The following is a 53,936-nucleotide window of genomic DNA, read 5'->3' as shown; positions in this document are numbered from 1 at the left end:
AAGCGGATATTCCATCCGCTTTGTTTGCTGTACGCTTTTTTCTTGCTTGCGCATAAAAACAAACGGCACAGGGCTTTTTCCCATGCCGTTTCAGATTCCATTTTTAATCCCAGTCTTGTCTTCAAGCGTAACTTAATGACATTGGGCCATACGGCTCTCTTTTTCTTTAGCTTCAGGACAGCACGGATTATATAACAAAAAGAGTCGGAATCTTGAATGTTCACCTAAGGCCATCATCCGCTATCCTGAATAAGATCGGGATGAAGATGGAGGTGTTTCAGCTTGGAACCGAAGGAACAACCGGATTGGCAAAATATGAACATCTTAACGCGGCATACCGAGGAGCCTCGCGCGAGCTTGATTCCTTATGCCGATGCCCAGACCGCTCTGGCGGGCGAACGGGCGAACTCTCCGTTCTATCAGTCGTTGAACGGCAGCTGGCCGTTTTATTATGCGGAGTCTCCGCTGGCAGCGCCGGCAAACTTTTATGAAGATCATTTCGATGCGAGCGGCTGGGATATCCTCCCTGTGCCTTCGAACTGGCAGTTGCACGGCTATGGCCGCCCGCAGTACAGTTCCTGCCCGTATCCGTTTCCGATAGATCCTCCCTATGTACCTCTGGAAAATCCGACCGGCTGCTACCGGACCGGCTTCGAGCTGCGGAAAGGATGGGAAGCGCGCAGGGTGCATCTTGTTTTCGAAGGGGTAGACCATGCATTTCACCTGTGGGTGAACGGGAAGCTTGTCGGCTACAGTCAAGGGAGCCATTTTACGTCGGAGTTTTATGTAAGCCCTTACTTGCGTGAGGGACACAATACGATAGCCGTGCAAGTGTACCAATGGTCGGACGGCAGTTATTTGGAGAGTCAGGATAAGTGGCGGCTGAGCGGCATTTTTCGGGATGTGTACTTGACCGCACATGCGCCGCTCTCGCTCCGGGATGTGAGGGTGCGGACGCGGTTTCCGAATGGCTACGCGACTGCGGTGCTGGAGTTCGCAACGGACCTTGCTTTCCCCGATTCGGAAGCCTGCAAGCGCGGCATCCTCCGAACGACATTGCTGGATGCCGAAGGACGCAACGTTTTCAACCGTGAGCATGACATCGCAGCAAACCAAAGCGTGCTGGAGCTCGCCGAAGCAATCAATGCTCCTCAGCTGTGGACGGCGGAAACGCCGCATCTCTACACGCTGCTGCTCACGCTTTGCGACGAACAGGCACAGGTCCTCGAAGTCAAAAAAATCGACGTCGGCTTTCGCGACATTGCCGTGTCGGAAGGCCAACTGCTGATCAACGGCAGTCCGATCATTATCAAGGGCGTCAACCGCAACGAGTTCGATCCTGAGCTCGGCTATGTGACCACGATGGCTTCAATGGTGCGGGACATCACCCTGATGAAGCAGCACAATATTAATACGGTGCGCCTGTCGCACTATCCGAACGACACGCGGTGGCTGGAGCTGTGCGACCGGTATGGACTGTACGTCATCGACGAGACGGATCTGGAGACGCATGGGTTTCATTTTTACGGAAATGAAAGCTATCTGGCGCAGCATCCGGAGTGGCGCGAAGCGTTCGTGCAGCGGGCCAGAAGAATGGTCGAGCGGGATAAGAATCACCCGTCCGTTATCCTCTGGTCTCTTGGCAACGAATCGGGCTACGGGGAGAATCATGATGCGATGGCGAAGTGGATTCTGGAGACGGATCCGACGCGTCCGATCCATTATGAACGCGCTTACGATGCACCGATTGTCGATATCGTCAGCTCGATGTATCCCGCTGTCGAAACGGTGATCGAAGAGGGAGAGAAGGATGATCCGCGCCCTTACCTTATGGTCGAATTTGCCCACGCCATGGGCAATTCCACAGGAAATCTGCAGGAGTACTGGGACGCGGTGTATACGTATCGGAGGCTGCTCGGCGGCTTGATTTGGGAATGGTCAGATCTGGGCATCCGTCAGCACGATGAAAAGGGCGAAGCCTGGTACGCCTATGGCGGCGATTTCGGCGAAGAGCCGCATAGCGGGCATTTTTGCCTGGATGGACTGCTGTTTCCGGATCGTACGCCGAAAGCGTCGCTGCTGGAATACAAGAAGGCGATTGAGCCGGTCAAAATCGAAGCCGACACGGAGCGTGCCGGGAAGCTGTACGTGTGGAACCGATATGATTTTCTGACGCTGAGTCATCTCAAGGGGACGTGGAGCCTGCTTAGGGATGGGGCTGTGATCGAGGCAGGGGAGCTGCCCCGTCTGCACATGCTCCCAGGCGGTCTGGATACGATCGAGCTCCCTCTGCGGCTGGAGAAACTGCGCCAACCCGGGGAGTATTGGCTGCGCGTGCAATTCACGCTGCGGGAAGCGGCGCCGTGGGCGGAGCCCGGGCATGAAATCGCTTGGGCGGATGTTCCGCTGAAGGCAGTGGCGGATTCTGAGCAGGTTCAGCAGGCTGTACCTGCACAGCCCCCGCTGGAATTGAAAGAAACGGCCGGTGAGTTCATTCTCACCGGCGCCGAAAGCGAGCTCCGCTTCAGCAAAGCAAGCGGCGTGCTCACGTCCTGGATGCATCAGGGGACCCGGCTGCTGGAGCAAGGGCCGAAGGTCAACCTGTGGCGGGCGCCCGTTGACAATGATGTGCACCTCGCCAAGGCGTGGGTAACAGCAGGGTACAACCGGCTGGTACTCCACGCACGCTCGGTCGCCGCCGAGCAGACGGTGGACGGTGGCTGCCGCGTCGTGACCCGCGCGGTGCTCGGCGCCCGGGGCGCCAGGCCGCTCTTCGACGTGAGCGTCAGCGTCCTCGTCGCGCCAAGCGGCGAGCTCGAGCTGACGCAGGAGCTCGTCCCTCGCGATCTCGGCAACGGAGAGGCGCTGCCGCCGCTGCCGAGATTCGGGGTCGAGCTGGCGATGCCGCACGGCTTCGACCGGCTCGCCTGGTTCGGCCGGGGGCCGCACGAGTGCTATGCGGACCGCAAGGAAAGCGGGAAGCTGGGTGTATACAGCGGCTCCGTGCAGGAGCAGTTCGTGCCGTACATCAAGCCGCAGGAGAACGGCAACAAGACCGACGTGCGGTGGGCGGAGCTCACGAACGTACAGGGCGTCGGGCTGAGGTTTCAAGGCAGCCCGGCGGCGCAGCCGCATTTTGAATGCAGCGTGCATCAGTACACGACGGAAGACCTCGCAACCGCCAAGCATGTGCATGAATTGACGCGGGTCGACCGTTCGCTCGTCAAGCTCGACGCCCGACAGAGCGGGCTGGGCAACCACAGCTGCGGCTACGCGCCTACGCTGGAGAAGTACTTGATACCGGCACAGAGACAGACCTTCACGGTATGCATGCAGCCGATATCACCGAACGAATCCAGACAATCTTGGAGGGATCCCCTATGACTATGCTTATTACAGCTTGTAAAACCGAATACATGACGAATCCGCTCGGCCTGGACTGCCTTCAGCCGCGGCTATTTTGGCAGCTGGAGTCGGACACCCCGGGCGCAAGCCAAAGTGCCTATCACATTCAAGTGGCGACAAGCCCGGAGGGGCTGGCGCAGGGCGAAGCCGATATGTGGGATAGCGGTGAAGTGCGCTCCGACGCATCCACACACATTCCGTACGATGGAGCGCCGCTGCAAGCCGAAACCGCCTACTTCTGGCGCATTCGAGCCTGGGACGCAAGCGGCGAGCCGTCGGCCTGGAGCGATACCGCGTTCTGGTCGATGGGCCTCCTCTCTCGCGGGGAATGGAAAGCGAAATGGATCGGTCGCAAGTCCGAGCCGGAGCTTGCGATGCAGCCGTCGCCGTATTTCCGGAAGGCGTTCGTTCTGAACAAAGCCGTTCGCCGCGCTGTCGCTTATGTGACTGCGCTTGGCGTTTACGAGCTGCATCTCAACGGGGAGCGGATCGGCGACTGGTTCGCCCCGGGCTGGACGGATTACAATATCCGCGTGCAGGTGCAAGCCGTAGAGCTTACGGATAAACTAAGGGCGGGAGAGAACGCACTCGGCGCCATCGTAGGTGACGGCTGGTATGCCGGCACCGTCGGCTTTCTCGGAGACAAGGTGTACGGGGAGCGCCCTTTTTTCCTGCTGCAAATGACCGTTGAGTACGAAGACGGTACGAAGGAGCGCCTCCTTACCGATGCTTCCTGGAAAACAAGCCGGGGCCCGATCCTTTACTCCGATATGATTAAAGGGGAAGCCTACGACGCCCGCGAGGAGCTCACCGGCTGGGATTTGCCGGGCTATAACGACGAGGCTTGGGAAGTGCCAGACGTGCGCACAGGCTATAACGGCCATCTGGTTGCGGCGGTGGAGCCGCCGATCCGCATCACGAAGACGATGCGTCCGGTTAGCGTCGAGCGAACCGAAGCGGGCACCTACGTTTACGATATGGGGCAAAATATGGTCGGCTGGACAGAGCTCAAGGTACAGGGCGAGCGGGGCACGCAGGTGACGATTAGCCACGCGGAGATGCTGAATACGGACGGGACGTTGTATCTGGACAATTTGCGCCTTGCTGTCCAGCAGGAGCATTATACGTTGAAAGGAGGAGGCGTAGAGCGTTTTGAGCCGCATTTTACGTTCCACGGCTTCCGTTACGTCGAGCTGATCGGTTATCCGGGCGAACCGGATTTGGAGACGATCACGGGCAAAGTGGTGCATTCGGACACGCGGGTCTCAGGGCAGCTCGAGACGTCCGATCCGATGGTGAACCGGCTGTATGCGAATATTACATGGGGGCAGCGCGGAAACTTCCTATCGGTGCCGACCGATTGTCCGCAGCGGGATGAGCGGCTCGGCTGGACGGGGGATGCGCAGATTTTTGCCCGGACGGCGGCGTACAACATGGACGTGTCGCGTTTCTTTACCAAATATGTGCAGGACATGGTCGATTGTCAGCAGCCTTCGGGCGCCTTCACAGATGTCGCGCCGGATGCGGGCTGGATTCGCCACAAGAATTGGAACACGCGCCTCAACTGGTTCGCCCCGGATAACTCCGGCTGGGGGGACGCCGGCGTCATTATCCCGTGGACGCTTTACCTTATGTACGGTGATGTGGGGGTTCTCGCCGCCAACTACGACGCCATGGTGAAATGGGTCGAGTATTTGAAGCATACAACGGACGATCTCGTCCGGCCGGGCTATGCGAACTATGCCGATTGGCTGTCTATCGGCGCGGATACACCGAACGAGGTGCTCGCGACGGCGTACTTCGCTTACAGCACGAAGCTGCTGGCGCAGATCGCCGGCGTGCTCGGCAAGACAGAAGATGCACGGGCTTACCAAGAGCTGTTCGAGGGCATTGCCGCAGCATTCCGACGGGCATTTGTAGATACCGAAGGCCTCATCTACGGCGATACCCAGACCGTGTACGTGCTCGCACTGCAATTCGGGCTGCTGACGGAATCGCAGCGCGAGCAAGCTGTGAAGCGTCTGGTGGCAGACATTCGCGGCCGCGGCGACCGGCTGTCGACGGGGTTCCTTGGCGTCGGCTATCTGTTGCCGGCTTTGACAGACAATGGCTGCCTTGATGTCGCGTACAGTCTGCTGACGCAGGAAGCTTTCCCTTCATGGATGTACTCGATCAAGCACGGGGCGACGACGATCTGGGAGCGCTGGGACGGCTGGACGGAGGAGAATGGCTTCCAGACACCGTCGATGAACTCCTTTAACCATTATTCGCTGGGCTCTGTCGGCGAGTGGATGTTCCGCTACATGGCCGGCATCGAGGCTGATCCCGCAGCGCCGGGTTTCAAGCACGCGTTCATTAAGCCGAAGCCGGGCGGCCGTCTGACGTCCGTAAAGGCGAGCTACGCTTCGCTCTACGGCATTCTGCAAGTCGCTTGGCAGCTCACCGGCGAAGGTGATTTCCGGCTGGAAGTCGAGGTGCCGCCTAACACGACGGCAACCATTCACATGCCGGGTGCGGAAGGCGCGGTTCATACGGTAAGTTCAGGAAGCTATGTGTTTGAAAGCGCTTCTATGCTACACTAAATGAAACTTCCTTGAAGCAGTCCGAATTCGGGTTCGAAGGGTGAGCGATTTCAGCCGCCCCTCTTCCGGGTTCGGCTGTTTGCGCATAGAAAGAGAGGCGGGACACCCGATGCGATGGCTGCAAAGTCTACCCAACATTTTCATGGCCTTGTTTCCCAGAATCCGAACGACACTGCTGCTGAGTTATTTCGTTATTATTTTGATCTGTATTGCCTTAATCTCCACCGCTTCCTTCTATATTTCCTACAATTCTATGGCAGAACGCGTGGAAACGGCCAGCGCACAGATGGTGCGGCAGATCGAATTCAATATGGATAACGATTTTCACAATAAACGCAATCTGCTGCTCGCTCCTTATTATAACCAGGAATATATCGATAATATCAACGCTTATCCGGGGATGGACAGTCAAAATAAATTTCTGTTCCGGCAAAAGCTTGGCGATTTGTTCCTCAAGGGCTTTAACATTACGCCGATTCCGGACTTTATTCGGTTTCAGATTTACTACAGCAACGGTGAGCTGCTAAATTCCTCCGACAATACGTCCTTCGGCAGCGAAAGCGAGGTGCTGAACTCCGAATGGTTTCGGCAGGCGGTGGCTAAGGACGGGCTGGTTACTTTTTTCAACTCGTCGGGCATGTACTCCACGGCGATGCTGATTCGCGATTTCTCAAATCCGATCGGTTTCATCGTGGTGCGGGCGGACTACACTTTCGGGCTGTTTGACGGCATTCGCCAGCGCGCGGACTTGACCGCGAATTCCCGGTTTCTCATTCTGAACGAGAGCAATGCACCGATCTATGATTCGACCGAAGGACGGCAGCAGGCGATTGATTCGGGTACGCTTGCCCAAATTGGCGGCGACAGCGGCAAGTTCTGGACAGGCAGCGGCGACGCCAAGATGCTCGTCTCTTATACACGTTCACAGTACTCCAATTGGAAGACGGTTCTGATTATGCCGAAAACCGAAATTTTCTCACCCCTCGATAAAATCAAAACAACCGCAATCTGGACAGCCCTCGCGGCGCTCGTCGTGTCGACGATTTTGTCGCTGCTGTTCGGCCGAAGCATCACTAAGCCGATTTTGCATCTTTACAAAACCGTGAACCATATCAAACGCGGGGATTTCTCCGTGCGGGTGGATATTAAGCGTAAGGACGAAATCGGTCGTATCGCGATGAACTTTAACGCCATGCAGGATGAACTGCAGAAACAAATCGAAACGAAGTACGTGTATCAAATCAAGCTGCAGCAAATGGAGCTTGCGCTGCTCTACTCGCAGATCAATCCGCATTTTCTCTACAACACGTTAGACAGCATTAAAGCGATGGCGGATTACTATAAGGTGGAAGAAATCGGGCAGATGTCGCAATCGCTGGCGGATATGTTCCGTTACAATACGAGAAATTCGAACGAAGTTGTCACCTTACAGGAAGAGCTCGTACAGATTGAAGCTTATATGAACATTCAGAGCATTCGTTTCGAAGGTAAAATTGATTACCAGTTGGACATTGAAGAGACATTGTTTGATTTTCCGATGCTCAAAATGACGCTGCAGCCTCTTGTGGAGAATGCCGTGTTCCACGGCATAGAGCGCAAGCGGGGCAAGGGGTGCATTCGTCTGAAGGCATGGCGCGAGGAGGACGGCGTCTACATTCAGGTAAGTGACGACGGCGTCGGCATTTCGGAAGTAAGGCTCGAGGAGATCAGGGACTCCCTGCGCCAGCCGCTCTATCAAGAGGAGTTCAAGCTGCCGGCGGCAGCCAACATGGGCATCGGTGTCCAGAACGTCTATGCCCGGTACACCATTCGGTACGGCGAGGGGTTCCAATTTCGCATCGACAGCCGCAAAGGCAAGGGGACTCAGGTGACGCTGCATCTCACGGCGTAAGCGCGGAACGGAATGTAGGATTTTTCAACATGAGAAGTCGTTATCGTGAATGGGGATCAGGTAAGCGCTTGCAATATAATGAGGGTGTAAGGTCAATTAAAGGAGGGGCAACAGAAATGAGGAAAATGAAAACGGTAACAATGTCAGCTTCCATCGCCGCTGTGATGGCTTTGACCGCGTGCGGAAGCGGAGGAACGAATACGACCGGCAGCTCGCCGGCAGCGGGGACGCCTACGGCTTCTACAGCAACGGCTACACCGGCACCAGCGAAGAAAGATCCGGTCACACTGACTTTTGCCATTGCGAATACCGTTGACGTGGCGCCATTTAATAAGATTTTCAAGGAGTACGAAGCCAAGACGGGCAACAAAGTGGAAGTACAGGCACTCCCCGGCGGCGACTTTGACAACATGATGAAAACGCGCTTCTCCACCGGCGATTTCCCGGATCTGTTCCTCATGCAGCCGGGACCGAAGCAGTACGTGAAATTGAGAGCCTCCGAGACGCTGAAGGAATGGTCGAACGATACGGCGGTATGGGATCGCATCATTCCGACGATGAAAGATTTCCAAATGGATACAAGCAAAAAAATATACGGCGTTCCTTTCGGCGCTACGGGCATGATGGGGATTTACTATAATAAGGACGTCTTCACGAAAGCAGGCATTCAGCCGCCGAAAAACTACGCGGACATGATCGAAGGCGCCAAAAAAATCAAAGCCGCCGGTATTACCCCGTTCTATGAAGGTGTGAAGGATGGTTGGCCGCCGCAGGTATTCTATTTTACAGGCTGGGTATCTAACGTTGATCCGGCGATTGGCGACGAGGGCGTGCAGAAGCTGGAGAAGAACGAGCTGAAGCTCGCCGACATCCTGGCGCTCAAGGACTTGTTCGCGAAGCAAAAAGAGCTGAAAGACCTCGGCTTGATTCAATCCAATCCGCTCGCGGGCACGTTCGATGAACTGCAAAATCAGATGGGCGAAGGCAAAGTCGGCATGGCGTTCATGCTGGACGGCATTATCCCGCAGCTGGAGAAAAAGTTCGGAAAAGACTTCGTGACGAACAAAATGGGCTTCTTCCCATTCCCTTCGGCGACGGATGCAGGCACAGCAATGATTACGCCGCCGAATCAGCTCATGATTCCGACGAAAGCCAAGCATGCCGACGTTGCTGCGGATCTGGTCAAATTCATGATTTCGCCGGAAATGGTCGACCTTTACTACCAAGCAGCGCCGGGAATTCCGATTTTCCAAGGCGCGAAGAGCAGCCTGTATCCGGTGCAGCAAACTGTAAAAGATCTCATTGATGCGAATAAAGCAAAAATCAACGTACAGAACCGCTTGACACCGACCTTCGCAGATTTCCAAAAAACGCTGCAAACATTCTTTATTGACGGGGATGTCGATAAAGCGTTGAAGGAATTCTCGGCGAACTATGAGAAAGACGGCAAGGCCAAGCTGCTCGACGGCTTCAAGTAAGCGGCGCTAACACCATGTCCGGTCGGAGGTCCGCTTCCGGCCGGAGCATTTTCGAATGAAGGAGGGGAGCAGAGTGGGAAGGCTGAAATATCCGTTATACTTTTCGTTCCCGGCGCTCGCCGTGTTCCTGTTGTTTTTTATTACCCCAACGCTGATCGGGTTTTATTACAGCTTCACGGATTGGAATATTAACGCAGACCGGATTCAATTTACAGGTCTCGCGAATTATATCGAGCTATTTAAGGAGCCAAGGCTTAAAACCGCTTTTATCAATACGCTGATCTTTGCCGGTGCCGTGACGCTTTTGCAAAATTTTCTGGGATTGGGCCTGGCCCTCATACTAAATGAAGCATTAAAGCTGCGAAACCTGCTGCGCATGATTTTTTTTATGCCGTATGTGATTGCGCCGATTGTCATCGGCTACATCTTCCGTGCGATCTATCATCCCGAGCATGGGATTGTGAATACGCTGCTTTCGAACGTCGGCCTGGGTTTCCTCGCACATGATTGGCTGAACGATCCGAAGTATGCGCTGTTTTCCATTATTGTAACGGATCTTTGGCGGGTAGCTGGCTTCTCGATGGTGGTGTATCTGGCCGGCCTGCAATTCATTCCGAAGGATCTGATCGAGTGCTCATCTATTGACGGCGCGAAGTATTGGCAGCGATTCCGTTCCGTGGTGTTCCCGCTTCTCGCTCCGGCGCTAACGGTGAACGTGCTGCTGTCTATGATCGGCTCAATGAAAGTGTTCGAGATGGTGATGGTGCTGACCGAAGGCGGTCCCGGCTATACGACGGAAGTATTCTATACGTACATTCGCGGCATGTTCAGCACGGGCTTGTTCGGCTATGCGACAGCGGTGAATGTGGTGCTTTTCGTACTTGTAACACTGGTTGGCGTGCCTGTTCTGATGGCAATGAAGAAAAGGGAGGTCGAGATGTGATGCGGAACCGAACGCGGCTTGTGCTTCTGGAGCTCTTGGCCATCTTACTCGCCTGCTGCATTCTGATTCCCTTCATTATGATTCTGGTTAACTCGTTTAAAGGCATTCGGGAATCGGCGCTCTTCGGACTGTCGCTGCCTGCCAAATGGGAGTTTACGAATTACAAGGAAGTGTTTCAGCAAGCAAATATTTTGCGCGGGTTCAAAAACAGCATTCTCATCTCGGCATTGGTCGTCCTCTGTGTGAATGTGTTTGCGTCGATGGCCGCTTTTATTATTCAGCGGAGGGACAGCCGCTTTCTGCAAGGCGCTTACTACTTGTTCATCATGGGCCTGATCGTCCCGGTGTCGATCGTGCCGACGATTAAGCTGATGGGCGACTTGCACATCAAAGGCACCTATTTCAGCCTTATCATGTATTATACGGCGGTACTGCTGCCGTTTGCGGTGTTCCTACTCGTCGGATTCATGAAATCGATTCCCCGTGAGCTGGACGAAGCGGCGCTCCTCGAAGGCTGCAGTTTTTTTCGGTTGTACTGGCAAATCGTGCTGCCGCTGCTGATGACCGTTCTCGTTACGGTGTCCATCGTCGTGATGGTGTCCGTGTGGAACGATTTCTTCGGACCGTTCTATCTCATGACCGACAGTACGAAATGGACGATTGTCTTGCAAATCTTTAACTTTGTGACGATGTACAGCACGAACTGGGGCGTTGTGTTCGCTTTTATGGTACTCGTGGTATCCCCGGTACTGATTGTTTATCTCATTCTGCAGCGTTATATTATCGACGGTTTGACAGCAGGTTCGCTCAAAGGATAGTAAGGATCTCGATCGCCAAAAGGAGGAGCAGGAAATGCGGAGAGTCATCATTGTGGACGATGAAAAGTGGATACGCAGAGGATTGATTCAGTCCATTTCCTGGGACGAATGGGGCTTGTCGCTCGCCGGCGAAGCGGCGGACGGGGGAGAGGGCTACGATATGGCGCTGACGCTTCAGCCGGACATTCTCTTCCTCGACATGCGCATGCCAGGGCTGGACGGCAAGCAGCTGATCGGCATGCTGAACCAAGAGCTGCCGGATTTGCTGACGATTGTAGTCAGCGGGTACTCGGATTTTGAATATACGAAAGAAGCGATTCGTCATAAAGCGTTCGACTACTTGCTCAAGCCGGTGAAAAAAGAAGAGCTGGCGGCCGTCGTGCAGAAGGCTTGTCAGGAGCTGGACCGGCGCGAGGCGGAGCGGCGCAAAGCTTCGCGCGAGCAAGGCGAGGACTGGCTGCGCCAGCTGCTGCACGCGGAAGAAAGCCTGGCCGAGAAGCTCGTGCCTGCGAGCTGGCGTGGGGGCGAAGCGGCCCTGTTCCTTGCCCACACGGATCGCTACCGCGATCAAGTGGAGCCAGAGCGGCTGCTGCCTGCGATGCAGGAGACGCTCTCGCGGATGAAGCCCTTCCTCTTCGGAGGGCGTTGGCAGTACGAGCTGATCTCTTTGCAGGATAACGGCAAAGAGTGGGCTCTTGCGGTCTCCGCGCCGAAGCTGGAGCCGAACGAGATAAGCCGGCTGCACACCAGCTTGAGCCATGCCATGGCGCAAACGAGCGGTGGCGCGAGCTTCTCCTTCGGCGTCAGCCGCGTGAAGCGGCAGGCCGCCAAGCTGGGCGAGGCGTGCCACGAAGCGCGGAAGGCGCTGCTGCGCAAGCCGCTCGCAGCGACGGGTGTCCTGCAGGATGCGGAGCACATGCAGCCGCAGGCGAGCCGCCAGTACCCGCAGGATCAGGAGAATGCGTTCCTGTGGGTGCTGCAATCGGGCAACCGGCAGGCGGCGGAGCTCGAACTCGAGCGATTGTTCGCAGCGTTCGCCGAGGGGCCTGCGACCGTAGCGCATTTGCAGTGGAGCGCGGACCTGCTCTTACATGCGATGGAGAAGCAGCTGCAGGCGAAGGAGGCGCGGGTCGAGGACATTTGCGGCGACAATACGCTCGCCTACGCAGAGAAGATTCATCTGCGCAACGACAGGGATTCGATGAAACAGCTGTTCCAGGAGGAACTGCTGCCGCCGCTCGTGAGCTACTACAGCCAATCCGGCGAGAAGCTGGGCGAGAAAGCCGTGCTGGAGCTCAAAACGTGGATGGAGAGCAACTACAGCCAATCCCTGTCCCTGCCACAGATCGCGAGCAGCTATTATTTGAACGCGGACTATTTAAGCCGGATTTTTAAACGAATGACAGGTCAGAATTTCATTGATTACTTAACGGATATTCGGATGCGCAAAGCGAAAGAGCTGATGAATAAATCGAAATACAAAAACTATGAAGTCGCCCAGAAGGTCGGGTATGAGGATTACCGCTATTTCAGTCAAATTTTTAAAAAGAAAGTCGGCATGACCATCGGTGAGTACCGCAAATCGATCGGTCAGGCGGACCACGAAGGAGAGAAACAGATATGTCCAAGTCTCTGATTCCCGATACGCTGATGCTGGAAGAACGCGCGAAGCACGCGATCAATGCCATGATCGGCATGGCGGATCACGATCACAATTATATTCCGTTTTTTGCCGCGAATTTGAATCATAAGCCGGCTTACGTGACCCATGGGGATTGGGATTACGGTTCCTCCCACGGGCGGATGATCGATGGCTTGATTCTGGCCCGCCATATGTCCGGCGAGACGTTCGGCAAGGAGATCGAGGAAAGGTATCGGGCGAACCTGCTGTCTTTTTTCAAAGAAGACGGGATGAGCTACCGGCAGATCAATCCAACGCGCGACTGGGAGCCGAATGCGAATTTAATTGACCAGCGGGCGGTCATTCTATCGCTCACAACCTGGTATATGGAAACCGGCGATCCAACGGTGAAAGAGGCGGCGGACCGCCACGTGGCGGCGCTGCGGCGCATTGCGGTGAAAGAACGGGATGTGTGGTACTACCCGGCTTCGGAATACAAGGAAACCGGCTGGCCGTCGGCGAATGCGATCCAGCTTCGTCTGGCGCCGGACCCTGCGGCATTCTGCGGCCGCCTGGTGATGCCACTGCTCAAATATCACGAGCTGACGGGCAACGCCGACGCGTTTGAGCTGTGTCAGTTTTTCACGGCGCTGATCATCGAGCGCAGCGGTGTCTTCAACGCCGATGGCAGTTTCAACGACTCGCTTGCGTATCGCAGCGGACATTTCCATACGCGGATCGGGACGCTGGATGCGATCGCGAGATTCGGCGCTTTTACCGGCGACGCGGCCATCATTGCCTGGGTGAAGAAATGCTACGACTGGGCCTTGACCAAATGTACGGCATTTGGCTGGACGCCGGGGGACCTTCATGAGCAGGCGTACGAGCATGAGACGTGCTCGCTGGTAGATCTGATTGCCACGGGCATCACGCTTGCGCGCAGCGGCTATGTCGAATACTGGGGCACGGTGGAGCGCTTTCTGCGCAACCATCTGGCGGAATCGCAGCTGCTGGACCTCAGCTGGGTCGAGGAACTTCAAGATAAATCGCAGGATATTCCGGCGAACACAAGCTTTTATAAAGTGGCGGAGCGCACTAGAGGCTCGTTCGCAGGCTACTCGGCGCCGAACGACTTTGTCTGTGACGTTAACGAAGGACGCGGTCATACGAGCGATTTGCAGTTATGCTGCCTCGGCTCGGGCACGCGGGGTCTTTTCATGGGCTGGAGCAACACCATAACGGAAAAAAGTGGCGCAATCAGCGTAAATTTCCTGCTGAACCGCGGCTCCAAATGGCTGGATGTTTCTTCGTATTTGCCGCATGAAGGCAAGGTGGTGCTGCACATTCATACGGATCTCCCGCGCCTGCAAATCCGGATTCCGGAGTGGGCCGGTTTTACGAAAATCCGATACGTACGCGAGCTTGACGGCGAAGTGACCGAGGGCAAGGGCAGCGAGGCCAGCTCCTGGGTCAATAAGCATTTCCTGCTGCTCGGACCAGCGAAAGCCGGGGAAACGATTACGGTCACCTTCCCGCTCAGCTTCCGCAAGACGCTGGAAAATGCCGTCGGCCAAACATTTGAGACCGAATGGCGCGGAGACGATGTCGTGAACATTACGCCGAAAGGGAAGAAAAAGCCGCTCTACAGCGATCGCCGCGTTTTCGATGAAGCGCCGATGCGCGAAGGGGTGTACCGCCGTCTCGACAAGGAGTTCGTATGGTAGGCGTGTGAGTAGAAACCTTAAAGGAGGCATTGCGATGCAAACGGTCGTTGCGATTTATACCGGACAGGGACTGGCCGATCCGCTCAAAAAGGTATTTCAAGAGCTGCTCCCGGACGTTCGGCTTGTGAACATTATCGATGACAGCCTGATCGGGGACGTTGTACGTGCCGGGCATGTTCCGGAGCTTGTACAGCGACATTTGAACCAATATTATCGCCATGCGCAGGAGCTTGGCGCAGACGTAATTCTGAACACCTGCTCCTCCGTAGGGGATGTGGCGGACGAGGCGTCGGCCGGCGGAACGATCGGCGTGCCGATCGTACGGATCGACGAATGGATGGCGGCGCGGGCGGTGGACGGCTATGCGCGCATTGCCGTGTTGGCCACGCTGCCGTCGACGCTGGAGCCGACGCTGCGGCTCCTCCGCCGGAAAGCGGAGGAAGCGGGCAAGACTGTTACGCTCGTGAGCGGGCTGGCCGAAGGCGCGTTCGATGTGCTGGTTGGCGGGAAGCCGGAGGAGCATGACCGGCTGCTGTTGGAAACGGCGAAGCGGGCTGCCGGCGAGGCGGACGTTCTTGTCCTGGCGCAGGGATCAATGGCACGTATGGAGCAGGCGTTGGCGGAGGCGACCGGCAAGCCGGTGTTGTCCTCGCCGAAGTCTGGCGTGGAACAGGTGAAAGCCGTTCTCGCTGCGATGGAGCAGGCAGAAGCATTGCGCGAGGAGGGATGACAGCATGAATCAAGAGCGAGTAACAGCCGTTTATTTGGTGGAGACGCCCTATTCGCTGGAGAAGGCAGCCGCTTCGATCGCGGGCGAGCAATCGACCGGCACGTTCACGGCGGTGCCCGGCGAGACGGATGCGCTAAAAGCGCTGCACGGCGCGGTGGTAGAAAGCATCGAACCGCTGGAGGAAGCGGATGCGCCTTCACTGCCTGGCGCCAAAACGCCGACGAACCACGACGGCAAGTATCGCCGCGGGATCGTGAAGGTGTCTTTTCCGCTGCACAATTTCGGTCCTTCCATCCCGAACCTGATGTCGGCGGTGGCCGGCAACCTGTATGAGCTGCAGGAGCTGTCGGGGCTGCGACTGCTGGATCTGGAGCTGCCGGACGCTTTCGCGGCACGGTATCCCGGCCCGAAGTTTGGCATTGAAGGGACAAGAAAGCTGACGGGCGTCTACAACCGGCCAATCCTCGGTACGATCGTGAAGCCCAGCGTCGGCTTATCCATGGAGGAGCTGTCGGCGCTGGTGGAACGGCTTGCGCTGGCGGGCATGGATTTTATCAAGGATGACGAGCTCAACGCCAATCCGCCTTACGCTCCGCTGGAGCACAAAGTGAAGGCTGTCATGACGGCTGTCGAACGGGCGGCGGATCGTACGGGCAAAAAGCTCATGTACGCATTCAACATCACCGGCGATTACGACGAGCTCAAGAGGGGGCATGATCTCGTGGTTGCGGCCGGCGGGAACTGCGTCATGGTGAGCATCCTCAGCGTCGGCCTGTCGGGCCTGACGGCGCTCAATCGGTACAGCGAAGTGCCGATTCACGGGCACCGCAACCAGTGGGGGATGCTGACGCGTTCGCCGCTGCTCGGCATTGAATTCACCGCTTACCAGAAGCTGTGCCGTCTGGCTGGGGCGGATCATCTGCATGTGAACGGCTTGCAGAGCAAGTTTTACGAAAGCGACGCTTCCGTCGTGCGTTCGATTGAAGCCTGCACGGCGCCGCTGTTCGGCGGGTATGCAACACTGCCGGTCGTCTCCTCCGCCCAATGGGCGGGAACGGCGCCAGCGACGTATGCGGCCACGCGCACCGTGGATGTCATGCATCTCGCCGGCGGCGGCATGCTTGCGCATCCTGACGGCCCTGCGGCCGGCTTCGAGAGCATGAAGCTCGGCTGGGAAGCGGCGGTGCAGGGCATCCCGCTGGAGCGGTATGCGGCGCAGCATCCGGCCCTGCAGCGGGCGATCGAGAAGTACGGGAAGGGATGAGGCCAATGGGAACCGAACGACAGGAGGCTCTTGGGCAAGCGAGGAGCCGCCGTCCGCTCTGCTACTACGGCGATGATTTTACGGGCTCCACGGATGTGCTGGAGTCGCTGTTCTCTGCAGGACTCAAGACGGTCCTGTTTCTTGAGCCGCCGACTTCGGAACTGCTCGAGACGCGCTTTGGCGACGTCGACTGCTTCGGTGTTGCCGGCGTCGGGCGTTCCATGACGCCAGAGGAAATGGATCGGGAGCTGCGCCCGATCTTCCGGATGCTGAAGGCGTCCGGCGCAGCCGTCGTCCACTACAAAATCTGCTCGACGTTCGACTCCTCGCCGGGCATAGGCTCGATCGGCAAGGCCGCGGAAATCGGCCGTGAAGTGTTCGGCGGCCGGTACATTCCGCTCCTGGCCGGTGTCCCTTACTTGGGCCGATACACGGTATTCGGCCAGCATTTTGCCGCCGGCGGCGGCGTCGGGGGCGGGCCCGGTGCGGTGCACCGGCTGGATCGCCACCCGACGATGAGCCGGCACCCGATCACGCCGATGGCGGAGGCGGATCTGCTCCGGCATTTGCGGCAGCAGACCGCGCTGCCGTCGGATTTGCTTGATATCCGTGCGCTGGACGGCACGGAGGCAGAGGCGCAGGAGCGGCTCGAGGCGCTCCTTGCCAGCGGGGAACAGCCGGCGGAGCTCGTGCTGTTCGACGTCCTGGACGAGCGCCGGCTGGAGACGGCCGGGCGCTTGATCTGGCATGAGGCCGAGAGAGGGGACGGCCTGTTCGTCATTGGCTCCTCCGGCGTGGAGTACGCGCTGGGGGCCGTGTGGCGGCGGGACCGGGAGCTGGGGGGCGTTGCCAGCCCAGCGGCGGGCGCCATAGAGGGCGCATCCGACGCTGCTGTCGCGGGCGCTGCCTTACCGTCCGCCGAACCGTGCGCCGCCGGCGCACCTATCGCACCCGCGGCTGCCTCAGCGCAGCGCTCGCCCGCTGCGCCGTCCCCGCTGCTGGTCGTCTCCGGCAGCTGCTCACCGGTCACCGAAAGGCAGATTGACCGCGCGCTGGAGACCGGCTTCCACGGCATTCGCGTGCCTGTGGAGAAGCTGATCCGCGCTGAGACGAGGGCGGCGACCGTCGGCGAGCTGCTGTCCGAGGCGCGTGGCGCGCTCGAATGCGGACGGAGCGTGATCGTCTATTCCGCGGCGGGACCGAAGGATGCGAGTATCGATCTGCTTCGTGACCTGCTGGCTGTGCAGGGCCTACGGCCCGAGGACAGCAGCCGCCTGTTGGGCAGCGCATTGGGGTTACTCACCAAAGCGCTTGTTCAGATGCTTAGGCTTCCTCGTGTGCTCATCGCCGGCGGCGACACCTCCGGGTACGTCACTCGGGAGCTCGGCATCTATGCGTTGGCGTGCAAGGCGGTGCTTGATCCTGGCGGACCGCTGTGCCGGGCCTATGCGGCCGAAGCGCCATTTGACGGCCTGGAGCTTGTCCTCAAAGGCGGGCAAGTTGGCAGCCCCGACTTTTTCGCCAAGGTGGCGGCGTGGCACTGTGAATAACACGTACGAGAAATTGGTTCATAACAAAGAGCAGTTCGCCATGCGGCGTCTGCTCTTTTTTGAAATTATGAGGCGATCTCAACGCCAACCGATCTACTTTCGCAGACTCAGAACGCGATGACCTGCAGAAAGTACATCCATTTTTCCGAAAATCATCAAAAATCTATGTAATCATGTAAAACTTACATCTAATTTTTGGAAAATGAGGGGGGTTACCCTTTTTTTCATTCGAATCGGGTAATTTACATGTACATTATGCAGGTCAATGACTTATTTTCCCATTCGAGCAGTGATTTAAATGTACAAAATGCAGGTTCTCTTCATTCTGGGGGCATCAGCCACTACGTTTGCTCGTAGCCCTTCATTTTCTTTTCTTCCTCATTCGATTGAGCTTTTTTTGTCGAGTTCCGCTCGATAAATCGGGTGTCGACCCGAATTTTGGTATGGGTTTCTTCGCCGAGCTCTATGGATTCGATGACAAGATCGACGGCCAATTGAGCAATTCGCTTTTTCTCGACGTGAATCGTTGTCAATTCGGGCGAGACAATTTGAGACTCTGTAATATTGTCAAAACCGACGACTGATACTTGCTCGGGCACCTGAACACCCAGTTCAGTCAGTGTTTTTAAGGTTCGAATCGCGATATAATCGCACTCGCAGAACAAGGCAGTAGGCAGGCGGCGCCCTGGCTCCAGGTAAAGTTTCAAATGCGCTTTCAGATCTTCCTGCGAGGAGATCATCGTAGGCGCGACCGCGAACGTATGTTCAGGCAAAATGGTAAGATCATTGTCGCGCAGGGCTTGCTCAAAACCCTCTCTACGTTCATCGAAATTATGGATGCGCACATTGGAAGCGATATAGCCAATCTCGCGATGACCCGATCGACATAAATGTTCCCCTGCTTGATAAGCACCCATAAAGTTATTAATAGCAACGAAATGGAGTGGCAGATTATCAAAGCAATTATCCAAAACAACAAGTTGAGGGCCAAGCCGTTCTGCTATCTCGGTTATTTCATGCGTATGCAGATTGGTGCCTAGCAGAATAATTCCGTCGCTTTGCTGAATCTCGGCGATCGAGCGGATGTCGCGATCAAAGTGATTCATATTCACAGTGGAAAATAGCAATGAATACCCCTTGGAGCGGCATCTGTCCTCAATATAATGAATCAGCTCCCGAAAGAAGGGCTGTTGGTAATATTCCTCAAGCACAATGCCAGCGTTCGTAAAAACCAAAAAGGACAGCGATCTCGACGTCAATTCAGAGGACGCTGCACGGGGCTTAGGTGCATAGCCGCTTTCCCTCGCAATTTCAAGTACGCGTTCGCGCGTTTCGGCGCTGATGCCCGGCTTTCCACTGAGCGCAAGTGATACGGCAGATTTAGATACACCTGCAAGCCTCGCGATATCATCCATCTTCATCTTCTATAATCCCCATTTTCTAAATTAGTTGAGTAAGTTTAGTTTAAGTGTTGATCGATGAAAATGCAAGTTATCGAGTTATATTCACTAAATAATTTATATAAACAAATATAAAAATTCACTAAAATCATATTGACTCGCTGATAAATTCGATATAACATGAAATTATACCTGAAAAACAACTAAACAACAGAAGTTAGTTTAGTTGTTTTGGAGCAATGAATTATATCTGTTTTTTAATTTGTTTATCTAAACAACTGAGGGGGAGCTCTTTTGAAAAAATTAAAGTTAGGCTACGCGCCAACACGTCGATTTGTCTTCAGCGCAGAGGATGCTTTTAAGTACAAAGTCATGATTAAGGAAAAGATCGAAAGCTTTGGTATGGGAATCGATATCGTGGATCTGGAGGGTATTAATTCAGAGGGACTTTTATATGACGATAACATAAATGCGGATCTCATCATTGATCGGTTTAAACAGGAGCAGGTGGACGCGGTTTTCTTCCCGCACTGTAACTTCGGGACGGAAGATACGGTTGCACGCGTTGGCAAAGCACTTGGAAAGCCTGTGCTCTTATGGGGGCCGCGAGACGAAGCTCCACTCGAGGATGGCATGCGATTGCGTGATACACAGTGCGGCTTATTCGCAACGGGCAAAGTGCTGCGCCGGTTTAATGTTCCTTTTACCTATGTCACGAACAGTCGGGTGAATGACCCGGTTTTTGAACGAGGTTTCACGAATTTTATCGCAGCGTCCAATGTCGTTCGTCAGTTTCGCTCGCTGCGCATCTTGCAGATTGGCCCTAGACCGCCCTCGTTCTGGACGATGATGTGCAACGAAGGAGAGCTGCTGGAGCGCTTTGGCATTGAGCTGCATCCGATCACACTCGTCGACATTCAAAGGGCGTCCAAACGCATCGAGAATGGCCACTCTTCCGAGCTGACGGAAGCTGTTGATTACATCAAAGCCAAGCTGGATTGGACGGAAGTGACGGAAGCGGATGTGAAGCGAATCGCCTCGCTGAAAGTGGCGATGAAGCAGTATGCACAGCAAACGGGCAGCACGGCGATCGCCATCCAATGCTGGTCGTCCTTGCAGGAGGCCATGGGGATTATGCCATGTCTCGCCAATGCGATTTTAACAGATGAACAAATTCCAGTGACGTGTGAAACGGATATTCATGGGGCCATCACTTCCGTTATGGTTCAAGCGGCATCGATGAATCAGGCACCTACCTTTTTTGCAGACCTAACGGTACGGCATCCCGAGAATGCGAACGGTGAACTGTTGTTCCATTGCGGTAATTTCCCCGTGTCTTTGTCGGTGGAAGATAAGCCTAAGCTGCGGAAGCATTTCTTGTTTGATGATCACGCTCCGGGAACCCACGAAGGAGAAATCAAGGGTGGATCTATGACGCTGGCAAGATTTGACGGAGATCATGGTGAGTACCAATTGTTCCTAGGACGGGCGAAAGGCATTGCAGGGCCTTACACGCGCGGTTCTTATGTTTGGGTGGAAGTGAACGACTGGCCGCTATGGGAAGAAAAGTTGGTAAAGGGCCCTTATGTCCATCATTCCGTAGGTATTCATGCAAACGTGATTCCTTCTCTCTACGAAGCATGCAACTATATTCCGGGTCTAACCCCAGATCCTGTTGATCCGACAGAAAGCGAAATTCAGGCTTGGCTCAGAGGCAAGGGCCTGTAACCCTAGGAGGAATTATGGAAATCAGAGATCTGCAAGCGAAAGCTGCACAAATTCGGATGGATGTACTCGAAATGATTTTTCGGGCAAAAACAGGTCATACGGGTGGTTCTCTCAGCAATGCGGATATCGTGACGGCGCTATACTACCGGATCATGAAGATTGATCCTGCCAACCCTAAGGCCAAGGATCGGGATCGTTTCATCCTCAGTAAAGGGCATTCGGTAGAATCACTTTGGTCCGTCCTTGCCGATAGGGGCTTTTTTCCTAAGGAGGAACTAGCAACCTTCAGTCAATTCGGCACGAAACTTATCGGACATCCGAACAATAAAGTCCCTGGCATCGAAATGAATACTGGTGCGCTCGGTCACGGACTTGCGGTTGCCGTTGGCATGGCGCTTGCTGCGAAACGGGATGGCGCTGGATTTCGCGCATTCTGTCTCATGGGCGACGGTGAGCAGGCGGAGGGATCGGTCTGGGAGGCTGCGATGGCAGGGGCTCATTACAAGCTGGATAACTTGGTCGGCATTATCGATCGCAATCGCCTGCAAATCAGTGGATCCACCGAAGAAGTGATGGGACTCGAGCCGCTCGAGTCCAAATGGGAAGCATTTGGCTGGAACGTTGTCTCAATCGACGGTAACGATATGGGGGCATTAGTCGACACGCTTGAAGCCATTCCGTCTATAACAGGTAAGCCCACGCTGGTTATGGCGAACACGATAAAGGGGAAAGGCGTTTCCTTTGCCGAAAATGTCCCTCATTGGCACCATCATGTACCGAATGATCACGAACTTTCGCTAGCCCTGGGCGAGCTCGCAGCGACTTTAGAATCGTACCGAAGGGAAGGGATATGAAGATGAACACCATTCCGAATCGCCAAGTGATTTGTGAAACGCTGCTGGAGATGGCACAGCATGACAAGGATATTATGGTGCTGGCCAGCGATTCACGGGGATCGGCCGCAATGATGCCATTTGCCAAGGCTTACCCGGAGCAATTTGTTGAAGTCGGCATCGCGGAGCAGAATATCGTCGGCATCTCTGCAGGCTTGGCTCATAGCGGGAAGAAGCCATTCGTCACTTCACCCGCCTGCTTTCTAAGTATGCGCAGTATTGAGCAGATCAAGGTGGATGTCGCTTACTCCGGAACGAATGTGAAGCTGGTGGGCATCAGCGGGGGGGTCAGCTACGGAGCGCTGGGCATGTCCCATCACTCGGTGCAAGATTTGGCGGTAGCCCGGGCGATCCCCGGACTCGCCGTCATGATGCCAGCCGATCGCCATGAAACGAAGAAGATGACAGAAGCGCTCGTGGCGTATGAAGGCGGCGTATATGTTCGGATTGGACGTAATCCCGTTGAGGATTCCTACGAGTCGGATGATTACGACTTCAAGATCGGTAAAGCAGTGACCATGCGTGAAGGAACAGATATCACGATCATTGCTGCTGGGGAGACGGTGCGCGTTGCACTTGATGCGCATGAAGCTCTTCAAGAAGCAGGCGTATCTTGCAGAATCCTGAATATGCATACGATCAAGCCCCTTGACGAAGAAGCGATTGTAAAGGCGGCGAGGGAAACAGGCTATCTCATTACAGTTGAAGAACATAGCGTGCTCGGTGGGCTCGGCGCAGCCGTAGCCGAAGTCGTCGTACAGCACACCCCGGTTCCGATGCGCATTATCGGCATTGCGGATGAACCGGCGATCGCCGGAAAGACGGCAGAAGTATTCCGTCACTACGGCATCAGCAGCGAGAATCTTAAGCGTGTCGCGTTAGAGATGCTGGGCAAACAGGAGCAGAAGTGATGGATAAAGCGTACATGCTGGTCGTCGATCAAAGCACATCCGGCACGAAAGTGCTCATTATCGACAGGACTGGGACGATCGTGGCGAAATGTTCGAAGGAGCATACACAGCTGTACCCGCGTCCTGGATGGGTGGAGCATGATCCGATTGAGATTTACAACAACGTCAAAGAGACTGCCCTTCAAGCCATGAAGTCGATCGATATCGGGCCGGAATCGCTTGCTGCGTTAACGATAACGAATCAGCGGGAGACCGCGGTTCTGTGGGATCGGACGACCGGTCTCCCTGTATATCCCGCTATTGTCTGGCAGTGTCAGCGAACTGCTGACAAGGTTGCTGACCTCAAAGCATCCGGCTATGAAGAGGTCGTTCTTCGCAAAACGGGTTTAATGCTTGATCCTTATTTCTCCGCAGCCAAGTGGACCTGGATGATCGAGCATGCAGCGGGGGTATCGGAAAAGCTGGCGCGTGGTGAGCTGCTGGCCGGAACAATGGATAGCTGGCTCATATGGAACTTGACAGGCGGCAGCGTGCATGCAACTGATTATACCAATGCAAGTCGAACATCGTTATTTGATATCCATCAACTGAAGTGGGATGAGCAGCTTTGCAGTCTGTTTGGGGTTCCGGCAGAGCTTTTGCCGGAAGTCCGTTCCTCCGACGAGCTGTTCGGCTATACGGCAGATCCTGAGCTGTTTGGCGCGATCCGTGTGCCTATTACCGGTGTGATCGGGGATTCGCAAGCTGCCTTGTACGGCAATCAATGCTTCCGGATTGGCATGGGCAAGGCAACTTATGGCACAGGAACATCTTTGCTGATGAATGTTGGTCCGAATCCTGTGCCGTCCAGGAACGGCTTAGTCAGCGCCATCGCATGGGGGAAGGGCGGCAAGATTACTTATGCCGTCGAAGCGGTGATTCGTACATCGGGAGACAGTTTGAAATGGCTGCGGGATAACCTCGGGCTCTTCCGTACATTTGCGGAGATGGAGGAGCTCCTGGCTGGTATTACTGACAACGAAGGTGTCTACCTCGTTCCAGCTTTCGTCGGTCTTGGAGCTCCTTACTGGAATCCTTATGCCAGAGCTTCTATTACGGGAATGAATCGCAGCACGAACAAAGCGCATATTATTCGCGCTGCGCTGGAAAGCATTGCTTACCAAGTGCGCGACGCGGTAACGCTCATGGAGCAAAGCACGGGTATTCGGCTGGATCAGCTTAGGGCAGACGGGGGAGCTTCCGACAATGCAACTTTGATGCAGTTTCAGGCAGATATGCTCGACACGACCGTGATTAAATCTGAAATTGCGGAGCTTTCAGCCTTGGGATCCGTCTATATGGGGGGAATTGGCATCGGTTTTTGGCAGTCGCTAGCGGAAATCGCCGAGACGCATCGAGCCGGTATCAACTATGTTCCCAAGATGCAGAAGCAGGTGCGAGAGGTGTACTGTGCAGGTTGGGAAAGTGCGGTGGCTTCTATTGTAAATCGGTAACCTCTGGTTCTTGCGAACAACAGGTAAAATGGTCGTTGATTTGGAACAATAGCTGCATCGGTGCCGATTTGTGCTACAATAGGCGGTAAGAACCGATGTAGGAGTGAATGAAATGCCGGCCTCCCTTAACGAGCAGGAGCTATTGCAGTTTATTATCAACCAGACGAAGCTGGACCCGAAGCAAATTCAATTGGTGCTGAAACATGAGAAAACGTTTATGGACAAAGCGGAGCAAAAAGGAAGCCGGGAAATCGACATCGACGATGTGATCGATTATATCGTGGGTCGTCCCGATGTGAAATTGAGCGAGCTTGCCGTCGATACGATTCTGGAGACGGAAATGTCATATCTCATGAAGAACGGCCTGGCCGGTTATATGGATTAAAGCTTGGAGTGGCGCAAACGAGCCGCTGTGCCTTGGCAGATGCCGGGGTATGGCGGCTTTCGTTTTTCTTTATGGTTAATTAAAAAGTTAATTGATTAGGGTGTATTGACACCTGGAGCCCTTGGATGCATAATAAAAACATCATCTTGATCATTATTTAATTAATTTTACGATTAACTAATTGGGGGTACATGGGAGCAATGACAACGACAACTGCACTACCGAGAGCCGAACATCCAAGACCGCAATTTGTACGCGACAGCTGGGTGAATTTGAATGGCGAATGGCAATTCGATTTTGACGATGCGAACGTGGGGAGCAAATCTGGCTGGCATACGGGGGAGACGGATTTTACGCAAAAAATTCAAGTCCCGTTCGCTTTCCAAAGCAAGCTCAGCGGCATCGGAACCAATGAATTTCACGATATTGTATGGTATCGGCGCGATTTTACGCTGCCGCAAGGATTCGAGGGGAAGCGCATTCTTCTTCACTTCGGAGCGGTTGATTATGAGGCTTCCGTGTGGGTGAACGGCACGCTCGTTGCGACACACGTAGGCGGACACACGCCGTTTCATGCGGATATTACGGAAGCGCTTCAAGCGGGCGCGAACCGCCTGGTCGTCAAGGCTGTGGACTACAGCCGCGATGTGACGCTGCCGAGAGGGAAGCAGTATTGGCTCGAGGATTCGGCGTCGATTTTCTACACGCGGACGACGGGAATTTGGCAAACCGTATGGTTGGAAGCCGTGTCGCCGGAAGCACACCTCGCCAAGGTGAAAATGACGCCGGATATCGATGCGAAGCAGATTGAGATGGTTTTCTATGTCGATGGTGCCCAGAGCGGAGCGAAGCTGCAATTAAAAGTGGAGGTTTCGTTTAAAGGAAAACCTGTTACCGAAGATACGTACAGCATTAAGGGCTCCTCGGAGACACGCAAAATCCGTATCGACGATTTTAACGATCACGGACTTGGCGGCTGGTGGACGCCGAACAAACCGAATCTGTATGACGTGACGTTCACGCTGCTTGTCAACGGACAAGAGGCGGATCGTGCGACGAGCTATTTCGGCATGCGCAAAGTGTCAATCGAGAAAGGCCAATTGTGCCTGAATAACCGTCCATATTTCTTGAAGCTTGTCTTGGATCAAGGCTATTTCCCAGACGGCAACTTGACGCCGCCGAGCGATGAGGCGCTGAAACAGGACATCGAGCTGACAAAAGCGATGGGCTTCAACGGCGTGCGGAAGCATCAGAAACTGGAAGATCCAAGATTCCTGTACTGGTGTGACCGGATGGGGCTCGTTGTCTGGAGTGAAGCGGCGAATGCGTATGAGTATTCGGATCAATATGTGAAACGCTTTACGCAGGAATGGATCGCTTCCATGGAACGGGATTACAACCATCCATCGATTATCGCATGGGTACCGCTGAATGAAAGCTGGGGTGTGCCGAACATTCAAATCGACCGTTTGCAGCAGCAGCATGCGCTCACGATGTATCATTTGACCAAATCACTGGACCCGATGCGGCCTGTTGTCTCCAATGACGGTTGGGAAATGGTGAGTACGGACCTTTTCTCCATCCATGACTATGAGTGGCGCGAAGACGTGCTGAAGGAGCGGTACAGCTCAACGGAGAAAGCAGTATCGGCGAAGCCGTCCAGACGCGTGCTGGCGGTAGAGGGCTTCCCGTACGCTGGACAGCCAATCTTGGTTACGGAGTTCGGCGGCATCGCCTACAAGAAGAGTGAGTGGGAAGGCTGGGGCTACTCCGGCGCCGACAACGATGAAGATTACGAGCGCAGACTGCGCGCCGTCATTCAGCCGCTGCTTCGCTCCGGCGTTGTGCAGGGTTACTGCTATACGCAGCTCACAGACGTAGAGCAGGAGATCAATGGGCTGCTGACGTACGACCGCAAGCCGAAAATTCCGGTCGAGATCATCAAAGCCATTAACGAAGGAAAATAATGAAAAGCCAGGGCGCCGCAATCGTTCAGATCGCGGCGCCCTGGCTTTGTGCTATTCATCCGCATGCTCAATCCGGACGCTGATTGGATTCGACAGCACGCTGCCGGCATGCACGGGCTCATTGACTTGATACGAATACTGCGCTTCCGCTTGCGTTGCAATGCGCGGAGCGTGCAGATGGGGGGAAATTTCTGCCTCGTACGTGATCTCGACGCTCGTTTCCGGATCGAGATCGCCGATGACAAGCGGCTGCTCAGGAACGATATTCCTCCTATCGGCTGCGTGAATGCTCAGCTTCTCAGGGAGGGTGTGGTGCCGGATGTGCAGCGAGCCCGGTACAAGCGTGTTCATGGTGGACATCCAGTTCCACATCTGCAGAGCACCTGCTGTCAAGCTGCCGGTGTTCGTCACGGCGATCACGTACTCCAGAACAGCGCCTGGCTCCGCTGCAAGCGGATGCACGTACATTTGTACGTCGACAATCGGCTGCAGCAGCGCGACGTGCACTTCATTGGAGATGAGACGGTTGGCTATGCCGCGCCCATCCGGAAGCCGGTAGCTAAAGAGTGCGACGGCGTGGCTAACGAGCTCTTTATGTGAGGCGGAAATGGCGATCGTGTTCACTGAAACCTGAAACGTGACGACGATGGATGTCCTCGGCGTCAGAGCGCCAAGCGGCAGCGGATTCGGCAGCTGCGGCTGACGGTATGGTTGCCCATTGACTGTCAGGCTGCTCGCGACATATGAGGTGCCTTCTGGGAGAAACTCGGTCAACGACACTTCAGTGGCGATATTCCCAGTATTCGTTAACGTAACGGTATACGTCAATGCATCGCCGAGCGTAGCTGCAGCTTCCCGGACGGATTCAACGACACGAAGATTCGGGTCAAAAACTCGGAGCTCGACAGTGTTAGACGTTGTCTGGTTTCGATAATCCCCTTCTTCATACGAGAGAACCCCTTCATTTTCGAGGAAACCGCTGGGCGGAAAGAGAGAGACCGCCGCTTGAAATTGTAAGTTGAACGAAGCGTGATCGGGCAGCGTCCCCAGCCAGATACCTTCCATGGGATTGGCCGACGGATAACGGATGTCATCCAGAATGACGCTGCCTGGTATGAAGGTCATGCCAGGCGCAAGTGCATCCTGAAAAAGGAGACGCGGGATTGCGGTGTCCTCTTCATTAGCAATGGTGAAGCGGAACGTCGCTGAATCGCCAACATACGTATCCAGAGGGTCGGCTAGCTTGCTGAACTTGATTTTCATTTTCTTAAATGGAATCGACACCGTATTTGACCGTGATTGGCCGGAGACTTCGCGTCCGCTTGGCGTACGGAACGTATACGGGGCAACGGCCTGGTTTCTAATCATATTAGCGTGCGGAGGCTTCAGTACGACAATCTGAAAAATGACGGTAATTGTCTGGCCTATATGGACAGTACCGAGTGGAATGCCTTGCGCCGGATTCGCGAGCGGCAGCGGGACGCCTGCGACAATGACGCTGTTCGGTACGAAGGACGTCCCTTCCGGCATGTTGTCGAGCAGGGTCACCCGAGCATCAAGGTTCCCCGTATTCGCTACAATTAAGCGATAAGTAATCACTTGCCCGAGGCTGGCCTCGGGCATATCAGCTTTTTTGAGAATCGTGATGACCGGGCCGACGACCGGTGTATCGACCGTATTGGAATAGGCATGGCCGGTCAAGCTGCCTGAGCTGAAACGAACGACGGATTGGTTAATCAGATGATTCGGCGGTTGTGATTCGGTCGTCATACGACCGTCACCTCGAAGGTTACGGTGACGGAACCGCCGGCCGGGATAGCGTCCAGCGGAATGCCTGTGCCAGGATTAAGCCCAGGCTGGGAGGCTCCGTTGACGGTGACGCTGCCGCCGATAAAGACGGTGCCAGTCGGAATCGGGTCGGTCATCACAACATTGTTGACCGCTTCGATACCGTTGTTCGTGACCACGACTGTATACGTGATCGTATCTCCGGTTACGGCGTCGATGACGTCGGTACTTTTTACAACGGTAACGTTCGGTGCGGAGACTGGAATGACCAGAATATTGGACATTACGGAGCCAGAGAGCTGGCGGCCGTCCGGCGGCGAATAGGTGTAGTTTGCCGTTGCCTGGTTAACCAGCTGCTGAGGTGAGGGCAACGACTCGACCGTGACTTGCAAGGTGACTTGAACATCGACCGAACTGTTAGGCGGAATGGTGCCGGCTGAAATCCCAGTGGCCGGATCTGCGCCTGGCTGCGGCACACCGTCGACAAACACGCTATTCGGCACAAAAACAGCACCGGTGGGAATGGGATCGTACAGAGTAGCATCAGCAGGCAAATTTCCTGTATTGAACAACGTCAGCATATACACAATCGTGTCACCGATGGTTGCGTTAGTCGTGTTGGCCGATTTCAGCAAGGAAATAATCGGCTGATAGACCGGAATTGTAACCGTGTTGGAGAACGCGGACGCCGCCAGTGCGCCGGATGTAAAGTTGACGGACGATTGGTTTACAAGCTGCTGGGAAGCCGGCAGCGCAGTCACGGTAACGCTGAAGGCGACAGTGACGGAAGCACCTGGGGCGATGGGGCCCAAGGAGATGCCAGTTGTCGGGTTTGCGCCTGGCGAAGGATTCCCATCGATGGTAACGCTGCCTATCACAAAACTTGTAGAAGCCGGGAGCGGGTCGAAGAACTGTACCTGATTGATGCTGGTTATACCGTTGTTCGTAACGACGGCTGAGTAAGTGACGGTGTCCCCGACTACCGCATCTGTGGCGAGCGTTGATTTCACAATCGAGACATTCGGCGCGGAGACCGGAATGGTAATGGTGTTCGAATTCACCGAGCCGGTAATCGTGCGGCCGTCTGGCGGCGTGAACGTGAAATTCGCGGTCGCCGAATTGCTGAGTAACTGCGGACTTGGCAGTGAGGTGACAACGACGCCAAACGTAATTGTATCCGTGGCCCCCGGCTGGGAAGTGTACGGAATGCCTGCGGCAGGGTCAGCGCCGGGTTGAGTAACGCCGTTGACTACAACGCTGTTTGGCTGGAACGTAGTGCCGTTCGGAATTTGATCCACCAAGGAAACATTTGCCGCATAATTTCCGGTATTGCTCACCTGAATTTGGAAAATAATCAGGTCGCCAACCGTGGCGTTTGTCGTATTAGCGCTCTTGGTGGCAGCCAGGATCGGCTGGTAAACAGGCGTAGTGACGATATTGGAGAACGTCACAGCCGAGAAGCTGCCTGATGTGAAGCTGACAGAGCCTTGATTGTTGAGTTGAGCTGGAACCGGCAGCGAAACGACACGCACGTTGAAGGTGACCGTTACGGTTGCCCCTGCCGCAATGGAGCCGAGCGGGATGCCCGACACGGGGTTCGGCGGTACTGGAGGCGTCGGTGCGCCGGTAATAACCACACTGCCTGGGATGAAGACTTCGCCGGAAGGCAGTGGATCGGAAAAGACGACATTGCTGACGGCCTCGATACCGTTGTTCGTGATCGTGATCGTGTACGGAATAATATCATTCAACACCGCGTCGGTGACCGTTGTGCTCTTGACGACGCTGATGTTCGGAGCAGAAACGGAAATCGTAACGGTATTGGATGTTGCTGAGCGGTTGAAGGTTCGGTTGTCCGGCAACGTAAACGAATAGGCGGCAGATCCTGTATTCGCCAGCACCTGCGGGTTCGGCAGTGAGTCGATGACGACAGAGAACGTGACGGGAATGGTTACGCCGGGATCGACAGTGCCGATGGAGAAACCGATTGATGGATCAGCGCCCGGAATCGGCATTCCGCCAACAAACACACTGTTGGCAAGGAAGGTTGTGCCCGCCGGAATCGTGTCCGTGACGGTAGCGGATGTGGGATAATTGCCGGAATTCGTGACATTCAGCGTGTAGACGACGGTGTCCCCGACGGTTGCGGTAGAGGTGCTGCCGCTCTTGACGATGGAAATATCCGGCTGATAGATCGGCGTAGAGATCGCGTTCGAAAAAGCCGTGCTCGCGAATGCGCCAGATGTGTAATTGACCAACGATTGGTTTACCAGATTGGCCGGAGTCGGTACGGATGTCACTTGTACGTTGAATTGAACCGTGACGGTTGCGCCAACACCAATCGTGCCGAGAGTGATACCGGTCGCCGGATCAGGTGGTGTTGACGGCGTTGGCGCGCCTGTAATGACGACGCTGCCGGGCACAAACGTACCGCCGGCCGGAATCTGGTCAGAGAAGAGAGCGCTATTGATTGCTTCAATGCCGTTATTCGTAATTTGCGACGTATATGTGATGATATCGCCAACGGTTAGGGCGGTAGTCGAAGTGCTTTTCACCACGGAAACGTTCGGGGAGGAAACCGGGAACGAGACGGTATTCGACTGCACGGATCGTGTAATGACTCGACCGTCCGGAGGAATGAACGAATAGGTTGCAGTTGCGGTATTTCTGATCGTCTGCGGGTTCGGTAACGTCTCAATGAGCACGGAGAAAGCGACAGTGGCAGATGCGCCAGTTGCAATTGTGCCTGCGTTAATACCTGTGACCGGATCCGCTCCCGGCTGCGGGACACCGTTCACGAGCGCGCTGTTGATCACGAAGGAGGTCCCGGCGGGGATCGTATCGGTGACGATGGCGTCTCCCTGAATGGTTCCGGTATTGGAGACCACGACCGTGTAGACAACGGTATCGCCTACTGTCGCACTCGTCGTATTCGCGGATTTGACGGCTGTCATGACCGCTTGGGTTACCGGCGTCACAATATTGTTGGAGTTCGATGAACCTGAGAAGCTTCCGGACGTAAAGCTGACGGCTGACTGGTTGACGATTTGTGGCGTTGGCATTGTGATGATCACCTCAAAAGTCACGGTCACTGGCGTACCAGGCGCCAGTGTACCGAGTGGAATACCGGTGGACGGATTGGTGCTCGGCTGTGAAACGCCGTTCACGGTCACGCTTCCGGGGATGAATGAAGTGCTGGGATCGGTCATGCTGGTGAGCACAACATGGTTCACGCTTGCGACACCTTGATTCGTAACGACGACGGTATATGTGATGGTATCGCCTTGAACGGCTGTACTGACATCACTGCTTTCGACAACGCTGACGCTTGGTGCGGAGACGGGAATGACGACGGTATTGGAGGTTGCCGACCCAGATAACGATCGTCCGTCTGTTGTCGCAAACGTATACTTAGCTGTGGCTGTGTCCGCGATTTGCTGCGGCGTCGGCAATGATTCCATAGATACTTCAAATAAAACGGTTCGACTGCTTCCAGCCGGAATGGAGCTCAGCGGAATGCCGCTGACGGGGTCTACGCCTGGCACCGGCACGTCGTCGATAATGACGCTATTCACAACAAAGGAAGTGCCGGCCGGAATATTATCGAACAGCATGGCGTTTGCGGCCACACTGCCGGTATTGCTTGCCGTCACTGTGTAGACGATAAGATCGCCCAGCACTGCCAGCGTGTCATTTGCAGTTTTGACTAGAGTCAGTATCGGCTGCTCGACAGCTGTGACGACAGAATTAGAGCTCGCTGAGCCTGAGAACGCACCGGCAGCGAAACTTACCACAGCTTGGTTGCCTAGCTGCGGAGGCGTTGGCACACTGGTGACTGTCGCCTTGAAAGTGACGTGCATTGCCGTGCCTGCCCCAATGGAGCCAAGGGTAAAGCCGACATTCGGATCGGCAGAAGGTCTCGGTGAGCCGTTGACGGTCACACTGCCCCCTTGAAACTCGGCTCCTGGCGGAACGGCATCCAGAAGCACGACATTCGTCAGTGGAACAAGGCTCGTGTTGGTCAGATCGATCGTGTAGGTCAACACATCGCCAATGGCGGCGTAAGGGAGTGACACCGCCTTGGCAACCGTAAGATTCGGTGCCGAAGCCGGAATATCGGTTGCATTGGAAAGCGCGCTGCCCGACAAGGTGCGGCCATCCGGCGGCTGGTACGTATAGTTGGCCGTAGCTTGGTTCGTCAGTCGAGGGGGCGACGGCAAGCTTTGCAGAATGACCTGAAACGTAATGGTCGAAGTTGCATTCTGTGCGAGTGTGCCAATGACAATGCCAGCCGCGGGATTGGCGGCAGGGGCGGCACCGCCGTTGATCGTCACACTGGCGGGAACAAACGTCGTCGACGGACTGATCGTGTCAACGACTATTGGCTGCACCGCGATATTCCCTGGATTGCTGACGTTCAGCGTATAGGTCAACGTATCGCCGACCGTCGCATTCGTGCTGTTGACGCTTTTGCTGATGGCGACAACGGCTTGATAGACCGGCGTCGTAACGCTGTTCGTCAGCGTTGTGCCATTGAACATGCCGGAGCTGTAGGAGACGCCGGCCTGGTTCACCAGCTGTGCCGGAGAAGGCAGGGAAGTGACGGTGACCTGAAACGTCACCGTTACCGAGCTTCCGGCTGTGATTGAGCCGACGGGAATGCTGCTCGGTACGGCGCTTGGCTTAGCGACGCCGCCGACCACCACGCTGCCTGCGACAAAGGTGGCACCGGTCGGAACTGTATCGGTCAAGGTGACGTTCGTGACAGTGGCGACGCCGGAATTCGTGATAACCGTGGCGTACGTGAACGTGTCGCCAACCACGGCGTCGACGACGTTCACACTTTTCACCGCGCCGACGCTCGGCAATCGGACGGGGATCTTCAGCGTATTGGATTCCGCCGAACCGGAGATGATGCGGCCGTCCGGCGGCTGGAACGTGTATGTACCGTGCGTTTTATTCGTAATCTGGGAAGGTGATGGCAGTACGAGAATTGTAACATCGAATGTCATTGTAACCGTACCGCCTGCAGGTACTGTACCGATATTGACCCCATTAGCGGGATTGGCGCCAGGTACGGATACGCCGTTCACGGTTACGCTTCCGGGAACAAAGGCCGTTCCGGCAGGAATATTGTCAGTAAGATTAACAACGGCGCCGATGTTGCCTGTGTTGGCTACTTGCAGTGTGTAAGTTATATTGCTGCCGACAGAACCGTTAGCCGTATTGGCGGATTTGACGATGCCGATGATTGGCGCATAGATTGGCGTGGTGACGGTGTTGGACGGAATGACGCCCGATATGACCGAACCGCCCGCGACGCTTTGAAAGGTAAAAGCAGCGTTCGCGGTATTGGCAATCTGCGACGGGCTTGGAATACTGGTTATCGTCGCTTTGTACGTGGCGGTGATCGACGAGCCAAACGCGAGCGATCCTAACGGCGCCCCCGATGTGATGTCATAGGACGGCTTGGAAGCACCGGCTATGGTGACGCTGCCTGCGACGAAAGTGGAGCCGGCTGGTAGAGCATCCGACAGCACAACACTGGCCGCGCTTGCGCTGCCGCTGTTGCTGACGGTCACCGTGTACGTAATCGTATCGCCGAGCACGGTACCGGTGACATTGGCACTTTTGGCGACGGTGATGAGCGGCGCATTGATATTGATCTGGAGCGCGTTGGCGTTAACGACATAGCCGTCGCCGGAAGTAGTCAACTGTAGAATGGCGGACGATTGGTTGTTGGCAAGTCGAGCGGATACGTCGACATTCGTAATGTCCCAGCCTTGCCGGCCACCGACGATATTCGTTCCCGGCGCACCGTTGATCTGGTTCGACGTGCCGAAGGTGCCTGTCGTATTGAGCTGACCGGCATCATTGTTAATTTGCGATGCAAAGAAGTTATTCGCAAAGTTATTTGGCCCGGATAAAGCGACGAGCGATGCCGCTGTCGGCCCGAAAAGCGCCTGATCGCCCGTTCGGTTGGCGTCGCCTTCCTGGGCGCTGAACAGCGCCCGGCCTCCCAAGGCGCCGGTGACCGGTGTTGCAAACCCTGTAATTGTCGTGTTCACGGGAGGAGAAGTCGATTGGACAAGTACGGCGCCGACACGCAAGGACATATTGCGAAAAGGCAGGCTCGTGTTCTGATAAATGACGGCGAGCGTCCAACCTGCGTGGTTCGCAGTCGGGTCGCCGTTGATCACGATGGTTCCGACAACGCTGCCCGTCGTGTAGGTGCCGGCCATCCCTTGCTGGACAAGCGATGTGACGTTGGCTGTACGCACATAGCCTAAGGCGCCGCTGCCTAAGTCGAACTCGTTGCGTGTAGCCGTGTCGGATGTGATGCTGAACGTGCCGGCCGGTGTCGTGAAGGAGACGGGGTTATTGATGGCCGACGTAAGATTGACCGACCCGTTCACGTACGTGCCGCCCCAGACGAGTTCGGCATACAGAATGGTGCTTGCAGTCGGCAGCGTCAAAATCGCAGACGAACTGTTCGAGGTATACAGGCTTGTCGTCCCGGAGGGATAAGATCCATACTTTAATGCGGTATTTATCGTGGTAAAGGCGCCGATGCTGTCTTGGGTTCCCGGTACCCCCTCTGTGGCTGAGCGGCTTAAGCCAAGGGCATTGCCGGTAAACGTAATTGCGCCTGTTGCATTGAGCGTAGCTCTGACGACGAGAGCGATGGCCCTCACCCCCTAGAGTGAATTCCGATAACACACAAAAAAGTATTATCAGTGTTGGCCGTGGAGAGGAAAATAGACCGATGGTTCTAACCTATGTTTCAATTTGAAAAACATGAACGGATTCACGCAAGAGTTCACTTGGATTTATCGATTTTTTTGCGGGGGGAAGAAGTCTTTTTCGAGGGCTTTACGAGAAGATCTGGCGGCATAACCTCAGGTTCTGAGACGGGGGCGGGATGCAGGCGAAGACCTGGCGCCCAGACAGGCTCAATGAGCGGCTGCTTGCATAGGCGAAGCCATTCATTGGAGGACAGCTCTTTTTTGACAATGAGGAAATGATACATGATCTCGCTGACGACATTGGGCTGCACGTACTGCAGCACATCGAGCTCCTCTTGTTCGTACCATTCGGTCGAATAGGGAGGCTCATAGAAGCGTTCCATGCGCAGCAAGCGAAAATCATAAGGGATTTGTTCCACGGCATATCCCGGAATCGGCGGGCAGTTCGGGCTTCCTGGCGGCTGCGTGAAATGCGGCGTTACATAACGCGGCGTGTATTCGTCCCATTTTAGCTTGAGATAGGGGTTGGACATGTGGCGAAAATGATGGGCGTAAGGCGCCAGCACGCAGAGAACGGCCTGATGGCTGCAAATGCGGTAAATCTCGGACATTATAGAGACAAAATTATTCAAATACGGCAGGCTGCGGCTCGCCATCACGAACTCTACGCTGCTCTCTGGCAGCGGAATGCCGTGATTGAGGTCGCAGACCAGATCGACGCCGGGAAGCTGCAGGCGGTCGATTCCGTAGAATTGCCGATGCTTGTGCCGGCCGCAGCCCAAATCGACATACATGCCAATTCCTCCTTTGCATCCGTGCAGAATGCCTTCTGCTATAATGTATGGTCAGGCTGCAAGGTAGTCCCTGCTTGTGCCTAACCTTCGGAAAAAAGAAAACCGCCGCTCCCGGGGCGGGAAGCAGGCGGCTCCATGCTTATCCTTTGACGGCGCCGATCATGACGCCTTTGACGAAATATTTTTGCACGAATGGGTAGAGAATGAGAATCGGCACCGAAGCGACCATAATCGTCGCATACTTGATCGTTTCCCCAATCTGGAACTGGTCGGCGGCACTGGCGCCGGAGGACATCGAGTCGGTATTGTTCGCGATCAGAATTTCCCGCAGCGTTAGCTGCAGCGGATACAGGTCGCGATCTTTAATGAAGATGGAGGCGTAGAACCAGCCGTTCCATTTTTCCACGGCATAGTAGAGAATCATCACCGCAATCACCGGCATGGACAGCGGAACGATGATGCGAAACAGAATCGTAAAGTGGTTGGCGCCGTCCATTTTCGCCGATTCCTCCAAGCTCTCCGGTACGGACATGAAGGCGGTGCGCATAATGATCAGGTTGAACGTATTGACGGTAAAAGGCAAAATCGTCGCCCATAGGGAGTCAATCAGTCCTACGCCTTTGACCACGAGATAGAGCGGGATCAGGCCGCCGCTGAAGAACATGGTCAGGATAACGATAAACATAAATACGTTGTTCCACATCACATTTTTACGGGAAAGCACGTAGGCGCCCAAGGATGTGACAACCAGGTTCGTCACCACGCCGAAGACGAGAATAAACAGCGTGTTGCGGTACCCGGTCAGGATCGCGGGGTTGTGGAACACACTTTTATACGCATCCAGACTGAATCCGAGGGGCCTATACAGAAAGCCTTTGTGTGTAACGAGCTGCAAACCGTCGCTAAAGGAGGCGAAGGTGACGTACAGCAGTGGGTACAGTGTGACCACGACAAGCATGAGCAGCAATACGTGGATGATGACAGTAAATGTGCGATCCGATAAGCTCGTTTTCATCTCAGCACCTCCTCCTTACCATAGGCTATTCTGGCTGATTCGCTTGCTGATTTTGTTGGCGGCGATCAGCAGGGCCAGGTTTACGACGGAATTAAAGAGACCGACAGCGGCGCTGTAGCTCCAGCCGAACTCAATGAGACCTTTCCGGTACACGAACGACGAGATGACGTCTGCTGTATCATACGTACTCGGATTGTACAGGAGAATGATTTTCTCGAAGCCGACATTGAGCATGTTCCCCATCCGCAAAATAAACATAATGGAAATGGTTGGCAGGATGCCGGGCAGCGTAATGTGCCAAATCTGCTTGATCCGGGGGGCGCCGTCGATTTTGGCCGCTTCATACTGCTCCTGGTCAATGCTCATTAAAGCAGCAAGATAGATGATCGATTCCCAACCGATTTTTTGCCAGATTTCTGATAAAATATATATGGTTCGAAACAGCTCGGGCTTCTGCAGCATCGCTGTATCATTCATGCCAAAGTAAGTCAGAAAGTTGTTGACGAGACCGCCATTGTTCGTAAAATCCTTGATCATGCCGGCAATGACGATCAGGGAAATGAAGTAAGGCATATACGTGACGGTTTGGACAAACCGCTGAAACTTCTTGTTCGCGAGCTCGTTGATCAGAATCGCCAGAACAATCGGGGCCGGAAACTCAAAGCACAAGGAATACAGCGAGATCAGCACGGTATTTTTCAAAATGCGCCAAAAGTAGTACGAGCTGAAGAAATCATGGAAGTTCTGCAAGCCGACCCACGCGCTGCCGGAGACGCCCTTGATCGGTGTATACTCTTTGAAAGCGATCAGCGCGCCATACATCGGGGCGTAGTGGAAGGTCACATAATAAGCAAGGACAGGAACCATCATGAGATATAAATACTTGTTAAGCAGGAAATCGCGCTTGAAACGAGTCGCAAAGCTTGCTTCCGCCGTTTTACGCATGAGATCTCTCCTTTCGCCGCGAGTTTGAAAAATAGAGCAAAGGGGAGGAGTCGACTCCTCGCCCTCCGCAGGTCAAGCTTAGCGTTTGTTATAGCGGTCCAAGGAGGCTTTCTTGATTTCGATGGCGCGATCCAGCTTGACCGATTTGAATTTTTCAACGTATTTGTCGAAGGCATCGACAGGCTCAGTGCCCAGAATGATTTTCAGCGTCATTTCGTCGACGAGCGTATCGATGTCGGTCATAATTTTCGCAAGCTCTGTGCTTTCTTCAGGCGTCGCGGTAATTGGCGGCAGCTTATGTTTGTCGACGTCGGTTTTGGACCAAGTCGTTACCGCATCGCGCTGCGTTTGCAGGGCGAGGTATTGTTCAATGTAGCGTTTGTCTTGCACGAACGGCCCGTTGTGATTGCCGCGGATGTAGAGCGCCATCGCTTGCGCTGGCGCAAGTTTGTCCGGATTTTTCATCAGCAGGTCGGTATATTTCGGATAGTTGTTCTCCATGTTGTAGGAGACGCCGGCTGTGCCGAAGTTGAAGAGCATATGGCCTTCCTCCGAATAGCCGTAGTCCAGCAATCTGGTTGCTGTTTCAATGTTCTTGGAGCTGGCCGTGATTGCGACGGAGCCGCCAGGCGCGTTAGCTGGATCTTTTTGGCTGTACATCGCAATGTCGCCTTTTTTCAGCACAGGATAAGGAGCGCCGACGAGCACGCCTTTCGGATCTTTTGCCGTGATGAGCGGCTGCCATTTGCCGATACCGCCGCCTGCATTCTGCACAGTTACGCCTGTGGCGCCGGATGCGATATTCGCGTCAAGCGCTTTGCTGTCGGCGGTCGCGAAGTTTTTATCGATGAGGCCTTCCTCGTACCATTTATGGAACGTCGCAAGGAAGTCCTTATAGCCTTTCTCGGCTGGCCCGAACTTGATGGCGCCTTTGTCGTCGATAAAGAAATCACGGGTGACGCCGAAAGCGCTGGCGAAAGCGCCGTTGGCGAGCTCGTTGAACGGTCTAGGTACGGATACGACGGAGAACGCAGCTGTTGCACCTTTCTTTTCTTTAAAAGCTTTGAGCGTGGTGTACCAGTCGTCGATCGTCTCCGGAACCGGCAAGCCGAGCTCATCGAGCCAGTCTTTGCGGATAATCGGCCCTTGGAAGACGCGCAGATAGTCGTCGCCGCGAATGAACGGGAACACGTAGTAGCTGCCGTTGTCCGTTTTGACCTGCTTATCGACGTCCGGGTGCTCTTTCAAATATTTCTTGAGGTTTGGCGCATATTTATCGATCGCATCGTTAAGCTTCAAAATATAGCCGTCTTTGATCGCTTTTTCCGGGCCGCCTGGGAAGTCGCCCTGGAAGTTGAATTCGATCATGTCCGGCAGATCGCCGGAGGCCAGCATGACGTTCAACGCTTGCTTGCCCTGATTTGTCGGCGGGGTCAAGAATTTCAGGTTGACGCCGGTTGCCTTCTGCCAGTTCTGATAGAACGGCACGTCGGCTTGCGCGGATTTCACCCCGACCAGGTTGCCGGTAATTTCGGCCCAGTACGTTAACGTTTTATCCGATTTTAGCGGATAGCTGACAGCGGCAGCGGCGGCAGGACTGGATGTCGTACCGGAATTGCCAGAGGAAGCGGCAGGACTCGAGCTTCCGGAAGGCGACGAAGAATTAGACGAACATGCAACAACGAGACTTCCCATTAAGGATGTAGCAACAAGCACAGTGAATACCTTTTTGTTTCTTTTCATGAGACGACCTCCTTGAAAAAGATGGGCTGAGCTTTGCGCCTGGTCTAGCTGTGTTGATAATCCAACTATATGATAACGCTTTCAAAACAACTATCTTGAAAAAAGCCAATCGCGTCTCGAAAATTGGGTTCATGCTCTACAAAATGTCCAATTCCTTCTTGAAAAAAGACAAAATGGGGGCGGAATCATCGGTTTGTTTAAGAAAAAGGGCCGGTTCGCACCGGCTCCTGCTTCGTTTTGCATATGGGATGGGCTTATCTTTGCTCAAGCAATTCCTTATATTTGCCGGGCGTAATGCCCTCGACCTTCTTGAAAACGCGGATGAACGCATTAATATCGTTAAAACCGACCCCATAGGCGGCATCGCCGACCGATTGTTCCTCCTGCATCAGGAGCTGCTTGGACTTCTCGATCCGTACTTTGTTGATCCGGTCCAGCAAGCCTTCGCCGACATGATCCTTGAACAACTTGGATAAGTAGGTCGCTTTCCGGTCAAAATGGCTGCCGATCATGGACACATTCAGATTCGCATCGGCGTAATTGTGCTCAATGTAGCTGTTCACTTGATCGACGAGCTGCTGCATCGCTTTCTGCTTGGTCAGCGTTTGGGCATGCTGGCGCTTGGAAGCGGTATGCCCGCACACAAGTTCGAGCATCTCACCCAGCTGCTGTTTGATTTCATCCTTGGACTTGCTCTGCAGCAGCCGCTCGACCTGCTTAGGATTGCGAATGAAGAAGCTCTCCTGCAAGCCGCCAGTATCGTTCAAGCAAGTCATGAGCGTAGACAGCATATTTTGGAGAAGCAGGCGCGTCATGGTAATCGAACTGCCGGCATCTTGAATGTTTCGATCTAAAATATCGTTTACAATATGCTGGGCTTCCGTAAGCTCCCCGAATTTGGCGGCATTGAGCAACTGCTGTTCGAGCTGCATCGGATAGTAATAGCCGCTTGGGTTGTCGCAGGCCGTATGCGCGATGAGATCCGGATACGCGAGAATGTCGGCGTCTCCCACAACAAGCTTATAGGTCATCGCATCAAGCGCTTCAAGGAACGCCTGCGGCACGAACTGAATATGTTCATAGCTGCTTGAAATGGAAATCGTCAAGTGAATGTCATACGTGGAAGCCAGAAACTGCCGAGCTTCGTCGGCAATGCGCACGAGCTCGTTTTTGGCGCTTTGCGCATCTTCCGTCGTGAGGTTCACCAAGCAGGCCAGCGAATCGTCGATTTCAGTAGCATAGCCGCGGTGCTGTGCGGAGAGCAGCTCTTCTACCACATTGCTGACGATGAAGTGCAGCAGTTTCCATTTCTCCTCTTCCGTTGACAGGGTGACGCGTTCAAAGAATGTCTCGTTTTTGTCCACGACGAACAGCATAACTGCGAACTGCCGCCGGTCGAGCTTTATCTCGAACGTGGTGAGCGCTTCATAGATCGGGATTCGTCCATCGAGCTTGCCGCGCAGCAGCTTCTCGACGAAATGGGAGCGGACAATGTGCCGCTGCTGCTCCATTTTACTTTTGAAATCAGCCATTTCGTCCAGGGTATTGTCTACAGCTTCTTGGATAAAATGAAATTCGTTAAATCGGTTGGCCGATTGCAGCACTTCCTTCTTCGCGAAAGCCTGGACAAGCCGGCGCACGGGATGATAGTTGCGTCGAAGGAAGAACAGCGTCAGAATGCCGCCCCCGAGCAGCGAGATCAGCATGCTGAGATACGTCAAATTACGGACGTGGGAAGCTTTTTGCCAATAGATCGCACTCGGCATGATGGAAACGTATTTGAGCTTCGAACGGGGAGACTGAATCGAGAAGACCTCGTACTCGTCGCCATTCGGGGCCGTGTAATTGAAATTCGGATTCGCATTTAACTGGTCGTACGGAAAATTGGCAGGCATCGCGATCTCCGAATTGGAGGCGAGTACCGTATTGAATTCATTAAGAATCAACACATGCCCCTCGTTGAAAACCTCCATGTTCTGAATGGCACTCAGAATGCGCGACTGATCCACCATGATGACGTTTGTCGCACTCGGTTGCCCGTGATCGAGCGGATACGTGCTGATGTAGGCGACGGACTTCTGCAATGAATTGTCTTCCGCAATGCGCGTTATCGGAATGAAGCCTTTGAAATTCGGCTGGGTCATCATGAGTTGCCAGGCGTTGTAAGACCATTTATTGTTCTTGTGCAGCGTCTCATAAGCAAATTCAGTAGTACGGACCGTCGATGGCAAAATAACGGATTGATCTTTGTTCAAATAGATGTAAAAGGAATCGATTAATGGATAGGAAGTTTTGTACTGCGCAAGGGTGCGGGCGATTTGATAGGTATCGTATCGATAGTCTTTGGGGTAGGCCTCGTATTTATTGGAATAGAGAAGCTCCTGCAAGTTGACGTTCCATGTAATTTCAAAATTCAGCTGTTCCATCGCTTTAAACTGATTGTCCATCACTTCGCGGACTTGCTTGAGGAGGGAATCGTTCGCCTGCTGAATTTCTTCCTTGAGTGTCCGATTGGATTCAAAGTAGAGCAGAACCCCGATTACGACGGGCAGCAGCAAAATCACGATATACGAAATCAACCAGGTCAGCACGATGCTCTGCCGATTAAAGAAGAGAAGTTTTCGCATGTGAACAGCCCCTCTCTATGTCAATGAAATATCGTTCGCAACTTGGAAATGATAGCGTTCTCATTCTATTGTAGGCCCTTCCCCACCTTGCGTCAACGACGGAAAGTGGGGCGTACCGCTTGCTAGTCTATCGTTTGATATCGCTCTTTACCGAAGAAATAGAAGAAAAGCAGCGAGATGAGCACATAAATAATCGCTGTCACGCAAAACGCGTATGCATAGCCAAAATAACTCCCGTAGCGGGAGACGAGGCCTGTACTTAGCGGAGAAGCGATGAACCAGCCCAGATTGAAGACCGCTTCCCCCGAGGAGGAAGCGAGGCCGCGGAGCGAGCGGTGGACGTAACTCATTTTGATGGAATTGTAAAAAGGGTTCGCCGCATTCATCAGCGCCTGCCGGAACAAGTAGCCGCCCGAAGACAGATAGAAGTTGGCGGAAAACGCGGTCAGCAGCAGAAACGGGATCGAGCTGAGCTGCAAATATACGACGGATCTGACTTCTCCGTAGCGTTTGGCGATCATCGGTCCGATCAGAAAAGCAATGGCTGTCGCGGCTTGTCCAAAGGCGACCACGATGCCAATCGCGGATTTGGAAGCCTCGAACCGGTCCTCGAAGTAGACGTTCAGGTACGGCACAATCATGCCGCCGCCGATCGAGGAGAGCAGGCCCAACATGCAAAAAATCGCGATTACCTGGAGCGAGGTCTTATGCTCTTTAACAGTCAGCCGCCAGTTCAGTTTCTCGCGCCGGGGCTGCTGCTCCTGCTGGCTTTTATCAAACAAGGACATCGGAATGACGCCGAGGGCCGCGATGCCTACGCCGATGAGCAGTGTCACTTGCAGGCTGTGAATATTTTCGAGGCCGAAGCCAAAATGAAATAGATCGCAAAGCACGCCGCCAAGCGCGATGCCGATGACATTTGCGAGCATGACGAGCGCCATGTTCAGGGAAAACAGATGCACACGCTGCTCCGGCGTCGAATTGTTCGCCATAAATGGCAGGATCGTCGCGGAGACGACGGCCAGTGCCATGCCGCCAAGGAAAGCCGCGATCAGCATGCCGTGCTCCACTTGAATGAGCGATCTCGCGGTAAGCGCAAGGATGGTGAAGATCAACCCTGCGGAGATGACCTTCTTGGGGCCGAACCGGTCATTCATAATGCCGGCGGGAATCAGGATGATCGCAGCCGCCAGCGCCGACATGCCGACCATGCTGCCGACCGTCGTTTGGCCGAAGCCGAGGCTTTTGACATAAAGATTGTAGACAAGTCCGAACATGGAAATGCCTAAATTCCAAACGAAATTGAACCAGAAAAATAACTTAATATTGCGACTATAGCCAGTCAATTGGTACTTCCATTCGCGAAGCAAAGTGATCATGTTGGAGATTTCCTTTGTAATTGTGTCTAAATTGTAAGCGTCTTTTCTATTCTACCATTGGTAAATACTTTTGAACACGGGAAACACTTGATATTCGATGGGATCTGTATAATAATAAGTAATCTAATCTACGAAGCAGGGAGTACGAGAATTAAAATGTCTACATCAACAAGTGTCGTGACAGAAGAACAGAAGCCGGATCTAGAGCAAATTGAAATTTGGAAATGTAAAGGGACAGAATGTAAAGCATGGGTTCGCAAAGAGTTCGTTACGGAAGATGTACCGACTTGTCCGCTCTGCAAAGGTCAGATGGTGCGCAGCTACAAGCATGTGCCGGTGACAACGAAAAAAGGGAACAAGAAGTTCCTGGTAGGCAAAAAAAGATTCTAACGAGTTCCGAGAAATCGAGAGATCATGAGCATCTTCGTGCGAGGCGTGAAGAGTGGTGCTTGTGATCTTTTTTGCTTTTCTAGCAAGTATCCGGTGAGACAGGCATACGTTCTATTAGAGGGGGCGATCGGCATGTCGGAAAGTGACTGGAAGCTGAGCGAGGATTCCACGCGGATGATTCAAGAATTAATCGCGCGCAAGATGAAATGGGATAAAATGAAGGAACGGCAGCCGATCTTGTCCATAACGGGAGCAGGGCTTGTGCTGGTTGTACTCTATGCGTTATATCGCACGGTAATTGCCGAATCGGGAGGCAACGCCCTGCTGATGCTCGATCTGCTGATTGCCAATCGGCTGCTGTGCGGGGGGCTGTTGGCCGGTGTTGTATTTATCATGTACGCATCGCTGCGCGCCAAGAAAGTGGAGTCGGCCAAGGAAGACTATGAGAGTTTGAGAATTGAAACCATCGAGCGGCTGGAGGCGTCTTGGCTGAAGGAAGAAGAGAAATCGGCTTCGCGCGATCAGCTGTCCTCCTTTCTATTTCAGCGCTATGCGATTAATATAGGTTATAAGAGTTGATTTCAATGCAGAGGAGTATCGTGTGGTGACGTATTCATGTCAATTTGTACAGGATTTGGATGGAATATGGAGTGATCTATCTAGTGAAAGGCTGACTGGCGTTCTGGCAGGCGAGCCGCCGCGGCTTGAAACGACGTTCCAGGCTTGTTGGACCGAAGACAGCCTATACATCCGGTTTCTCTGTGAAGACGATCACATCGTCGCTACGATGACCGAGCACGACGATCCGATCTACCAAGAGGACGTCGTGGAAGTGTTTGTATCGCCGACCGGGAAGCTGACCGATTACTATGAGTTCGAAGTGAGCCCGACAGGCGTGCTGTTCGATGCCGTCATCCGTAATTACCTGGATGGTCGCATAGATGGTGACATCGCCTGGCATGCACCAGGCTTTCGCGCGGAGATTACCCCGCATGCGGAGGGTTGGGTGTCGTACGTCGTCCGCATTCCATTCGCGGATCTGGACGGTCGAGCGATGCCGGCTGACGGGGAAACATGGCTGTGCAACTTTTACCGGATCGACGACGATCGCGAAGGCAATCGCCACTACTGGGCCTGGTCCCCGACAGGGCGGATCAATTACCACATCCCGGAGAAGTTCCGGCAGATGGTGTTTGAGCGGGGGTAGGAGGAGTTGCTGATGTTTTCGGATATGGCTAATACCCGGATGTACCGCAACAGTACGTGGCAATGGCGACAATGCCTGCAATGCCGACAATACCGGTAATGTCAGGCAATGCCTGCAATATCGGAAATACCGACAATGCCGCTAATACCGACAATGCCTGCAATACTGGTAATACCAGACAATGCCTGCAATACCGGCAATACCGGCAATACCGACAATGCCTGCAATACCGGCAATACCGACAATGCCTGCAAACATGCAGGCATTTCGTCTCAAATCGTCCGATTTCCGGAAATTCCTGCGATTGTGCAGGCATTTACAGCGAATTACCTATTTTCTGAGAAAACAGGGCGCAAAAACTGCCCTTTCGCAGGAATTTCCATCAAAACGCGGTGATGCTGAGAAAATTCCTGCCTTTTTGCAGGAACCCCGGGTCGTCCGCAGGAGCGTCTAAGCTCCAAAACAGCAGCTTGTCCTCAACAAGTCTGGACTCGATACCCCGCTAGTCTTGGATACAGCACGCTTAGTGCTAAGCGAGGGGGCTGGGCTACAAGTTCCGTGACAAGTTAATGTAGAGCTATCAACTCGAAGTATCGTGACAAGCTAATGTAGGGCTATCAGCTCGAAGTACCGTGACAAGCTAATGTAGAGCTATCAGCTCGAAGCGCCGTGACAAGTTCAAGTAGGGCTATCAGCTCGAAGTATTATTACAAGTTAATGTAGAGCTATCAGCTCGAAGTACTGCAAACTAGCTACTCTCCGCCATCCGCTTAAAGCATGCTAACAAGTTAGACTCCCCCACCAATCTCTAATCTCCCATCAATGGCAGACATAAGATAGTCTCAGGTCGCACGAAATTGTCGGCTGGATCAAACAAGTTAAGCCTCTACGATGCTTGCGAAGTGCATTGCTTGCGCAGTGAATGAAATGAACGCACGGCATTCTTGCCAGAAGCGCATTTCAGGGGTATTCTCGCTGTACGCTGTTCCCGCAAATGTATTTCCTACAGTCAATTCGCCGGTAAACGGGTGATTCGGGAGAGGTTCCTGCATTTCATACAGGTCTTTTGGCATCCTACCTTCAATTTCGCCTGAAAACGGCAGCGTATTCGGAATTTAATTGTAGTTTTTGCATGATTTCTCGAAAATTAAGGGCTTATAGAATAATTTGATGTAGGTTTTACATCTTATCATTATTTGGCGAAGTGAGGCCGAGGAGCAGCAACGATCTCTGCTGGGCAATGCGGCAGTGTGGGAGTGTGGCAAGGCAATGCGGCAGTCGCAACAGAACGAAAGTACGTGCTGCCGTCTCTAGTAAAAAAAGGCGGTCTCCAAGTCACATGGTGACTGAAGCCGGAGCCGCCCGCGTCTCTTAGCTGCGCCTGCACGACTTACGCAGGTGCGGCCTCCCCCAGCACCGACTGCAGGTGCTGGAACGCCCAGATTAGCTCCTCCTGCGTAATCGTGAGCGGCGGAGCTAGACGAATCGTATGCTCATGGGTCTCCTTGCACAGCAAGCCGAGTCCCATGAGCTTCTCGCAATAGCCCCTCGCCGGCATCGTCAGCTCGATGCCGATAAACAGCCCGCGCCCCCGCAGCTCCTTGATCAGCGGGGAGCGGAGCTCGCCCAGGCGCTGGAGCAGCCCAGCGCCCAAAACCTCGGAGCGCTCGGCCAGCCTCTCGCGCTCCAGCACCTCCAGGGCGGCAACCGCCACCGCGCACGCGAGCGGGTTGCCGCCGAACGTCGAGCCGTGTGAGCCGGGCTCAAACACGGCCAAAACCTCCCGATCTCCGGCGACCGCCGAGATCGGCAGCACACCGCCGCCAAGGGCTTTGCCGAGCAGCAGGAGGTGGGGGGTGACACCCTCCCAATCGCAGGCAAAGCGGCGGCCGGTGCGGCCGAATCCCGTCTGGATCTCGTCGGCCGCAAACAAAACCCGATTCGCCTCGCACAGCTCGAAGCAATCGCGCAAGTACCCCGCCGGCGGGATGATGATGCCGGCTTCGCCCTGGATCGGCTCGACGAGGAAGCCGGCCGTGTTCGGGCCAATCGCCGCGCGCAGCGCCTCCACATCCCCGTAAGGGATGATACGGAAGCCCGGCGTAAACGGCCCGAACCCGCGCCGGTACGCCGGCTCGGAGGAGAACGACGTCACGGTGATCGTCCGCCCGTGAAAGTTCCCTGCGCAGACGATGATCTCCGTCTGCCCATCCGGGATGCCTTTGACGTCGCAGCCCCAGCGGCGGATCGCTTTGATCGCCGTTTCGACCGCCTCGGCGCCGGTATTCATGGGCAAAATCATCTCTTTGCCCGTGTACGCCGCTAATTTTTCATAAAACTCGCCTAACATTTCATGATGAAAAGCTCTGGACGTCAGCGTCACCTTGCCGGCCTGCTCAAACAGGGCATTCAAGATGTGCGGATGCCGGTGTCCGTGGTTGAGCGCCGAGTAAGCGCTGAGCATATCCATATAACGACGGCCTTCCGGATCCTCGACCCATACGCCTTCGGCCTTCGAAATAACAATCGGGAGCGGATGATAATTGGCGGCTCCGTACTTCTCCGTTTGACGGATAATCGCGTCGCTGCGGTTCGTCATGCGCCATTCCTCCTTCGGGGGGCTAGAAGTGCCCAGCCTCATACCTTATACTATTCTCGAGGAGGAAAACGTTGCCAACGGGAGATGGTTTGTTTGCCTGAAAACGCATACTACTGGCTATTCCGTTCACACTAAGAAATAGGTCTTATCGCAGCAAGACAACCTGAAGAAACGGGGAAGGTGCACAGCATGAGCTATCGCATTGAAAAAGATTTTTTAGGGGAAAAACAAGTACCGTCAGACGCCTACTACGGCATACAGACGATGCGTGCCGTTGAGAATTTTCCGATTACAGGCGTTAAAATCCATGCCGAGCTCATCACCGCGCTGGCGGAAGTGAAGTATGCCGCGGCGATGGCGAATATGGATACCCACATGCTGCCGCGTAAAATTGGTGATGCCATCGTAACCGCAGCCGCTGAAGTACGGCAGGGAAAACTAATCGAGCAATTTATTGTGGATTCCATCCAGGGCGGAGCGGGAACCTCTATCAATATGAATATGAACGAAGTGCTGGCGAATCGTGCGCTCGAGCTGCTGGGCGAAGAGAAGGGGCAGTATTTTCAGTGCAATCCGAACAATCATGTGAACATGTCTCAATCCACGAACGATGCGATTCCAACGGCTATCAAAATCGCCGCCTACCGGCTCTCTGAGGAGCTGATCACGGCGATGAGTTCGCTGCAAGCGGCATTTGCCAAGAAGGAAATCGAGTTTGACGACGTGATCAAAATGGGTCGCACCCATCTGCAGGACGCCGTTCCGATTCGATTGGGACAGGAGTTCGGGGCGTATGCCCGTGTGCTGCAGCGCGACATCAACCGGATCAAGCATGCGTCCAAGGGACTGCTTGCAGTGAATATGGGGGCAACTGCCGTCGGCACGGGGCTGAACGCCAAACCCGCCTATGTGGAGCGGGTGCTGTATTATTTGAAAGCCGAGGTCGGCATTCCGATTGAATTGGCGGAACATCTCGTTGACGGCACGCAAAATATGGACGCCTACACAGAGCTTTCAGCTTCACTCAAAGTGTGCGCGGTCAATTTGTCCAAAATCTGCAACGACATCCGCATGATGGCCTCCGGCCCGCGGGCAGGGTTGGGCGAGCTGAAGCTGCCGCCAAGACAGCCGGGTTCGTCGATTATGCCTGGCAAAGTAAACCCGGTCATGCCGGAAGTTGTCAATCAAGTAGCGTTTCAGGTCATCGGGAACGATCATACGATCTGTCTGGCATGCGAAGCGGGGCAGTTCGAGCTGAATGTGATGGGGCCGGTGCTGGCGTTCAATCTGCTGCAATCCTTAAAAATATTGCGCAACGCCGCCGCGGTCTTCGAGCAGTTTGCCATTGAAGGGCTTGAAGCGGACCGGGAACGCTGCAAAATGTATGTGGAACAAAGCTTCGGCATTGTGACTGCTTTGAATCCGCATCTGGGCTACGAGGTAGCAGCGCAGCTTGTCAAAGAAGCGCTCAAAACCGGCATGACGCTCAAAGAGTTGATCCTCGAGCGCGGACTGCTGACGCCGGAGGAAATTGAGGAGATTTTGAATCCTGTGCAGATGACGACGCCGGGAATTGCCGGTGAGCGGTTGCTGCATCTGGAACAGTAGGTCATTATCGTTAGAGACGCGCCTCTCCATGCTCTTTAATTGACCAATGGTTCAAAAAATATCAATCGATTGCCGAAAGGATCCGTCAGTCTCATCTCGCGGGTATGCCAAGGCGTTGTTTCAATTCCCGGCCGGGAGTAGCGATGCTGCTGGCTGAGAAGGCGGGCGTGAAAATCGTCCAAGTTCTGGATCTCGATGCGAATTGAGGAGCCGGGTGTGCAGTCGCCGTAATGCTCCGATAAATGCAGCTTAAGCGCCCCGAGGACCACTTCCATGTAGAGCGGCATGTCCGGTTCGAAGCGGTGCTCCCAGGCCAGTGTGAAACCGAGGTAGTCGAGGTAGAATTGCTTGGCTTTATACTCGTCGAACATTCGGAGAATCGGTGTAACGTGAAGTACGGTCGGTGCCTCTGACATGTGACGTTCAACTCCTTCGCGTTATGTATTAAAGTTAGTGTAGAATCCGCCGCCGGATTTGGCAAGCGAACCTTTCTGAGCAAGAGGGATAATGGTCAAAAGAAGAGCCCCGGCGCGCCAATTCAGGCGCTGCCGGGGCTCTTCCCGCTGCAGCCGACGTCCTTACAAAATCGCGTCCCCCATGAGCGAACAGATGAGGCCCGCCGTCAACTCGGACGTCGTGTTCTCCCGATCGAGCAGCGGGTTCACTTCTACGAATTCGGCGGACGTTACGATACCGGACTCGCACAGCATCTCAACGGCAAGGAACGCTTCGCGGAACAGGAGTCCGCCTTTCACAGCCGTGCCTGTGCCGGGCGCTTCCATCGGGTCGAGGGAATCGACATCGTAACTGAGGTGGACGCCGTCCGTCCGATCCTTAAGATAATTGATCGCTTCCTGCATGACGGCAGCCATGCCTTTGCGGTCGATGTCGTACATCGTATAGCATTTGATGCCAAGAGAACGAATCAGCTTCTTCTCGCCTTCGTCCAGCGAGCGGGAGCCGATGAGTACGACGTGTTCGGGCCGGATTTTCGGCCGGATCTGCAACAGGTCGGTAAGCAGCGGATGGCCGAGCCCGAGGCTGACCGCGAGCGACATCCCGTGGATGTTGCCGGAAGGGCTCGTTTTGGCGGTGTTCAGATCGGAATGCGCATCGATCCAGATGACGCCGAGCTTGCGGTAATGCCGCGCAAGTCCGGCGATCGAGCCGATAGCAATGCTGTGGTCGCCGCCCAGCACAAGCGGGAAGCGGCCTTGCTGGACAGCCCCTGACACCTGCTCGGCGAGCTTCGTATTCAAGGCCGCGATTTCGGCCAAATAATGAAGATTGGCAGTGTCTGTCTGAGCGCTTAGCGGCTTGAAGCCGCCCGGATGAAGCGCCACTTCCGCCGTTTGAATATCGGTGAAGCCTAGGATGCGCAGGCTTTGCAGCAAGCCCGCTTGCATAATGGCTTCCGGGCCCTGGCTTGCCCCGCGGCAAGCGGCGCCAAGATCGAAAGGAACGGAGATCGCAGTCAGTTTAGGTTGATTACGCATGGGAACATCTCCTCCCTGGGGTGATGCTACTTACTTTACTATATGATGCCAGGCTGCCATTGTTCCCAGGGCACAGCTTCCCGGTAAAGGAAAAGGTACAGCGGACAGAGCCTAGACGCCCTGCATGCTGTACCTTATCGATTTTTAGAATGCCCAATTGCCTTTGCGGAAGATGGGTTCCACACGGCCATCTTTATACTCACCGTCAATATCCATCTCGGCGGAGCCGATCATGAAATCGACGTGGATCAAGCTGTGGTTAAGGCCTGCCTGCAGCTGCTCCTCCTTGGACATCGTCGTCCCACCCTCAAGACAGGTTGGGAACGAGCGCCCCAGTGCCAGATGGTTGGAGGCATTTTCATCATAGAGTGTGTTGTAGAAGATCAGGTTCGAGTTCGAAATCGGCGAATCATGCGGTACAAGAGCGATTTCGCCCAAATGGCGCGCGCCTTCATCCATCTCGATCATTGCTTTCAGGGATTCATAGCCCTGCTCGGCCGAATACTCGGTTACGCGACCCTGCTCGAACGTCAGACTGAAGCCGTTGATGACGCTGCCATGATAGCTCAGCGGCTTCGTGCTGCGAACCGTTCCGGATGTGCCCAAGCGGTGCGGAGAAATGAATACCTCTTCCGTCGGGATATTCGGATTGAATTCAAAGCCGCCTCGTCCATTGGTCGCCGAGCCGCCCCGCCAAATATGATTATCTGGCAGCATAACTGTCAGATTCGTGCCCGGCGCGCGGTAATGGATTTTATGGAACTGCTTCGCGTTAAGCTCTTCGCGCTTGCTGCGCAGCGTTCCGTTATGCGCAAGCCATGTCGCGACCGGGTTCTCCTGATCGACGCGCGTCGCTTTGAAGATGGCGTCCCATAGGGCGATTACAGCGTCGTCTTCCGCAAGATCCGGGAATACTTTCACCGCCCAGGCCGGCGACGGCGCCGCGATGATCGACCATGTCATGTTGTAGGTTGACATGCTCTCCCGCCATTTGACTAGCAAAGGGCCGGCTGCTTTGGAATTGGCTGCGATGCGGGCTGGGTCAACGTCTTTCAACAACTCCGGATTGTCGGCATCAATCCAAAGGTAGGCGCCGCCGGCTTCGGCAAGCTCCGTCAATGCCTGCGCCCGCCAAGTGGGATACTCGTTAAACGCTTCGTCCGGTGCGAGGGTATAACGGATTTGCGTGCAGATTTCATCCTGCCATTCGATATGTACGTGCTTGGCGCCGGCTTCATAGGCTTTACGGGTAATGGAACGTACGAACGCGGGATGTCCGATCGGCGCATTAATCCACAGTGTCTGGCCAGGCTGAATGTTCAGCGCAATCTTGACGGTCAGCTCGGCGTATTTATCCAAATTGTGTTCAAAGCTCATGAGAACTCCTCCTTGATTGCCTTGATTTCTTTCAGATCTTGCTAGCAGTGTAGCGCTCTTGCCTGCGACTGTCAAATATTTTTTACCGTTGGTTAATAAGGGTTTTCGTATGGAAATTTGTCAACTGTTTACACTAGAGTGAGGAGGTGGGAAGCCATGCTGCGTTTTGAATGGCTGGCCGGCTTGTTACTGCTTGCCCAGCCCGGTGCAGCGCCGTTTCAGGTAACGGATGATGCGCAAACCGGTCAGCGCACCGCGATCATTCAGCGGGAACCTTATACCATTGGCTTACTGGATGTGCCACTGGTCGATCCAGTCAAGTTGGAGCGTTTGGCTGGAGAGATGGAAAAGGCTGTCTACCGAAAGCCGATCAACGCCACGATTGGCGATAATGGAGCCATCGTCAAGGAATCTCCGGGCGCCAGGCTGAACCGGCAAGGATTTATTGATCAATTTTATGCGAACTTTTACGCGCGCGAACCGCTGGTCATGACAATTCCTTTTCAAGCGGTCTACCCCAAAGTGGACAGCGAGCTGCTCGCGAGCATCCGCGTTCGGCCGATCGGGTATTACGTGACGTATTTTAACTCCCGCAATCAGCACCGGTTTACGAATCTGAAGCTCGCTGCGCAGGCGATTAACAATTACGTGGTACTGCCTGGGGAGACGTTCTCTTTCAATCGGGTCGTTGGTATGCGGACGCGCGGCCGGGGGTATATGTCAGCCAAGGTCATCGTGCGGGGCGAATTCTCGGAAGGCATCGGCGGCGGCATCTGCCAGATTTCTTCAACGTTATACAATGCGGTGGACCGGGCGGGGCTGCGGATCGTTGAACGCTACTCGCACAGCCGTTCTGTGCCTTATGTGCCGCATGGGAGAGATGCGACCGTCAACTGGGGCGGTCCGGATTTCAGCTTCCGCAACGACTATAACGAGGCGGTGCTAATTCGGGCGCATGCCGGCAACGGGCAGGTAGTCGTCCAACTTTTTTCCTCGGAGCACATTGCGGTTAAACCTCGGCATGTGCCGGGAGCGGCCAAAGCTGTGCCGGACGAAGTGGAAATTGCGGACCCCGGCAAGCCGATGACGACGCAATAGTCAGGTCAATATCTGCATATTTCACAAAATCTATGCAAGAAATCACAAGTATTTCCCATCCCTTTTTGCTATGATAGTGGATAGACTGAATAGCTTGAGAAGGGTGGAACATGAGCAATATGAAAACGTTTTTAGATGAAAATTTCTTGTTAACGAATGAAACGGCAGTACGTCTATTCCATGAATATGCGAAAGAGCTTCCGATTATTGACTATCACTGTCACCTCAGCCCCCAAGAAATTTATGAGAATAAACAATTCAGCAACATTACAGAAGCTTGGCTGTATGGCGATCACTACAAATGGCGTTTGATGCGTGCAAACGGCGTCGAGGAGTCCAAA

38 protein-coding genes are annotated in these 53,936 nt (G+C 54.4%); 23 read left to right on the top strand and 15 right to left on the bottom strand.

The window, feature by feature from the left end; genetic code table 11:
* A partial coding sequence (locus ABE504_RS24585) for a hypothetical protein (protein ID WP_430093895.1) occupies nt 1–224 on the bottom strand: 224 nt, incomplete at its 3' end.
* 58 nt (nt 225–282) lie between these two features.
* On the opposite strand from ABE504_RS24585, the gene ABE504_RS24580 reads away from it, so the two are divergent.
* The 11 genes from ABE504_RS24580 (at nt 283) to ABE504_RS24530 (ending at nt 18,006) form a co-directional block, all read left to right on the top strand.
* A complete protein-coding gene (locus ABE504_RS24580; RefSeq protein ID WP_430093894.1) occupies nt 283–3,384 on the top strand; it encodes a glycoside hydrolase family 2 TIM barrel-domain containing protein in 3,102 nt (1,033 codons plus the stop codon).
* Entirely contained in the window at nt 3,381–5,987 is a 2,607-nt protein-coding gene (locus ABE504_RS24575; protein WP_430093891.1) for a family 78 glycoside hydrolase catalytic domain, read from the top strand. The genes ABE504_RS24580 and ABE504_RS24575 overlap by 4 nt, the downstream gene beginning before the upstream one ends.
* A gap of 109 nt (nt 5,988–6,096) precedes the next feature.
* The gene (locus ABE504_RS24570) at nt 6,097–7,878 is read left to right on the top strand and encodes a sensor histidine kinase (RefSeq protein ID WP_430093889.1); all 1,782 of its coding nucleotides are present in this window, start codon (nt 6,097–6,099) and stop codon (nt 7,876–7,878) included.
* A 116-nt stretch (nt 7,879–7,994) separates the two neighbouring features.
* A complete protein-coding gene (locus tag ABE504_RS24565) occupies nt 7,995–9,356 on the top strand; it encodes an ABC transporter substrate-binding protein (RefSeq protein ID WP_430093888.1) in 1,362 nt (453 codons plus the stop codon).
* A 73-nt stretch (nt 9,357–9,429) separates the two neighbouring features.
* Nucleotides 9,430–10,299: a carbohydrate ABC transporter permease gene (locus ABE504_RS24560; protein WP_430093886.1), complete on the top strand. Its 870-nt coding sequence runs from the start codon at nt 9,430–9,432 to the stop codon at nt 10,297–10,299.
* On the top strand, nt 10,299–11,117 hold the full coding sequence (locus ABE504_RS24555) for a carbohydrate ABC transporter permease (protein ID WP_430093883.1): 819 nt from the start codon (nt 10,299–10,301) through the stop codon (nt 11,115–11,117). The genes ABE504_RS24560 and ABE504_RS24555 overlap by 1 nt, the downstream gene beginning before the upstream one ends.
* 34 nt (nt 11,118–11,151) lie before the next feature.
* Complete coding sequence (locus tag ABE504_RS24550; RefSeq protein ID WP_430093880.1) at nt 11,152–12,753, top strand: response regulator transcription factor; 1,602 nt, start codon at nt 11,152–11,154, stop codon at nt 12,751–12,753.
* On the top strand, nt 12,738–14,462 hold the full coding sequence (locus tag ABE504_RS24545) for a hypothetical protein (RefSeq protein WP_430093878.1): 1,725 nt from the start codon (nt 12,738–12,740) through the stop codon (nt 14,460–14,462). Before ABE504_RS24550 ends, ABE504_RS24545 begins: the two co-directional genes overlap by 16 nt.
* Before the next feature lie 34 nt (nt 14,463–14,496).
* Nucleotides 14,497–15,192 carry an aspartate/glutamate racemase family protein gene (locus ABE504_RS24540; protein WP_430093876.1) on the top strand — a complete coding sequence of 232 codons (696 nt, stop codon included), beginning with the start codon at nt 14,497–14,499 and terminating at the stop codon, nt 15,190–15,192.
* Nucleotides 15,193–15,196: 4 nt separating this feature from the next.
* Nucleotides 15,197–16,456, top strand: coding sequence for a ribulose-bisphosphate carboxylase large subunit family protein (locus ABE504_RS24535; protein WP_430093873.1), 1,260 nt, complete (start codon nt 15,197–15,199; stop codon nt 16,454–16,456).
* A gap of 5 nt (nt 16,457–16,461) precedes the next feature.
* The gene (locus ABE504_RS24530; protein WP_430093871.1) at nt 16,462–18,006 is read left to right on the top strand and encodes a four-carbon acid sugar kinase family protein; all 1,545 of its coding nucleotides are present in this window, start codon (nt 16,462–16,464) and stop codon (nt 18,004–18,006) included.
* A 341-nt stretch (nt 18,007–18,347) separates the two neighbouring features.
* Here ABE504_RS24530 and ABE504_RS24525 read toward each other — a convergent pair whose 3' ends face one another.
* A complete protein-coding gene (locus ABE504_RS24525; RefSeq protein ID WP_430093869.1) occupies nt 18,348–19,427 on the bottom strand; it encodes a LacI family DNA-binding transcriptional regulator in 1,080 nt (359 codons plus the stop codon).
* A gap of 273 nt (nt 19,428–19,700) precedes the next feature.
* Here ABE504_RS24525 and ABE504_RS24520 point away from each other — a divergent pair, with 273 nt between their 5' ends.
* The 6 genes from ABE504_RS24520 (at nt 19,701) to ABE504_RS24495 (ending at nt 26,783) form a co-directional block, all read left to right on the top strand.
* Nucleotides 19,701–21,134, top strand: coding sequence for an L-fucose/L-arabinose isomerase family protein (locus ABE504_RS24520; RefSeq protein ID WP_430093866.1), 1,434 nt, complete (start codon nt 19,701–19,703; stop codon nt 21,132–21,134).
* A gap of 14 nt (nt 21,135–21,148) precedes the next feature.
* Nucleotides 21,149–21,988 (top strand): transketolase, encoded by an 840-nt coding sequence (locus ABE504_RS24515; protein WP_430093863.1) that lies wholly within the window; start codon nt 21,149–21,151, stop codon nt 21,986–21,988.
* Nucleotides 21,989–21,990: 2 nt separating this feature from the next.
* Nucleotides 21,991–22,938 carry a transketolase family protein gene (locus ABE504_RS24510; protein WP_430093861.1) on the top strand — a complete coding sequence of 316 codons (948 nt, stop codon included), beginning with the start codon at nt 21,991–21,993 and terminating at the stop codon, nt 22,936–22,938.
* The gene (gene glpK, locus ABE504_RS24505) at nt 22,938–24,431 is read left to right on the top strand and encodes a glycerol kinase GlpK (protein ID WP_430093858.1); all 1,494 of its coding nucleotides are present in this window, start codon (nt 22,938–22,940) and stop codon (nt 24,429–24,431) included. Before ABE504_RS24510 ends, glpK begins: the two co-directional genes overlap by 1 nt.
* A 112-nt stretch (nt 24,432–24,543) precedes the next feature.
* Entirely contained in the window at nt 24,544–24,816 is a 273-nt protein-coding gene (locus ABE504_RS24500) for a hypothetical protein (protein WP_430093856.1), read from the top strand.
* 191 nt (nt 24,817–25,007) lie between these two features.
* The gene (locus ABE504_RS24495) at nt 25,008–26,783 is read left to right on the top strand and encodes a glycoside hydrolase family 2 protein (RefSeq protein ID WP_430093854.1); all 1,776 of its coding nucleotides are present in this window, start codon (nt 25,008–25,010) and stop codon (nt 26,781–26,783) included.
* Between the two features lie 51 nt (nt 26,784–26,834).
* Here ABE504_RS24495 and ABE504_RS24490 read toward each other — a convergent pair whose 3' ends face one another.
* From ABE504_RS24490 to ABE504_RS24455, 8 genes are all read right to left on the bottom strand, one after another.
* Nucleotides 26,835–28,553 (bottom strand): hypothetical protein, encoded by a 1,719-nt coding sequence (locus tag ABE504_RS24490; protein ID WP_430093852.1) that lies wholly within the window; start codon nt 28,551–28,553, stop codon nt 26,835–26,837.
* Nucleotides 28,550–35,266: a DUF7507 domain-containing protein gene (locus ABE504_RS24485; RefSeq protein ID WP_430093850.1), complete on the bottom strand. Its 6,717-nt coding sequence runs from the start codon at nt 35,264–35,266 to the stop codon at nt 28,550–28,552. Before ABE504_RS24485 ends, ABE504_RS24490 begins: the two co-directional genes overlap by 4 nt.
* A 125-nt stretch (nt 35,267–35,391) precedes the next feature.
* A complete protein-coding gene (locus ABE504_RS24480; protein ID WP_430093848.1) occupies nt 35,392–36,111 on the bottom strand; it encodes a hypothetical protein in 720 nt (239 codons plus the stop codon).
* Nucleotides 36,112–36,250: 139 nt separating this feature from the next.
* Complete coding sequence (locus tag ABE504_RS24475; RefSeq protein WP_430093845.1) at nt 36,251–37,126, bottom strand: carbohydrate ABC transporter permease; 876 nt, start codon at nt 37,124–37,126, stop codon at nt 36,251–36,253.
* 15 nt (nt 37,127–37,141) lie between these two features.
* Entirely contained in the window at nt 37,142–38,071 is a 930-nt protein-coding gene (locus tag ABE504_RS24470) for an ABC transporter permease (protein WP_430093843.1), read from the bottom strand.
* 78 nt (nt 38,072–38,149) lie between these two features.
* Complete coding sequence (locus ABE504_RS24465) at nt 38,150–39,814, bottom strand: extracellular solute-binding protein (RefSeq protein WP_430093841.1); 1,665 nt, start codon at nt 39,812–39,814, stop codon at nt 38,150–38,152.
* A gap of 254 nt (nt 39,815–40,068) precedes the next feature.
* The gene (locus ABE504_RS24460; RefSeq protein ID WP_430093838.1) at nt 40,069–42,441 is read right to left on the bottom strand and encodes a helix-turn-helix domain-containing protein; all 2,373 of its coding nucleotides are present in this window, start codon (nt 42,439–42,441) and stop codon (nt 40,069–40,071) included.
* A 122-nt stretch (nt 42,442–42,563) separates the two neighbouring features.
* Complete coding sequence (locus ABE504_RS24455) at nt 42,564–43,820, bottom strand: MFS transporter (RefSeq protein WP_430093835.1); 1,257 nt, start codon at nt 43,818–43,820, stop codon at nt 42,564–42,566.
* Nucleotides 43,821–43,976: 156 nt separating this feature from the next.
* On the opposite strand from ABE504_RS24455, the gene ABE504_RS24450 reads away from it, so the two are divergent.
* From ABE504_RS24450 to ABE504_RS24440, 3 genes are all read left to right on the top strand, one after another.
* A complete protein-coding gene (locus ABE504_RS24450) occupies nt 43,977–44,210 on the top strand; it encodes a cold-inducible protein YdjO-related protein (RefSeq protein ID WP_430093832.1) in 234 nt (77 codons plus the stop codon).
* 132 nt (nt 44,211–44,342) lie between these two features.
* Complete coding sequence (locus ABE504_RS24445; RefSeq protein WP_430093830.1) at nt 44,343–44,789, top strand: DUF2663 family protein; 447 nt, start codon at nt 44,343–44,345, stop codon at nt 44,787–44,789.
* Between the two features lie 25 nt (nt 44,790–44,814).
* Nucleotides 44,815–45,417 (top strand): carbohydrate-binding family 9-like protein, encoded by a 603-nt coding sequence (locus tag ABE504_RS24440; RefSeq protein ID WP_430093828.1) that lies wholly within the window; start codon nt 44,815–44,817, stop codon nt 45,415–45,417.
* A 101-nt stretch (nt 45,418–45,518) separates the two neighbouring features.
* Here the strand turns inward: ABE504_RS24440 and ABE504_RS24435 are convergent, their stop codons facing one another.
* Together ABE504_RS24435 and ABE504_RS24430 are read right to left on the bottom strand one after the other, a co-directional pair.
* On the bottom strand, nt 45,519–45,683 hold the full coding sequence (locus tag ABE504_RS24435) for a hypothetical protein (protein ID WP_430093826.1): 165 nt from the start codon (nt 45,681–45,683) through the stop codon (nt 45,519–45,521).
* Between the two features lie 1,124 nt (nt 45,684–46,807).
* A complete protein-coding gene (locus ABE504_RS24430) occupies nt 46,808–48,016 on the bottom strand; it encodes an ornithine--oxo-acid transaminase (protein ID WP_430093823.1) in 1,209 nt (402 codons plus the stop codon).
* Nucleotides 48,017–48,196: 180 nt separating this feature from the next.
* On the opposite strand from ABE504_RS24430, the gene ABE504_RS24425 reads away from it, so the two are divergent.
* The gene (locus ABE504_RS24425; protein WP_430093821.1) at nt 48,197–49,624 is read left to right on the top strand and encodes an aspartate ammonia-lyase; all 1,428 of its coding nucleotides are present in this window, start codon (nt 48,197–48,199) and stop codon (nt 49,622–49,624) included.
* 35 nt (nt 49,625–49,659) lie between these two features.
* Here ABE504_RS24425 and ABE504_RS24420 read toward each other — a convergent pair whose 3' ends face one another.
* The 3 genes from ABE504_RS24420 to ABE504_RS24410 all read right to left on the bottom strand — a co-directional run bounded on the left by ABE504_RS24420 (nt 49,660) and on the right by ABE504_RS24410 (nt 52,497).
* The gene (locus ABE504_RS24420; RefSeq protein ID WP_430093819.1) at nt 49,660–50,040 is read right to left on the bottom strand and encodes a glyoxalase superfamily protein; all 381 of its coding nucleotides are present in this window, start codon (nt 50,038–50,040) and stop codon (nt 49,660–49,662) included.
* 162 nt (nt 50,041–50,202) lie between these two features.
* On the bottom strand, nt 50,203–51,120 hold the full coding sequence (rocF, locus tag ABE504_RS24415) for an arginase (protein ID WP_430093816.1): 918 nt from the start codon (nt 51,118–51,120) through the stop codon (nt 50,203–50,205).
* Nucleotides 51,121–51,264: 144 nt separating this feature from the next.
* Nucleotides 51,265–52,497 carry an aminopeptidase gene (locus ABE504_RS24410; RefSeq protein WP_430093815.1) on the bottom strand — a complete coding sequence of 411 codons (1,233 nt, stop codon included), beginning with the start codon at nt 52,495–52,497 and terminating at the stop codon, nt 51,265–51,267.
* A 156-nt stretch (nt 52,498–52,653) separates the two neighbouring features.
* Between ABE504_RS24410 and ABE504_RS24405 the strand changes: the two genes are divergently transcribed.
* Nucleotides 52,654–53,595, top strand: a complete 942-nt coding sequence (locus tag ABE504_RS24405) for a VanW family protein (protein WP_430093813.1) — start codon at nt 52,654–52,656, stop codon at nt 53,593–53,595.
* 119 nt (nt 53,596–53,714) lie between these two features.
* Nucleotides 53,715–53,936: glucuronate isomerase (locus ABE504_RS24400; RefSeq protein WP_430093897.1), on the top strand; the 222-nt coding region annotated here is incomplete at its 3' end.

The sequence above is a fragment of the Paenibacillus oryzisoli genome, from assembly GCF_050467285.1.
In the GTDB taxonomy this organism is placed as follows: domain Bacteria; phylum Bacillota; class Bacilli; order Paenibacillales; family NBRC-103111; genus Paenibacillus_E; species Paenibacillus_E oryzisoli_A.
The sequence above is the reverse complement of the archived record's forward strand: the minus strand, read 5'-3'. Positions and strand labels throughout refer to the sequence as shown.

Bases quoted from the DNA above. Each gene is read 5' to 3' on its own strand.
- ABE504_RS24575 (WP_430093891.1), top strand. From the start codon at position 3,381: ATGACTATGCTTATTACAGCTTGTAAAACCGAATACATGACGAATCCG.
- ABE504_RS24570 (WP_430093889.1), top strand. From the start codon at position 6,097: ATGCGATGGCTGCAAAGTCTACCCAACATTTTCATGGCCTTGTTTCCC.
- ABE504_RS24565 (WP_430093888.1), top strand. From the start codon at position 7,995: ATGAGGAAAATGAAAACGGTAACAATGTCAGCTTCCATCGCCGCTGTG.
- ABE504_RS24555 (WP_430093883.1), top strand. From the start codon at position 10,299: ATGCGGAACCGAACGCGGCTTGTGCTTCTGGAGCTCTTGGCCATCTTA.
- ABE504_RS24550 (WP_430093880.1), top strand. From the start codon at position 11,152: ATGCGGAGAGTCATCATTGTGGACGATGAAAAGTGGATACGCAGAGGA.
- ABE504_RS24545 (WP_430093878.1), top strand. From the start codon at position 12,738: ATGTCCAAGTCTCTGATTCCCGATACGCTGATGCTGGAAGAACGCGCG.
- ABE504_RS24540 (WP_430093876.1), top strand. From the start codon at position 14,497: ATGCAAACGGTCGTTGCGATTTATACCGGACAGGGACTGGCCGATCCG.
- ABE504_RS24535 (WP_430093873.1), top strand. From the start codon at position 15,197: ATGAATCAAGAGCGAGTAACAGCCGTTTATTTGGTGGAGACGCCCTAT.
- ABE504_RS24530 (WP_430093871.1), top strand. From the start codon at position 16,462: ATGGGAACCGAACGACAGGAGGCTCTTGGGCAAGCGAGGAGCCGCCGT.
- ABE504_RS24525 (WP_430093869.1), bottom strand. From the start codon at position 19,427: ATGAAGATGGATGATATCGCGAGGCTTGCAGGTGTATCTAAATCTGCC.
- ABE504_RS24515 (WP_430093863.1), top strand. From the start codon at position 21,149: ATGGAAATCAGAGATCTGCAAGCGAAAGCTGCACAAATTCGGATGGAT.
- ABE504_RS24510 (WP_430093861.1), top strand. From the start codon at position 21,991: ATGAACACCATTCCGAATCGCCAAGTGATTTGTGAAACGCTGCTGGAG.
- glpK (WP_430093858.1), top strand. From the start codon at position 22,938: ATGGATAAAGCGTACATGCTGGTCGTCGATCAAAGCACATCCGGCACG.
- ABE504_RS24500 (WP_430093856.1), top strand. From the start codon at position 24,544: ATGCCGGCCTCCCTTAACGAGCAGGAGCTATTGCAGTTTATTATCAAC.
- ABE504_RS24495 (WP_430093854.1), top strand. From the start codon at position 25,008: ATGGGAGCAATGACAACGACAACTGCACTACCGAGAGCCGAACATCCA.
- ABE504_RS24490 (WP_430093852.1), bottom strand. From the start codon at position 28,553: ATGACGACCGAATCACAACCGCCGAATCATCTGATTAACCAATCCGTC.
- ABE504_RS24480 (WP_430093848.1), bottom strand. From the start codon at position 36,111: ATGTATGTCGATTTGGGCTGCGGCCGGCACAAGCATCGGCAATTCTAC.
- ABE504_RS24475 (WP_430093845.1), bottom strand. From the start codon at position 37,126: ATGAAAACGAGCTTATCGGATCGCACATTTACTGTCATCATCCACGTA.
- ABE504_RS24470 (WP_430093843.1), bottom strand. From the start codon at position 38,071: ATGCGTAAAACGGCGGAAGCAAGCTTTGCGACTCGTTTCAAGCGCGAT.
- ABE504_RS24465 (WP_430093841.1), bottom strand. From the start codon at position 39,814: ATGAAAAGAAACAAAAAGGTATTCACTGTGCTTGTTGCTACATCCTTA.
- ABE504_RS24460 (WP_430093838.1), bottom strand. From the start codon at position 42,441: ATGCGAAAACTTCTCTTCTTTAATCGGCAGAGCATCGTGCTGACCTGG.
- ABE504_RS24455 (WP_430093835.1), bottom strand. From the start codon at position 43,820: ATGATCACTTTGCTTCGCGAATGGAAGTACCAATTGACTGGCTATAGT.
- ABE504_RS24450 (WP_430093832.1), top strand. From the start codon at position 43,977: ATGTCTACATCAACAAGTGTCGTGACAGAAGAACAGAAGCCGGATCTA.
- ABE504_RS24445 (WP_430093830.1), top strand. From the start codon at position 44,343: ATGTCGGAAAGTGACTGGAAGCTGAGCGAGGATTCCACGCGGATGATT.
- ABE504_RS24435 (WP_430093826.1), bottom strand. From the start codon at position 45,683: ATGCCTGCATGTTTGCAGGCATTGTCGGTATTGCCGGTATTGCAGGCA.
- ABE504_RS24430 (WP_430093823.1), bottom strand. From the start codon at position 48,016: ATGACGAACCGCAGCGACGCGATTATCCGTCAAACGGAGAAGTACGGA.
- ABE504_RS24420 (WP_430093819.1), bottom strand. From the start codon at position 50,040: ATGTCAGAGGCACCGACCGTACTTCACGTTACACCGATTCTCCGAATG.
- rocF (WP_430093816.1), bottom strand. From the start codon at position 51,120: ATGCGTAATCAACCTAAACTGACTGCGATCTCCGTTCCTTTCGATCTT.
- ABE504_RS24410 (WP_430093815.1), bottom strand. From the start codon at position 52,497: ATGAGCTTTGAACACAATTTGGATAAATACGCCGAGCTGACCGTCAAG.
- ABE504_RS24405 (WP_430093813.1), top strand. From the start codon at position 52,654: ATGCTGCGTTTTGAATGGCTGGCCGGCTTGTTACTGCTTGCCCAGCCC.